The following is a 53,894-nucleotide window of genomic DNA, read 5'->3' on the forward strand; positions in this document are numbered from 1 at the left end:
CGCCTCATCGATCTCTTCCCACCAGCCGAATGCGCCAACTACTTCAAAGCGGCAGGGTATGATGCAACCTGATCGGATTCCGCTCTAAGCGGCAAACGCTGGAGCGGAACGAGCGGCACGGCCTTCGCGATGCACCCTCGCCGGGGCCGCATCCATCCCCCTCCCCTCGTGGGGAGGGGCCAGGGGAGGGGTTCCCCGCGTCGCCTCCCTCTCTGTCGTCATCGCCGGACTTGATCCGGCGATCCAGAAACGGAGTGGCGGACCGGGCGCCGCCTGGATGCCCGGGTCAAGCCCGGGTTTTGACCGAGACCGACAATCGCGATGCTCGCGGCGGGTGGCATCCTCGCTCTGGCAGCGCTCGCGGTTGAGCCGGTTGGTTTCCTGCGCATAGGCGCGCATGGCCTCCGCCGCCATGTCCGGCGTCATCATGGCTCGCGCAAGCCGGCAAGCACGCGGGTTTCCAGCACCTCGCAGGCGATGGTGCGGGCATTATCGCAGCCATTGCCGAGTACATGGTTGGAGCACGCAAAACGGTCCTGTCCGCGATGGGCATAGGTCCCGCCGCAGCAGCTGCAGAATACGAGGCCGGAAAGCAGGGTGCCCGGCCAGTGCGTGGCATTCAGTCCGCCGTTCTTCGCCATCATGGTCCGCGTGGCGGCGCGCGATGCCTCGATCTGCCTGGTGTAGAGTGCTGCCAATTCGTCCTGCCGCGCCTTGGCGGCGTCCCACAGGTCCTGCGGCACGATGCGCAGTTCGGGAGCCTCCGCGCGTATCCATTCGCTCTCCAGGTTGAGGCGGTAGGCGGAGCGGCCGATGATCCTTTTCTCTCGTTCTTTCCTGGCCTCGCCAATCCTCGGCCCTCTCGAACTCTCCGCGTCTATCGCGATAGTGCGGATTGAACGTCGGTCAGCGCGAAGTCGTCGCCGACATACAGAAGCGGAGCCGAATGCCGCTTTGCGAGGGCATAGGCAAAACAATCGCCGAAGTTCAGGCCGCCTCGCGTGCCAAATCCCTTGCCGTAATCCAAGCGCGCCCTCATGGCGGCACGGCCAAGGTTCTCGTCTATGGATGCAATGGATATGCTGAAGTCGGAAAGAAACGCATCCAGATCGGCAATCGCCTCGTGCCTGTCTCCGTTCCTGATCCGGCCCGCCATGACAGTGCCGGCCTCGACATAGTTCACAGCCGATATGAGACGCGGAACTTCTGTCTGAAGAGCGTCCATGCAATCAGGCGCTTCCGCCTCCTCGAACAGGATCGCGATGATGGCGGATGCATCCACGACGATCATCGCGAGAGACCAAGTTCTTCGGGCGTATCGCCGACCGCTTCATCCCATTCCCGTTTCGTGACCGGGCGGCGATCATAGCGACCGGCGCGTTGGCGCACGAAAGCCTTCATGCGCGAAACATAGTCGAGCTGCGCCTCCTGCTCGGCGCGCAGTCGTTCCAGCCGCTCGCGCATGGCCTGCGTAATGGCGTCCGTCATGGTCTCGCCGGTCAAACGGGACAATTCCCGCGCCAGCCGATCCGCTTCCTCTGTCTTGATGCTCAAGGCCATGCCAGCCTGCCCTTCTAGATTCACGATCTAGATAGCATTTCCGGCCCGGTGCTTCAACGGAAAAGGTCGAAATTCCCGCCCGGAACGAACGAGCGGCAGAGCCCGGAACGCAACAAGCGGCAGGGCCCGAAACGGAACAAGCAGCAAAACGCCGGAACAACGAGCGGCAAACGCCGGAACGAACGGGCGGCACGGCCTTCACGATGGGCCCTCGCCGGGGCCGCGTCCATCCCCCCTCATGGGGAGGGGCCAGAGGAGAGGTCCCCCGGGATTCCTCCCTCTCCGTCGTCATCGCCGGACTTGATCCGGCGATCCAGAAACGGAGCGGCGGACCGGGCACCGCCTCGCCGTCGTCGTCGGCAGAGCGGCGGACCGGGCACCGCCTGGATGCCCGGGTCAAGCCCGGGCAGGACGACGGAAAATGCCGCTGCCTTGGGGATGCGCTCCCGCCGCCTTGCCTCCCTCTCCGTCGTCATCGCCTCCCCGCTGTCGTCATCGCCGGACTTGATCCGGCGATCCAGAAACGGAGTGGCGGACCGGGCACCGCCTCTCCGTCATCGTCGCAGAGCGGCGGCCCAGGCGCCGCCTGGATGCCCGGGTCAAGCCCGGGCAGGACGACAGAGCAAGCGGCAGGGCCCGGAACAGAACAGGCGGCAAAACGCCGGAACCAACGAGCGGCAAGGCCGCCGGAAAAGATGCGTTTCCAACTTCGCCGTTCAGTCCGCCGCGCCCGCATCCTAACGTGCCGCTCGACCCGCTTACCCGCGAAGAGGCTCGAGATTCGGGCCGCCGCAGCGAGGAGTTCAGCACATGCGTTTCGGACTGTTCGGCAACGCCACTGCAGCCCGCGTCGGCCCCGATGTAGACAGCTCGTACGGATACAGGGATTTCGTCGAGTACAACATCGAGGCGGAGGCGCTCGGCTATCACAGCACCTTCGTGGTCGAGCATCATTTCACCGGATACGGCCAGGTCTCGGCCAGCATGAACATGCTGACCTGGCTCGGCGCGAAGACGAGCACGATCCGGCTCGGCACCGCCGTGCTGGTGCTGCCCTGGCACAATCCCGTGCTCATCGCCGAGCAGGCCGCGACCATCGATCTCCTGAGCGGCGGCCGGCTCGATTTCGGCGTCGGCAAGGGCTACCGGCACAACGAGTTCGTGGGCTTCTGCATCCCGATGGAGGAGGCCGGCGACCGCTTCAACGAATCGGTCGACGTGATCCTGAAGGCCTGGACCTCGGCCGACCGCTTCTCGCACGAGGGCAAGTACTGGCGCTTCGAGGACATCGTCGTCGAGCCGCCCACGGCCCAGCAGCCGCACCCGCCGCTCTGGATGGGCGCGGGCAGCCCGGAATCGATCGCGCAGGTGGCCGAGCGCGGCTTCAACCTCCTCCTCGACCAGTTCGCCACGATCGAGGTGATCGGCGAGCGCGTCGCCTTCTTCAAGGCGGAATGCGAGAAGCGCGGCCGGACCTTCGACCCGATGCAGGTCGCCGTCGCGCGCGCGCTCAACGTCTCGAACTCGAAGGAGGAGAAGGACGCCGCTCTCGAGAAGCGCCGGGTCGCCCAGCAGCGGCTGACGAAGATCTCGCAGCGGCCGGACGGCAACAACAAGGCGAGCATCCTGAACTTCGCGGACACGCGCGAGGCGAGCGAGGAGAGCGCGCTCTACGGCACCCCGGACGAGATCGCCGCCAAGCTCGAGCGGCTGCAGCGGCTCGGCGTCGAATACGTCCTGGTGACCACGGGCGGCAACCGCGACACGCTGCGGCGCTTCGCGGCCGACCTCATGCCGCATTTCGACGCCGCGCCGGCGATGCGGGCCGCCGAGTAGCACGGGGCCCTCCGTTCGTTTCCGCCGCTCCGGAGCCGCCCGCTCCGGAGCGGCATCGTCGCAAGGAAAAGGCAGCGGCCGACCGGTTCGCGCGCTGCAATCAAGGGGAAGGCGGTCAATGAAGGACGGGTTCGTCGAGACGGCGCACGGCCGGATCCATTATCTCGAGGCGGGCAGCGGGAAGCCCATCATCCTCCTGCATTCGAACGGCAATTCGGCCTACGAATACGACCATCTCATCGAAAGGCTCGCCGGCAAGCACCGGGCGATCGCCTGGGACCAGCCGGGCCATGGCGATTCCGACCGGATCGTCCGGCACTATTCCGTCGAGGACTATTCCGATGCGGTCGTCGCCTTCATGGACGCGCTCGGGATCGACAAGGCGAACGTGCTCGGCGCGTCGATCGGCGGCATGATCTGCACGGATCTCGGGGCGCGCCACGCCGACCGGATCGACCATCTCTTCGTGGTGGAGGCGCCGGCCCGCAGCCAGGAGGAATGGGCGGCGGAATGGCTGCGCACGGAGCGCAACTGGACGAGCCCCGTCCAGGCCATGGACCAGCTCACCCCCCGCTTCCGGAACGTCACGCCGGAATTCCTGGAGCGCTGGAACATCGACCGCCAGAAGGCCGGCGCCTGGACGATGCTCGACGTGATGTGGGCTCTGCGCCTCTACGATTCCCGCGGCGCGATCCCGAAGGTCACCGCGAAGACGATGGCGATCTTCGGCGAGAACAACAGGATCAAGGCCTACGCGCCCCTCTACGAAGCGGGGATCCCCGGCGTCCGGATCGAGCTCATGAAGGATTGCGGCCACTTCCCGATGGTCGACGATCCGGAGGCGCTCGCCAAGCTCGTCGACGACTTCGTGGGCGCCTGACATGGCGCGGGGAACGGGACGGCGGCCGGTCGCGGACCGCGCCGGCGCCGCCGGGAAGGGGCTCGGATGATCGACAAGTTCGTACGTTCGGCCGCCGAGGCGGTCGACGGGGTGAAGGACGGGGCGACGGTGCTCGTCGGCGGCTTCGGCGCCGTCGGGCAGCCGCTGACGCTGATCGACGCGCTCATCGAGCAGGGCGCGAAGGACCTGACGATCGTCGCCAACAATGCCGGCGTCGGGCGGGTCGGCCTCGCCCGGCTGCTCGATCTCGGCCGCGTCAGGAAGGTGATCTGCAGCTTTCCGCGCAGCTCCGATCCGGTGGTGTTCGAGGAGCTCTACAAGGCCGGGCGGATCGAGCTCGAGATCGTCCCGCAAGGGACGCTCGCCGAGCGGCTGCGCGCCGCCGGCGCCGGGATTCCGGCCTTCTTCACGCCGACCGCCTACGGCACCCAGCTTGCGGACGGCAAGGAAGTACGCGAGATTGGCGGTCGGAGCTGCGTGCTGGAAACCGCGCTCCAGGGCGACGTCGCGCTCGTCGAATGCTGGAAGGCGGACCGGTGGGGCAATCTCACGTTCCGCGATTCCGGGCGCAACTTCAATCCGGTGATGGCGACCGCCGCAACGCTGACGGTCGCGCAGAGCCAGCATGTCGCCGAGCTCGGCGCGCTCGACCCGGAGACGGTCGTCACGCCCGGCGTCTACGTGGACCGGGTGGTGCACGTGCCCTATGGCGACCCGTGAGATGGAGGCCAGGATGAACGAAGCGGACGCCATGCCGGGTACCAGGCCGGCTTCCAAGCCGCTCACGCGCGGCGAGATGGCGGCGCGTGCCGCCCGCGACATCCCCGAAGGCTGGTACGTCAATCTCGGGATCGGGATGCCCACCCTGATCGCCAATTACGTGCCGTTCGACCGCGAGGTGATCTTCCACTCCGAGAACGGCATCCTCGGCATGGGCCCGCAGCCCGAGCCGGACAAGATCAATCGCTGGCTCGTCAATGCCGGCAAGCAGCACGTGACGCTTCGGCCGGGCGGCTGCTACTTCCACCATGCCGACAGCTTCGCCATGATCCGGGGCGGCCATCTCGACCTCTGCGTGCTCGGGGCGTTCCAGGTCGCCGAGAACGGCGACATCGCGAACTGGGCGACGACGTCGGAATCGGCGCCGGCCGTCGGCGGCGCGATGGATCTCTGCGTCGGCGCCAAGAACCTGTGGGTCGTGATGGAGCACACGACCAAGGCGGGAGAGAGCAAGCTCGTCCGCCGCTGCAGCTACCCCCTGACGGCGCTCGGATGCGTGACGCGCATCTACACGAATCTCGCCGTCCTCGAGGTCACGCCCGAGGGCTTCGTGGTGACCGAGATGATCCCGGGGCTCTCCTTCCAGGAGCTGCAGTCGCGGACCGACGCGCCGCTCAAGCTGGCGTGTTGAGGACGTCCGGACCCCGCATGCGCATCCAGAACTTCTATTACGTCGCCGCGGACATCGGCCAGGCGCGCGCCTTCTACGAAGACGCCCTGGGCCTGGAGGTGAAGTTCGCCGACGGGGAGCGCTGGATCCAGTTCAGCGCGGGCGGACAGAACTTCGCGCTCAGTTCCCTCGCCGAGGCGCCGCCGGGGGTGCGCGGCGGGACGATCGTCTTCGAGGTGGAGGATCTCGCAGGCGCGCTCGCGCGCGTAGAGGAGGCCGGCGGCACGATCCTCGGCGAGCGCGACATGGGCGGACACGGCCGCACGGCCACCTTCGCCGACCCCGCCGGCAACGTCGCGCAGCTCTTCGCCCGCGCCACATCCGGCTGAGCGCGATCCGGCGGCGCGGGCGGCGCGCCGCCGCTCCGCCGCTCCGCCGCTACTCTTCCGTAAAGACCACCGCGCGCTGCTTCTTGAGGCTCGGCAGCACCGAGAACACGACCAGCGCGACCGCGATGAGAAGCAGAACGAGCGATATCGGCCGCGTCACGAACACGGAGAAGTCGCCGTCCGAGAGGACGAGCGCGCGGCGGAAGTTCTCCTCCAGCATGGGCCCGAGCACGAAGCCCAGCATCAGCGGCGCCGGCTCGCAGGCGAGCTTGTGGAAGAGATAGCCGAGCACGCCGAATCCGGCCGCCATGAAGAGATCGAAGGTCGAATAGCTCACCGAGTAGACGCCGATGCAGCAGAACATGAGGATCGCCGGATAGAGAACCCGGTACGGCACCTTGAGAAGCTGCACCCAGATGCCGATCAGCGGCAGATTCAGGATCACGAGCATCAGATTGCCGATCCACATCGAGACGATGAGGCCCCAGAAGAGATCGGGGTTGCTCGTCATCACCTGCGGGCCGGGCTGGATGTTGTGGATGATCATGGCGCCGAGCATCAGGGCCATGGTCGCGCTGCCCGGGATCCCGAGCGTCAGCGTCGGAATGAAGGCCGTCTGGGCGGCGGCGTTGTTGGCGGATTCCGGGCCCGCTACGCCCTCGATCGCGCCGTGCCCGAATTCGTCCGGCCGCCGCGAGACCTTCCGCTCCAGGCTGTAGGCGAAGAACGAGGCGAGCGAGAGCCCGGCCCCCGGCAGGATCCCCACGAAGGCGCCGATCGAGCTGCCGCGCAGGATCGCGGGGGTCATGCGGCGGATATCCTCGCGGGTCGGCCAGAGCGTGGTGATCTCGGACGTGTAGGCCTTGCGGTGCTCCCTCTGCTCCAGGCTTCCGACGATCTCGCTGAACGCGAAGATCCCGACGGCCACGACGATGAAGTCGATGCCTTCCCAGAGCTCGGGAAAGCCGAAGGTGAAGCGCGTGACGCCCGAGGCGACATCGATGCCCACCAAGCCGAGAAGCAGGCCGAACACGATCATGCCGATCGACTTCACGACCGAGCCCGAGGCGAGCGAGACCGCGCCGACCAGGCCGACCGCCATCAGCGAGAAGTACTCCGCCGGACCGAACTTGAACGCGAAGCGCGTGAGCGGCGCGGCGAACAGCGCGAGCATCAGCACGCCGACGCAGCCGGCAAAGAACGAGCCGATGGCCGCGGCGGCAAGCGCGGCGCCCGCCTTGCCCTTCCGCGCCATCTGGTGGCCGTCGATGACGGTCACGACGGACGAGGTCTCGCCCGGCAGGTTGACGAGGATCGCGGTGGTCGAGCCGCCATAGGCCGCACCGTAATAGATGCCCGCCAGCATGATCAGCGCACCGACCGGAGGCAGGCCGTAGGTGAACGGGAGCAGCATCGCGATCGTCGCGAGCGGACCGAGCCCGGGCAGAACGCCGATCAGCGTCCCGAGCAGACATCCCGCGAATGCATAGAGGAGGTTGTGGAGGCTGAGCGCCGTCTCGAGGCCGATCGCCAGGTGGTCGAGGAACTCCACGTCTTCTCCTCAGCCTGCCAGCAGCGCGGGCCACAGATGGAACTGCAGCCCGAGCCCATAGACGAAGATCACGACCGCGAGCCCGACCAGCACGACGGCGTTGAGGGCAGCGGCGCGCCAGCTGAATTCGTGGCTTGCGACACTCGCCACGAGAACCAGCACGGCGACCGCGGCGACAAGGCCCATCGGCTGGAGCAGCACGCCGAAGAGGACCACCGCGGCGAGCACGATGGCCAGGCTCTTCAGGTCCCATCCGGACAGCTTCGCATCCGCCTCGGCGTCCTTCCCGCGGAGCGCGCCGAAGATGACAGCGGCGCCGATGAGCATGAGAAGCACGCCGAGCCAGAACGGAAAGTAGCCGGGTCCCATGCGCGCGGCGGTTCCCATCCGGTAGCCGGAGGCGATCACGGCGAAGGCGCCGCCGACTCCGACATAGAGCAGGCCGGCGGCGAAATCCTTCGGGTGTCGGAGCTTCATCTCGGATCCGTCAGAGGTCGAGCCGCCCGGCATCGCCGCCGCCCTGCCGGCGACATCGGCCGCTCCGAAAGCGCGAGCGGGGCCTCACTCGGCCTTGATGTTCGCCTCCTGCGCGATCTCCTTCCACTTCGCCGTCTCCTTCTTCACGGTCTCGGCGAACTGTTCCACGGAGGTCGGCGCGGGCGTTCCGCCGTCCTTGGCGAGGAACTCCTTCGTCTCGTCGGAATTCACGATCGTATTCAGATCGGCGTTGATCTTCTGGACGATCTCGTCCGGCGTCCCCGCCGGCGCGAACAGCCCCCACCACTGGTTGACGACCGCGTCCTTCAGTCCCTTCTCGACCATCGTCGGAAGGTCCGGGGTCGCCGGCGAGCGCTCTTCGCTGCTGACCATGATTCCGGTCATCAGTCCTGCCCGGATCTGCGGCAGGGCCTGCGTCATGCTGCTGAAGAAGAGGTCGACATGGCCGCCGATGACGTCGGCCATCGCCGGGGATCCGCCCTTGTAGTGCACCGGCTCCATCTTGAGTCCGGCCGCCTTCTTCAGAACCTCCGTCCCGAACTGATTGACGCCGCCGAGGCCGGACGTCGCATATTTGAGCGGCCTCTTCTTTGCCTCAGCCATGAACTCGTCATACGACTTGACGGGCAGTGCAGGGCCGACGACGAGCACCAGTGGCACTTTCCCGATCATGCCGACCGGCTGGAAGTCGTTGGCAGGGTCGAAGGGCAGGTTCTGGACGGCGGCGTTCATCGTGAACGTCACCGAATTGATGAGAAGCGTGTAGCCGTCCGGCTTCGCCTTGGCGACATGCGCCGAGCCGATGGCGGAGCCGGCCCCCGGCATGTTCTCGACGACGACCGGCTGGCCCCAGATCTTGCTCAGCCGGTCGGCCACGTAGCGGCCGACAATGTCATTGGAGCCGCCTGGAGCGAACGGAACGACGAGCGTGACGGACTTGGTCGGGTAGTCCGTCGCCGCGACGGCCAGATTCGCGAAGCCGGCGAACGCTAAAGCGGCCGCGATGCGCAAGAGTCTCATGTCACCTCCCAGTTGCTCTTGAGTGCGGCCCGTTCGGGCGAGCCGCGGGCCGGATGGAAGAGCGAACATCCATCGGAGCCGTTATTGGCGCGCTCGCCGCGCATCGGGCGGCAGTGCGACGCTGCGGATACTCTTGCATGCGGGGTCCACGGCCTCAAGATTCAGAGGACCGGACAGAGACCCCCATCGACGTTGATTGCGGTTCCGGTGACGTAGCTCGCCGCGTCCGATGCAAGGAAGCAGGCGAGATTCGCGAATTCCTCCGGCTCTCCGAAGCGCCCGAGCGGGATCTTCCTGGCGGTGGGGGCGAGATATTCCTCGTAGCTCTTGTCCGGCGCGGCCGCCTGGTGGCGCCGCTCCCATTGGCCGCTCTTGATCTGGCCGACGCAGAGCGCATTGACGAGGATGTTGAAGGGCGCGAGCTCGCGCGAAAGCACCTTGGTCAGCGTGAGGCCGGCCGCCCGGCTCAGCGTCGTCGGCATGGAATCGCCGAGCGGCGCCTTCGCGCGGATGCTGACCACGTTGAGGATCCGGCCCCAGGACTGCTCCTTCATTCCGGGGGCGACGAGCTGGCAGAGCCGCATCGCCGCGAAGAGCTTCAGGTCCATGTCCGCGATCACCTGGTCGCGGGAGAGCTGGTCGAACGGGCGGCGGAACGAGCTGCCGGCGTTGTTTACGAGAATGTCGATGCGGCCCGTGCGCCCCAGGATTTCGGCTACCAGGGACTCGGTCCGCGCGGCGTCGGTGACGTCGCAGGCAAAGGCGGAAATGCGGCCCGGCGCCACAATTTCGATCTCGGTGGCGGCGCGCTCCAGCTTGTCGGTCGAGCGTGCGACGATGACGACATCCGCGCCGGACCGCGCGAAGCGCTCTGCCATGGCGCGGCCGAGACCTTCGCTGCCGCCGGTGATGAGGGCCGTCCTGCCGCCGAGATCGATCTGCATCGATCAGAGCTCGCGCAGCGCGTTGAACTGCGCAACGTAGCCGGAGGCGTCGATCCGCACCCCGATCACGGTGGTCCGATCCGAACGCACCGCAGCCTGGAGAGCGTCCCCGAAGGCATGCTCGTTGTCGACGGTGACGCCGTCGGCTCCGAACCCCTGCGCGAGCTTCTCCCAATCCACCCCGCCGAGCGAGACGCCGTGGAAGGGGATGCCCTTGATCTCCTGCTTGACGCGGATGAGCCCGATTTCCTGATCGTCCCACACGACGATGACGATCGGCAGCTTCTCGCGCATGGAGGTCTGGAGCTCCGCGACGCTCATCATGAAGCCGCCGTCGCCCGTGAAGGCGACGATCGGCCTGCGCGGATGCGCAAGACGGGCGCCGAGCGCGCCGGGCACGGCATAGCCCATCGAGCCGAGGCCGTTCGAGGTGAGGAACTCGCGGGGGCCGTAGGACTGCCATTTCTGCACCACGAGGAGCCGGCTCGCGCCGGCATCGCAGGTGGCGATGGTGTCGCGCGGCAGCACCGCACGGGCGACCTCCATCGCCCGCTGCGGGGAAAGACCGTTGGCGGGCGTATCGAGGGCGGCGACCACGTCGTCGCGGAACGTGGCGGCCGACTTCTCGCCCCAGTTGCCGCCGCCGGAGCACCATTCGGCGAGCCGACCGAGCAGGAGCTTGAGGTCGCCGATCGCCTCGATTTCCGAAGGAACGAGGGCATCGAGCGACGGCGTGTTCGAGATCGCCACGACCGGCACCGCGTAGGGCCAGGGCTTCGGCTGGAGTTCCACGCCGTCGAGGCCGATCGTCAGGATGAGGTCCGACTGCATGACGAGCTTGCGCTCGATCAGGCCGCCGATGATGCAGCCGGCGCGGAGGGGATGGTCCTCCGGGATCGCGCCCTTGCATTTCGACGTCACGAGCACCGGCGCGCCGATCTGCTCGGCAAGCTTCACCAGCTCCGCCGAAGCGTGGTCCCAGAACACGCCGAGGCCTGCGAGGATGATGGGCCGGCGCGCATTGTCGATCCGGTCGATGATGGGCTTCAGGCTGGCGCGGTCCGGGTCCGGATAGAGGCTGTTCGGCATCAGCGGCGGGGGCGCCGAGAGCTGGGCGGCCTCCTTGGTCGTCTCGCTCTGCGGCATGTCGAACTGGACCGGCCCCGGCGCCGGCGCCGTCGCGGTGCGCATCGCGCGCCGCACTTGCTGGCGCACGGTGCGCGCGTCGATGGTCGTGCCCCACTTCACGATCGGCGCGTAGATCCGCATCTGGTCGATGCGCTGGCGGAGGCCGACCTCGTGCTCGGGCGCGGAGTAGCGGTCCGTGATCGCGATCAGCGGAGCGCGGTCGAGGAAGGCGTGGGCGATGCCGTTCACCATGTTGGCCGCGCCCGGGCCGCGCGTCGACATGCAGACGCCGGGGGAACCGGTGATCTCGCCCCAGGTCGAGGCGAGCATGCCGCCGGCGACTTCCTGCTTCATCAGGATGAAGCGCATGTCGCGCTGCCGGGCCGCCTCCATGAGTTCCACGGACTCGCCGCCCGGGTGCCCCACGATGAAGGGCGTTCCGGCCTCCTTGAAGGCATCCGCCAGCACTTCCACGGTCGTCGCCATTCTTCCCTGCTCCGATCTTCTCCGGCCCGGCCCGGTTCCCCGGCCGGCAGCCGCTTCGACTTGCATGGACCTGCGCTCAGGCGAGGTTCCAGTAGAGCCCCTTCGGCTCCATGTAGGCGCGCATCCCCTGCAGCCCCTTCTCCCGCCCGATCCCGCTCTGCTTGAAGCCGCCGAAGGGAACGGAGATCGAGCTTTCCTTGTAGGTGTTGATCCAGACGGTGCCGGCCCGCAGCGCACGCGCGACCCGCCAGGCCTTGCGGTAGTCGCCGGTCCAGATCCCGGCCGCGAGGCCGAAATCGGTGTCGTTCGCCTGCGCCAGGAGATCCGCCTCGCTATCGAAGGGCAGCGCCACGGCGACCGGCCCGAAGATCTCCTCCTGGCAGATGCGCGCGCGATTGGTGAGATCCGTGACGATGGTGGCGGGATAGTACGCCCCCTGGTCGAAGGCGCCGCCGGTCGCCGGCGCTCCGCCCGTGACCACGCACCCGCCTTCGCTGACGCCCATCTCGACATAGCGCGCCACGTGATCGCGATGCCGAAAGCTCGCCATCGGACCGATCCGCGCCGCATCGTCCTCCGGAAGGCCGAGGCGATAGGATTCCGCTTCGACACGCAGGCGGTCGAGCATGTCGTCGAAGATCGCGCGTTCCACGAAGATCCGGGATCCCGCGATGCACGACTGCCCGCCGCTCGAGAAAATTCCGGCGGCAACCCCCTTGGCCGCCGCGGCGAGATCGGCATCCGCGAACACGATGTCCGGAGACTTGCCCCCGAGTTCCAGAATGACCGGAACCAGCCTGCGTCCGGCCGCCTCGGCGATCGCGCGGCCCGCCGCGGTGCCGCCGGTAAAGCTCACGAGGTCGACGCCCGGATGGTCGACGAGGGCGCGCCCAACCTCGCCGGCGCCCGTCACCACGTTGAGCACGCCCGGCGGAAAGCCCGCTTCGCGCGCAAGCCGCGCATATTCGAGCGCGACCTGCGGCGTGACCTCGGAGGGCTTCAGCACCACCGTGTTGCCGGCGGCGAGGATCGGCGCCAGCTTCTGCGCTTCGATGGTGAGCGGGGAGTTCCAGGGCGTGATCGCCGCCACCACCCCGACCGGCTCGTAGACGGTCATGGTCATGCTGGGGCCGCGCTGCGTGTTCACCTCGCTCTCGAAGGTTTCGCAGACCGCCGCGTAATAGCGGAACACATCGGCGGCGGACGCCGCCTGGCTCATGCACTCCTTCAGCGTCTTGCCGTTGTCCGCCATCTGCGTGCGCGCGAGATGGTCGCGGTTGGCGGCCACGAGATCGGCCATCCGGGCGAGGAACCGCGCCCGTTCGTGGTTCTTGAGCGCGGCCCAGGCCGGGTCGCCGAGAGCGGCCCTCGCCGCCCCGACCGCCCGATCGACATCCTGCGCCGAGGCCGATGCGATCCGCGCCGAGACCGTCCCGTCGGCCGGGTTGATCGAATCGAAGGAGCCGGCGCTTCCTTCGACCCATTCGTTCGCGATCATGAACGGTCTGACGGACATGACTGGTCGCCGGGCGCGTGTGCGCCCCCTCCCCTTCCCTGTTTCCGCTTGCCTGACGCAGCGCCCGCGGGCGGAGCGTCAGGCGGCCGCGCGCTTGCCGGGCGCGACGACCAGATCGGCCGGCGGGAGATCCTCGCCGGCGAGATAGCGCTTCGTGTTGCCGACCGCGCGCTCGGCGATCGCGGCGAAATTGTCCAGCGTCGCGCCCGCCGCATGCGGCGTCAGGACCGTCCGCTCCTCCCGAAGGAGCGGGCTGCCGATCGGCGGCTCCTTCGAAAAGGCGTCGATCGCGGCGCCGAAGAGGTGCCCCCGGGCGAGCGCGCGCGCCAAGGCGTCCTCGTCGACGAGCCCGCCGCGGGCCGCATTGACCAGAAGCGCGTCGGGCTTCATCGCCGCGATCCGCCGCTCGTCGATGATGCCCGCCGTCTCCTTCATGAGCGGCAGGTGCAGGCTGACGATGTCGGCCGTCGCGACGAGAGCGTCGAGATCCATGTACTCCGCGCGCAGCTTCGTTTCGACATCCGCCGGCGCGCGGATCGGGTCGTAGTAGAGGATCCGGATGTCGAAGCCGGCGAGCATCTGCGCGAGCATGCGGCCGATCGCTCCGAAGCCCACGATCCCGATCGTCTTGCCGGTGATCTGGCGGTTGATGCCGCGCGAGACTTCCTTGTCCCAGTTCCCCGCGCGGGTCTGCCTGTCCAGCACCGGAAGCCGGCGGTAGGCGGCGAGGATGAGCATCAGGGTGTGCTCGGCGACCGGCACGTTGTTGCCGGCATGAAGCCGCGCCACGCCGATCCCGCGCTCGCGGCAATAATCGAGATCGATGCGGTCGACCCCCGCTCCGAGCTTCTGAATGAAGCCGAGCCGCCCGGCGGTCCGGAGCAGATCCGTCGGGAGCGGCGCGGCCATGACGAAGGCCACGTCCGCATCCGCAAGCGCCCGGCTGCGGGCGTCCGGCGTGCCGCCGTCGGCGATGCTGAGCACCCATCCGTCCGGGACGCTGTCGGCGATCGTCTCGATGATCTTGGGATGAAAGGTGTCGATGATCCCGACGATGAGGTCCGGCATGGTGGAATCCGAGTCGGAGCGAGGGCCCGGAGCGAACACGGAATGCCCGTCCGGCAATGGCGCCGACACTACAAAATACAAATGTATACGGCAAGCGACCGGGTTTCGCCGACGGGCGCCCGCGATCCGCTCGGAACAGAAAAGTGTTGTTCCTCCTGACGATCGACGGTTCGGCGGAAGCCGTCGGACGCTCCGATCACCCATCGCTCCCTGGCGTTCCGGCGGTTCCGATGTCCGGGCAGGGGTCCGTCTTCGCCACCATGACCCCCGACGGGCGGCTGTTGCGCTGGTCGGATACGGCTGTGTACAGACAAGTAAAACGAGGGGAGGAGCCGGTCCGCAATGCTGATGCTGGAGCACGACGCCAAGGAGATCCTGGCCGGGAAGGGCGTGCCCGTGCCGCTCGGCGTTCTTGCGGAAAGCACCGACGCGCCGCTGCCGGATTTTCCGCCGCCCTTCGTCGTGAAGGCGCAGGTCCCCTTCGGCGGCCGCGGCAAGGCCGGCGGCATCCGCTCATGCGGGACGCGGGCGGCATTGCCGGCCCTGCTCGGCGAGATGATCGGGATGGCGCTGAAGGGCCATCCGGTGCAGGCATGCCGCATCGAGCAGGCGGTGGCCGGCGCGCAGGAATTCTATCTCAGCCTGTCGGTCCACGCGCCGACCGCCTCCGTGGCCGTTCTTCTCTCGCCGGAGGGCGGCGTGGAGATCGAGGGCGAAGGGAGCGCCGCCCTCCGCTCCGGACGGTCGCGGCTCGGCGCCGACGCGATCGCGGCGGAAGTCGCACGCCTGGCGGAGGACCTGCCCGAGACCGTCCGCAGCGCCGTGACGGCGGCCGGAAAAGCGCTCGGCGGGCTCTTCGTGGAACTCGACGCGCTTCTTCTGGAGATCAACCCTCTCTTCGTCCGCCCCGACGGCACCTGGCTCGCAGGCGACGCCAAGCTGATCCTCGACGACAACGCCCTCCCGCGGCAGCCCGAACTGGCGGCGCTTCTTCGCGCGCGTGCCAACGCCTATGCCGACACCGCGTTCAAGCTCGCCCAGGGCTTCGATTTCGTCGTGCTGGACCCGGATGGCGAGATCGGGCTCGTCACCACCGGGGCCGGCCTCAGCATGAAGCTCATCGACGAGCTGATCGGCCTCGGCGCCAGGCCGTTCAACTTCTGCGACATAAGGACGGGGCAGATGCGCGGCGACCCGGCCCGCCTCATCCTGGTCCTGCAGGCGATGGCGGCGGCGCCGCATATCCGCAGCATCCTCGTCAACATCTTCGCCGGAATCACGGATCTCGCCGAGTTCGCCGACCTCCTCGTCAAGGCGCTGCTGGCCGTGCCGGAGATCAAGGTCCCCGTCGTCGTCCGGCTCGTCGGCAACGGAGAAGGCGAGGCAGCCGCGATCCTGGCCGGCTCCGGACTTCCGCTCCGCCTGGAATCCGACCTCGATGCGGCCGTCGCCCTGGCCGTGGCGGAAAGCAGGAAGGGCGCGCGCGATGCTTCGTGACGTTCTCGGCGGCAGGACCCCGCGGGTCCTCGTCCAGGGTGCGACGGGGCGAGCCGCGCAGCTTCATCTCCGGCTGATGCGCCGCTGCGGCACCGAGATCGTGGGCGGCGTATCGCTGACCCGGAAGACGCCGGACGTGGACGGCGTGCCGGTCTTCACCGGCTGTGCCGAGGCGGTGCTGGAGACCCGGGCGGACACCAGCGTCATCATGGTCCCCGCCCTTTCGGTGCTGCCGGCGATCGCGGAGGCGATCGACGCCGGCATCCGGCTCGTCGTCTCGGTGACCGAGGGAATGCCCGTCCAGGACGCCATGCGGGCGTGGCACATCGTTCGGGATGCGGGGGCGGACTGGATCGGACCTTCGACGCCCGGAATGGCCATTCCCGGACGGCTGAAGCTCGGCTTCCTGCCGGACGCGGCGCTCGCGCCCGGCCCGATCGGCGTCATGTCGAAGAGCGGAACGCTTTCCTACGAGGTCTGCCGCCGGCTGGTGCGCCGCGGCATCGGCCAGTCCGGCTGGATCGGCGTCGGAGGCGACGTGGTGAAGGGCCTGCGCTTCGCCGATCTCGTGCCGACATTCCACCATCATGGCGGAACCAGGGCCGTGCTCGTCATCGGCGAGATCGGCGGCACGGAGGAGGAGGAACTCGCCGAGGCGCTGCGCATCCACCGCTTCGACAAGCCCGTCTTCGTGGTCCTCGCCGGCAGCAGCGCGCCGGAGGGGGTGACGATGGGCCATGCCGGTGCGCTCATCCACGGCGGACGCGGAACGCTCGCTTCCAAGCAGGAGGCGCTTTCCGCCGCCGGCGCGAAGGTGTTCACGCGCATGGAGGACGCCGTCGAGGCCATCGCCGAGGCGATCGGAGGCGGCGGGATGGCGTCGGGGCAATCGTCGGAAGAGACAAGCCGGTCGGTGCGACCGGCCGGGAGGTGAAGGTGCGCATCGAACTCAACGAGGAACAGAAGCAGATCGTCGCCACGGTGCGCGAGATCACGCAAGGCGAATTCAAGCCGCGCGGCCTGCAGGTCATGGACGGCACCTTTCCCTGGGAGAACATCAGGCGGCTCGCCGATATCGGCGTCCTCGGCATGGCCGTGCCGGAGGAATTCGGCGGTCTGGGACTGCCGGTCTTCGACACGGCGCTCGTCCTCGAGGAGATCGCCAAGGGCTGCTACGTGACGGCGATGGCCGTTCTCGGCGAGGTCGGGGTGCAGACGCGCATCATCGCCACCTATGCGCCCGGCCACATCAAGGAGCGCATCCTGCCGGGGGTCTGCACCGGCGAGCACATCCTGGCGATCTGCATGACCGAGCCCGATGCCGGCACCGATGTCGCGAACTACCGCACGAATGTCGACATTCGCGGCGACCGGCTCGTCCTCAACGGCACCAAGACGCTGATCAGCCGGGCCATCGAGGCGAGCATGTTCGTCGTGTTCACGCGGGTCGACCGCGCGCCCGGCCGCGAGGGGATCGGCTGCGTGCTGGTGGAGCAGGGCACGCCGGGACTGAAGGTGACGGGCAGCTTCCACACCATGGGCGGCGAGTTCCTTCACGAGGTTCAGTTCGAGGATTGCGAGCTGCCGCCCGACAACCTGGTGATCCGCGAGGACGGGTTCCGGCGCCTTCTCAGCGCCTTCAACACGCAGCGCTGCCTCAATCCGAGCATCTCCCTCGGTCTCGCCGAGGGCGCCTTCGACGAGGCGGTGCACTACATGCGGGAACGCAGCGCATTCGGCCGCAGGATCGGGGACTTCCAGGGCATGCGCTGGAAGCTCGCCGACATGTTCCGCGACATCGAGGCCGGCCGCGGGCTCCTCTATCGCGCCTGCGCCACGGCCGACCCGTTCCCGGATCCGTTCCTCGCCGCCACCGCCAAGATCTACTGCAACGAGATGGCGATCCGGGTTACGAGCGAGGCGATCCAGGTCCATGGCGGCTACGGCTTCACGGACGAATATCTGGTCTCCCGCCTCTATCGCGGCGCCCGCTACGGCACGCTCGGCGGCGGCACGACCGAGACGCTGAAGAACCTGATCGGGAAGCGCCTGATGGAAGGCGAGGAATCGGCCGACGGAATCCTCGCCCTCCTCCTCGACGCCTGACGGGCCGCGGATCGGGCGATTTGGAAAAAGTGTATCGCCCAATTTGGACCTTCACCCCTCGGAAGACGGCCGGTACCCCCTTAGAGGGGCAAGCTGTCGCCGGTCGGACCGGCGAATGGCGAGAAACCGACAGGGAGCGCCCGGTGCGCATGCATCGGCCCCCGACAACAACCGAAAACATCGGAACAGGGGAGGAAGGAAAGGATGCTGAGGCAGCGGGGATTGCTGGCAGCGGTCGGTCTGGCGGTTTCGATCGGCCTGACGGCTCCGGCTTTGGCGGTCGACCTGACGGTGGGCGCGACGCGCGGCACACCGTCGATCGATCCGCACTTCCAGAGCTCGATCGTCAACTACGAACACAACATCAACATCTTCGAGCCGCTGGTTCGCTTCAACAACAACAACAAGATCGAGCCGTGGCTCGCCGAATCCTGGAAGGTCGTCGACGACACGACCTGGGAGTTCAAGATCCGGCCGAACGTGAAGTGGCATGACGGCTCGCCGCTCACCGCCGAGGACATCGCGTTCACCTACAAGCGGGCGCAGAACGTTCCGAACAGCCCCTCCCCGCTCACGAACTATCTGCGGCAGATCAAGGAGACGCAGGTCGTCGACGACCACACGCTGCGCGTCATCACCAAGGGGCCCGCGCCGACCCTTCTCAACTTTCTCGTAAGCGTTCTCATCGTCTCGAAGAAGCACGGCGAGAACGCCACGACGGAAGACTACCATACCGGCAAGGCCATGATCGGCACCGGGCCCTACACGTTCGAATCCTGGTCCCCGAACGACCGCATGGTGATGGTCCGGAACGAGGATTACTGGGGTCCGAAGCCGCCCTGGGACAAGCTGACCTATCTCGGCATGCCGAATGATGCGAGCCGGATCGCGGCGGTGCTTTCCGGCGATATCGACGTGGCGCTCTCGCTGCCGCCCACGGATGTCGAGCGGCTGAAGAAGGATTCCCGCGTCAACGTCTATGACAGGCCGGCGAACCGGCTGGTCTTCATGGCGGTCGACGTCAATCCGGAGGCGCTGGACAGCGGCAAGATCACCGGCCCGAACGGCGAAAAGCTCACCGAGAACCCGCTCGCCAACAAGAAGGTCCGCCAGGCGCTCGAGCTCTCGATCAATCTCGACGCCTTCGTCGACCGGGTCTATCGCGGGCTCGCCCTCGCCACCGGACAATATCTGCAGGAGGACATGTTCGGGTACATTCCGGGCCTCGACAAATGGCAGTACGACGAGGCGAAGGCCAAGCAGCTGCTTGAGGAATCCGGCTGGGCGGGCAAGTTCAAGCTGACGCTCGCGACCTCGGATTCGGCGTTCCGGCTCTCGATCCCCGCAGTGCAGGCGCTGGCGCAGAGCTGGTCGCGCATCGGCGTCCCGACCGACGTCACGATCATGCCGCATCCGGTGTTCCTGCAGGAGCGCAACGACCGGAAGCTGCCGATCTACCTCGCCTCCTGGACCAACCCGGCCGGGCGGGCCGAGGATCTCTACCTCCCGATCCTCCACTCGCGCGATCCGAAGGCCGGATTTGGCACGCTCAACATGGCGCGCTACTCCAATCCGAAGGTCGACAAGCTGATCGAAGAAGGCCTCACCACGATGGACGACGCCAAGCGCGAGGCGCTCTTCGTCGAGGCCGGCAGGATCGCGATGGACGACGCGGTGATGGTGCCGCTCTGGATGCCGTCCGAGGCGGTGGCGACACGGAAGGGCATCACCTACGACATGCGCGCCGACGGCCTGAACTTCGTCCAGAACATCAAGCCGGAAAAATAGCCGGCCCACCGAAGGGACTTATCCCCGGAGACCTGCGCGGGCGCCCTCGGGCGCCCCGTTCCGTTTCACCGTCCCCCGCCCGGAACAAGTGTTCTCCCGTTCGAACGGTTCGTCCCCCGCCCGCAGGTTGCTATCGGTCGGCGCGCGATGCAGACCATGTCCGACGAGGATCGGCGGAAGATGTTTGCCGAGGTGACGCGGACCGCATTGCAGGATTCGGCCATCGTGCCCTTGTGGATGGCGAACGTGACGGCGCTCACGAGGAAGGCAATCGCCTTCACGCCGCGGAGCGACGGCATGTTCTTCGTGCAGAACGTCCGGCCGGAATAAAGCCGGCCGGGCAAGGCTTCCGGGCCGCCATGGCGGCCCGCGCTCACTCCCCGGGAATGAGCGTCTCGCTCCGGCGATGGGCAGGCGCCACCGCGGCCGGCCTCGGCCGCTCTTCCAACTCCTCGGAACGCGTGATCTCGAGAAGGAAGTTGATGAAGGCGTGCATCTTGCGCGGGATGTGGCGCTTGTCGTTGTAGACGACCGAAATGGGCACGCCGTCGGGCATGTAGTCGTCGAGCAGGCTCACCAGCCTGCCGTTCTCGATGTCCTTCCGGAAGAGCCAGCGGGTCGAATAGCCGATGCCCAGGCCGTGTACCGCCGCCTCGCGATAGGCGTCGCCGCTCAGGAGCCGCAGATTGCCTTCGACGCGGACCTTGAACGGCTTCTGGTCGCGGGTGAACGTCCACTCGCTGCCCGCCTTCCCGATCACGCAGCAATGGCGGGCAAGGTCCTCCGGCACCTGGGGCGTGCCATGCCTGGCAAGATAATCCGGCGAGGCGGCGACCGTCATCGGCCCGCGCGTCAGCACACGCCGCATCAGCCGCGAATCGACGAGATCACCGGTCCGCACGGCGAGATCGTAGCCTTCCTGGATCAGGTCGACCGGAAGGTCGCTGAACTTGATCTCGAGCGAGATCTCCGGATTGCGCTCGAAGAATTTCGGAAGCGCCGGGATCACGGTGACCCGTCCGAACGAGAACGGCATGACCGCACGCACGAGCCCCTGCGGCTTTGCGCTCGAATCGCGCATCGCCGATTCCGCGTCGTCGAGATCGGAAAGGATCCGATCGCAGCGCTCGAAGAATTCCTGACCGTACTCGGTGAGCGCAATGCGCCGGGTCGTCCGGTTGAGAAGCTGGGTGCCGAGCTGGTCCTCCAGGCGGGCAATGCTCTTCGTGACGGCCGAAGCGGACATGCCCAGCTTCTTGCCGGCGGCCGAGAATCCCCCCTGCTTGACCACCTGGACAAACGCGGAAATCGCCTGGAACTTGTTCATCGCCATCCCGGATCCGGTGCTGCTCCGTTTCGGAACAAGACCGTGGAAACCACGGAAACAACGTGCGGCCGCAGTCGGCGCTATGACTTGGCTGCACGCGAGCCTCGCTCGAAAATCTAGACCGTATCACCGCCCTCCGCCAGAGATGATGTGGACGGCTGCATACAAGGACGGGATGACAGCCGACCGCAGCAGCAGACGGACCGCGCTCATCACCGGGGCCTCCCACGGGATCGGCGCGGCAGCGGCCTCGGCCTTGGCAGCCGACGGCTACGACGTCGCCGTGACCGATCTCGATCCGCGCGATCTCGCGACGACTGTCGAGGACATACGGGCGCGTGGCGCCCGCGCGCTGCCGGTTGCGCTCGACATCCGCTCCGAGGCGAGCATCGAAGCATGCTTCGCCGCAATCCTCGATGCGTTCGGAACGCTTGACGTTTTGGTCAACAATGCCGGCGTGCCGTCGCTCCGGAAGCCGGCGGTCGACATCGAACGCGCCGACTGGGACCGGGTGCTTTCCGTCAATCTCACGGGAACCTTCTTCATGGCGCAGGCCATGGGCAGGCACCGGATCGCGGCCGGCGGAGGCGGGAGCATCGTCAATCTGGCCTCGACCCACGGCCTGGTCGGGCTTGGGGGCGCCTCGGTCTACGGCATCGCGAAGGCCGGCGTCGCCCACATGACCCGGATGCTGGCGATCGAGTGGGCACCCCACCGCATCCGCGTCAACGCGGTCGCGCCGGGCGCCACGGAGACGAAATCGCGGATCGCACTCTCCAGCCCGCAGCACAAGGCAAAAGCGCTCGCCCGGATCCCCTTCGGGCGCTATGCGGAGGCAGGCGAGGTCGCCGCGGCCATACGCTACCTTGCGGGCGAGGAAGCGTCCTATACGACCGGACACGTCCTCGTCGTCGACGGCGGCCTCACGGCCGCGTAGAAGGAGCCTGCCCGGCATGAACGTCGCCCCGGCCGATCTGCACTATCCCTTTGCGCCGCCCGAATTCGGGGAGGTCGTGGCGATCGCGCCGGGCCTCCTGTGGACCCGACTCGCGCTGCCGTTCGCGCTCGACCACCTGAACGTCTTCATCCTCGACGACGGCGACGGCTGGACCGTGGTCGATTGCGGCGCCGCGACCGCCGAAACGGAGGCCGCGTGGCGGAAGCTCCTCGACGGCCCCCTCGCCGGCAGGCCGGTCAGCCGCCTCGTCGCGACGCACGGCCATACCGATCATGTCGGGTTTGCCGGCCCGCTCACCGCCCTGCTGGACGCGCCCTTCCTGAGTTCCCGATCGGAATGGACAAGCGCCGTCATCAGGCGGCTCGAGACGGTGGAGGGACTGCGCGGGCCGGCCGGCCGCTTCTACGAGAGCCATGGCTGCCCCGACGCCCTCGTCGAGGGCTTCCTCGCCGAGCGGGCGCGCTCGGCCTCGCTCATCGCCGAGATGCCGCCTGCCTTCGTCCGCATCGCCGAGGGCGACGTGCTCGCGTTCGGCGGACGGCGCTGGCGCGTGATGATCTTCGGCGGCCACGCGCAGGAGCATTGCGTGTTCTGGTCCGAGAGCGATCGGATCATGATCGCGGGCGACCAGATCCTGCCGCGCATCACCCCGCAGATCGGCGTCAACTATTCCGAACCGGAAGCCGATCCGCTGACGGAGTTCCTCGCCTCGCTCCGGGTGCTCGGATCGTTCGACGAGGACGTGCTGGTCCTGCCGGGCCATGGCCTGCCCTATCGCGGTCCCGGCATCCGCGCGCGCCAGCTCGAGGCCCATCACGCATCGCGTCTCGCCGCGATCGCGACGGCCTGCGACGGCGAGCCGACGACCTTCGACGTGGCAATCCGGCTGTTCCCGCAGGCCATGCGCAAGGCGCATGCGCGGTTCGCGGTCGCCGAAACGCTTGCCCACCTCAACCACCTGGTCGGCACGGGCCGACTGGCGCGCAGCCGCGCCGCGGACGGTCGGATCCGCTTTCGGCCGAGCCGGTAGGCGTCGACCCGTAATGTCCTCCGGCCGTCAGGCCGGCCGGAACATCGGCACCGGATAGCCGCCGTCGCTCGGCTTGAACGTGACGACCACCGCCTGTCCGAAGGCGAGCGCGTCGAGGTCGCAGTCGACGACGTTCGTGAGCATCGTCGGCCCCTCCTCCAGCGTCACGTAGGCGACCGCGTAGGGCTCCGGCGCCCTCCGTGCCACGCTGTAGCTGTAGATCGTCCCGCGCCCGGACGCCTCCTCCCAGACGGTCGCCGCACTCATGCAGAACGGACAGACCGCCCGCGGGTACCAATGCGGCTTACCGCAGTCGGTGCAGCGCTTGATGAGAAAGCGGCCCTCGGCCGCCGCCTTCCAGAAGGGCTCCGTCTCCACGTTCACGATCGGCGCGGCGATCTTTCGGTCGGCTGCCTGCATCATTCTACTCCCGCTCCAGGATGAGAGTGGCGCTGCCATGCCTGGCGCCGAGCTGAAGACCGGTGCCCTGGGCGAGGGCCAGGTCGCAATTCTTCACCTGGACGGCGGGATGCGCCTCGCCGCGCAGCTGCCGCACCGCCTCGATGATCTTCGTCATTCCGCCGCGATTGGCCGGGTGATTGTTGCAGAGCCCGCCGCCATCGGTATTGAAGGGAAGCTTGCCGACCCCCGAGATGAGATTGCCATCGGCGACGAAGCGGCCCCCCTGCCCCTTCTCGCAGAAGCCGAGATCCTCGATCTGCATCAGAACGGTGATCGTGAAGCTGTCGTAGATGGATGCGTACTTGATGTCGGCGGGCGTCACGCCGGCCTCGGCGAAGGCGGCGGGGCCCGACCAGACCGCGCCCGAATAGGTGAGGTCGACATCGCCGCCGGCAGTGTGCTTCTCCGCCTCTCCAGCGCCGATCACCTTCACGAGCGGACGGCCGAGGCTGCGGGCGATTTCCGGCCGGGTGACGATCACGGCGCCACCGCCATCGCTGATCACGCAGCAATCGAGCCGATGGAGAGGATCGGCGAGGATCGGAGAGCTCACGACCTCTTCCACCGTCACGACCTCGGGCAGCATCGCATTCGGATTGTGCTGCGCATGGTGGGAAGCGGCGACCTTGATCCAGGCGAGCTGTTCGCTGGTCGTGCCGAACTCGTGCATGTGCCGCATCGCGCACATGCCGTAGCCGGCGACGTTGGTGAGCGAATACGGGAACTCCCACTGGAAATCCGGCTGGTTCGGATCGCGCATGCGCGGCGTCGTGCCGGTCGCCATACCCTCGCTGCGCGGCCGGCCGGCGAGCGTCACGAGCGCGACGTCGCACTTGCCGAGCGCGATCGCCTGGGCCGCGTGCGAGACGTGGACAAGATAGGAGGATCCGCCCGTATCGGTGGAATCGAGGTGGCGGACCTTGAGGTTCATGTACTCGATCATCGAGGTCGCGCCGACCCCCGGCGCGTCGCCGGCGCAGAAATAGCCGTCGACGTCGTCCTTGGTGAGCCCAGCGTCCTTGAGCGCTCCGAGCGCCACCTCCGCATGGAGCTGGGCGACCGACTTGTCCGGCGCCTTGCGGGTCGGATGCTCGTAGACGCCGGCGATGCAGGCTTTGCCCCTGATGCTCATGGAATGAACCGCGCCGTTGCTGTTGCGATGGGATCGGGCCGCGAAGGGCCAGGGCGGAGGGCCGCGGGCCGCTCAGTCTCCGCGCCGCCATGGTATGTCGGCGCCCTCCGGACGGACCTCGAACGTGTTCAGGACCATGGCGAGAAGCGTGTAGTAGCCGGCGAACACCGCGAGATCGATCAGCCCCGCTTCGCCGAAGGCCGCACGCGCCTCCGCGAGGACCTCTTCGGGGATCGACCCCATCCCCGACGATTTCAGCGCCGCCGAAACGAACGCGCAGGCGATCCGGTCCTCCGTTTCGGTGAAAGGCGGAGGCTCCCCGCCTCCGATCGCTTCCAGGACCTCGGCCGGCACGCCGAGCCGCGCGGCGCGCGGCGCGTGCGAGTTCCATTCGATATCGGCATGCCAGTGGCGGGCGACGAGCGTGATCACGAGTTCCCGGATCCGCTCCGGAAGCACGGAGTGGAAGCGGAGATATTCGCCGACCTGCTGGACCACGTCGGCCGCGCCGGGACTGTGCAGGAGAACCCGGAAGGGACCGCCGACCCGGCCGCGCGCGCCGCCCTGGATCTTGTCGAAGACCGCCTGCTGCTCCGGACTGAGCGAGGCCGGATCGATCAACGGAATCCGTGGCAAGCCTACCTCCCCGGCGCCGCTCCCGCGGCGTGCCTCTTCGTTCCGCCCCGCTTAGAGAAGCCACCCGTTTCTGAGAAGCGGGGCTTCGGAAATTAAGTGTTTCCGGCGGCTGCCGGCGCGCCGGCCCGATCCGGATGCCGGTCCGGATGCCCGCTCCGGATTATTGCCGGAGGCGCCGCGAGGAAGCGAGCCTCGGCACGGAAAACGAAACAATCCATTTCCAAGGCCGGGGATTCTGGCCTCGTCCGGGCTGCGCTACCTCTTGGTGATCGGAAACCTGCGACCGAGGTATGCCCCTTGAGCGCATATTGTTGTGACCGCGCGGCTCTGGCCGGCGGGTCCGGCGGACCGGGCATGGCGCGTCCTGAACAGGCATGCGGATACGGCACCGCGAGCACCGAGGAAAGCCGGGAGGCCGCCGCGGAGCTCGCCGAGGCCAGCAGCGACCTGTTCCGACAGATGATGAGCGCGATTCCGGCGGCGGTGACCATCATCGCTGCCGAACACGAAGGGGTGCGCAGGGGGCTGACGGCGACCGCCGTGTGCTCGGTCTCGCTGGCCCCGCCGCAGCTGCTCGTCTGCGTGAACCAGCAATCGTCCGCGCGGCCGGTCATCTCCGCCTCCGGCGCCTTCTCGGTGAACTTCCTCGCGCCCCATCACGAGATCGTGGCGCGCCGCTTCGCGCAGCCCCAGCTCTCGAGCGAGCTCCGCTTCGCGCATGGCGACTGGCGGACGAGCCGCTGCGGTGCGCCCGTGCTGGCGGACGCGGTCGCGGCCGCCTGCTGCGAAGTGGTCGACGAGACGCTCCACGGGACGCACGCGATCTATGTCGGCAGGGTGGTGGAAGCGCTCGCCTCGGGGGCGACGCCGCTGCTCTACCACGCGCGCAGCTATTGCAACTTCGAGATAGCGGCACGGAAGGCGGCCGACTGATGGCCGGCATGGTGCGACTTCAAGCAGCTAATCCGGTGGCGGAAAGAAGCGCGTGATGACATTCTAGAGTCAAATCAGAAGCCCGGCCGGTCCGAAGACCAAGATGCCGACCGCATGCGCGGGCCGGCCGACCAAGGACCCGTACCGCCGGTCAGCCATGCTGAACCGGCCACTTGCAGCTTGGGAGGGTTGCGGTGACGGTTTTCATCATACGCCGGCTGGCGCAGAGCCTCATCGTGCTCCTCGCGATGTCGCTCATCGCGTTCGGCGGTGTCTATCTGATCGGAAACCCGATCGACATCCTGATCGATCCCAACGCCACCGAGGCCGAGCGGATGGCGGCGGAGCATGCGCTCGGGCTCGACCAGCCACTCTGGGCCCAATACTGGCACTTCCTCGTCAATCTCCTCCACTTCGACCTCGGCAAGTCGTTTTCCGCTTCGATCCCCGTCAGCGATCTGCTGCTGCAGCGCCTGCCGGCGACGATCGAGCTGACGATCGTGGCCTTCCTGGTATCGTTCCTCGGCGTACCGCTCGGCGTCATCGCCGGCCGCCGGCCCGATTCCCTTCTCGGCAAGACGATCATGGCCGGCTCGATCCTGGGCATCAGCCTGCCTTCGTTCTGGATCGGCCTGATGTCGATCATCGTGTTCTCGGTCTGGCTCGGCTGGCTCCCCTCCACCGGCCGCGGCGACACGATAACGATCCTCGGAACACAGTGGGCGCTCTTCACCTGGGACGGGATCAAGCATCTCATCCTCCCGGGCGTCACGCTCGCGCTCTTCAACTTCGCGCTCCTCATCCGCCTCGCCCGCGCCGGCATGCAGGAGGCGCTGATGACGGACTACGTGAAGTTCGGGCGCGCCAAGGGCCTCTTCGAGCGCCGGGTGGTCTGGCTCCACGCGTTCAAGAACATCCTCATCCCGATCATCACCGTGCAGGGCCTCGAGCTCGCCAATCTCCTGACCGGCGCGCTCCTCACCGAGGTGATCTTCGCATATCCGGGCATAGGCCGGCTCGCGATCGAGTCGATCCACTTCCTCGATCGGCCGGTGATCGTCGGCTACATGATGTTCGTCGTGACGACCTTCGTCGTCATCAACCTCCTCGTCGATATCGTCTACGGCATCGTCGACCCGCGGGTCCGCTACTCGGGAGGCGGCAATGACTGACGTCGCGGGCACGCACGCGACCGCGCCGGTCGCCGACGACGCGAAATGGCAGCGGGTCCTGCGGTCCTTCGCCGAGAACAAGCAGGCGGTGTTCGGGCTTGCGCTTCTCGTGGTGCTGCTCCTCGCCGCGCTGCTCGCCCCCGTCATCGCGCCGCAGAACCCGTACGATCTCGCCCAGATCAGCTTTCTCGACGCGATGATGCGGCCCGGCGAAGCCTCGCCGGGCGGCATCCTCCACGTGCTCGGGACCGACAGCCAGGGCCGCGACCTCCTCAGCGCGATCCTCTACGGACTGCGCATCAGCATCGTCGTGTCCGCGAGCGCCACCCTGATCGCGCTCGTCATCGGCCTCGTGCTCGGCCTTGCGGCCGGCTATTTCGGCGGCCGCTTCGATGCGTTCCTCATGCGCCTCGTCGACGTGCAGATCAGCATTCCCGGTCTCCTGATCGCGCTCCTCCTCCTCGTCGCCATGGGTCCGGGCGTCGGCAAGCTGGTGATCGCGATGGTCGCGATCTACTGGGCCTATTTCGCCCGCATCGTGCGCGGCGTGGCCCTCGTCGAACGGAAGAAGGAATATGTCGAGGCCGCCATCTGCCTCGCGCTGCCGCGCTGGCGGATCGTGCTGCGCCACCTGCTGGTCAATTGTCTGCCGCCGGTCATGGTGGTCGGGACCGTGCTGCTTGCGCGCGCAGTGCTCCTCGAGGCGAGCCTCTCCTATCTCGGCCTCGGCGTTCCCGTCACGCAGCCCTCGCTCGGTCTGCTCATCGCCAACGGATTCGGCTATCTGATGTCCGGCGAGTACTGGGTGAGCTTCTTCCCCGGCGTCGCCCTCGTCATGCTGATCTTCGGCGTCAATCTCGTGGGCGATCACCTGCGCGACGTCCTCAACCCGCGCCTGCAGCGATGAGGCGCCCGATGCGTTCGGGGAGCCGCGCTCCATGACGGCCGCTGTCCTCAATGTCGAGCACCTTCGGACGCACTACTTCACGCGCGCCGGCGTCGTGAAGGCGGTCGAGGACGTGAGCTTCGAGGTCAGGCGCGGAAAGGTGCTCGGGCTCGTCGGCGAATCGGGATCCGGCAAATCGGTGACGGGCTATTCGATCATGGGCCTCGTCGATCATCCGGGGCGGATCGTCGGGGGCCGCATCCTCTATAACGGCACCGATCTCCTTGCCCTTTCGGAACCGGAGATGAGGCGTCTGCGCGGATCCCGGATCGCGATGATCTTCCAGGATCCGATGATGACGCTCAACCCGGTGCTCAGGATCGAGACGCAGATGGTCGAGGCGGTGCTGGCTCACGAGCCGATGAGCCGGCAGGCCGCCCGGCGGCGCGCCCGGGATGCGCTCGGCCAGGTCGGCATCCCCTCGCCCGACGAGCGGCTCCAGGCCTATCCGCACCAGTTCTCGGGAGGCATGCGCCAGCGCGTCGTCATCGCGATCGCCATGCTGCACAACCCGGACGTCATCATCGCGGACGAGGCTACGACCGCTCTCGACGTCACCATCCAGGGGCAGATCCTCTCGGAGGTGCAGCGGCTCTGCCAGAGCCATTCGACCGGCCTCATCTGGATCACGCACGACCTCGCGGTGGTGGCCGGCATCGCCGACGAGATCTGCGTCATGTATGCCGGGCGCGTGGTGGAACGCGGCACGGTCGACGACGTGCTCGACCACCCGGCCCACCCCTACACCTTCGGCCTGATCGGGTCCGTGCCGAGCCGCAACGAGCGCGGGCAGCCGCTCCGCCAGATCCGCGGCACGACGCCCTCTCTCGCCAATCTCCCGCAGGGCTGCGCCTTCCGCCCGCGCTGCTTCCGCGCGAACGAGATCTGTACCAACGAGCCCGAAACGATGTCCATTTCGTCCAGGCGGGAGACGCGATGCTTTCATCCCCTCGTAGCGCAACCGACCTGACCTCCGGGGAGGCCGCCCGCGCGGCCGCGGGTCTTCGGCTTGTCGCGCCGGACGCCGCGGGGCCCGTCATCGAGCTCCGCGGCCTCACACGGGTGTTCCGGAAGCCGCTCGACTTCGCGGCCAGGGCCGCCAATCTCCTGGGCGCGGACATCAGGGAGGAGGTCGTCCGCGCGGTGGACGGGGTCGACCTTTCGGTCCAGCCGGGGGAAGTCGTCGGCCTTGCCGGCGAGTCCGGCTGCGGAAAGTCGACGCTCGGGCGCATGGTCGCCGGCATCCTCAGTCCGTCGGCGGGCGACATCTACTTCGAAGGCAGAAGGGTCGCGGAGCTGAAGGGCCAGGCCCGGCGCGACTACGCCCTTGCCGTCCAGATGATCTTCCAGGACCCCTACACCTCGCTCAATCCGCGCATGCGGATCCGCGACATCGTCGGCGAGGCGCCGCTCGTCCACGGGCTCACGAGCCGTGCCGAACTCAAGGCCTATGTGCGGGAAATGCTTTCCCGCGTCAGGATGGATCCGCAATACGACACGCGCTATCCGCACCAGTTCTCCGGCGGCCAGCGCCAGCGGATCGGAATCGCGCGCGCGCTCGCGGTGAAGCCGAAATTCATCGTCTGCGACGAGGCGGTCGCGGCGCTCGACGTCTCGATCCAGGCGCAGATCCTGAACCTCTTCATGGAGCTGCGCGAGCAGCTGTCGCTCACCTACCTCTTCATCAGCCACGATCTCGGCGTCATCAACCACCTCGCCGACCGCGTCGTCATCATGTATCTCGGCCGCGTGGTCGAGGAGGCGGAGACGGACGAACTCTTCGCGCGGCCGAACCACCCCTACACGACCGCGCTTCTGGACGAGATCCCGCGCATCGAGACCCGGCGGCGCGTCTATCAGGGGATCAAGGGTGAGATCCCCTCGCCGCTCAACCCGCCGAGCGGCTGCTATTTCCACCCGCGCTGCCCGCACGCCATGCCGGTCTGCCGCGAGGTCGCCCCGCCGCTGAAGACGGTCGCACCCGGCCACAGATCGGCCTGCCACCTGAACGACCGCCCCGCTTGAGGCCGTCCGCCGGGGCATCCGGCAGGCCCGCCAGGAGAGAACTCCACGATGCATATCGGAATCCTCGACGACTACACGCGCGTCGTGCCCGAACTGAAATGCCTCGCGAAAATGTCGGGGCACCGGGTCTCCGTCTGGCACGATCGCGAGCACGATGTCGGCCGCCTCGCGGAGCGGCTCAAGGACGTGGACGCCCTCATCCCGATCCGCGAGCGGACGCGGATCACGGGCGAGCTCATCGCGAGACTGCCGAACCTGAAGATCGTCACGCTCACGGGTCCTTCGCTGCACGTCGACGTGGAGGCATGCACGCGGCACGGCGTCCTCTTCTGCAACGGGCGGCCCGGGCAGACCTACGGTACCGCCGAGCTCACCTGGGGTCTGGCACTCGCAGCCATGCGCCGCATTCCGCAGGAGGTGGCACGGCTCAAGGCCGGCTCCTGGCAGGGCAGCACCGGGACGGTGCTGCACGGACGGACGCTCGGAATTCTCGGCTACGGCCGGATCGGCAGGATCGTCGCCGGCTATGGCCGCGCATTCGGAATGGAGGTGCTCGTCTGGTCGCGCGAAAGCGGCCGCGCCGCCGCGGCCGCGGATGGTCACGAGGTCGCGCGGAGCCAGCGTGCGCTCTTTCAGCAATCCGACGTGCTCAGCCTTCATGTGAAGCTCGTGCCGGAGACGAAGGGGCTCGTCACGGCGGCTGACCTCGCGGCGATGAAGCCGACCTCCGTCCTCGTGAACACCAGCCGGTCGGGGCTCATCGAGCCGGGTGCCCTCGTCGCGGCGCTCGAGGCGGGACGACCGGGTTCAGCGGCGGTCGACGTCTATGATCGCGAGCCGATCTTCGGCGCCGAGGATCCGCTTCTGCATCTCGACAATGCCGTCTGCACCCCGCATCTCGGCTTCGTCGAGCGGGACGGACTGGAATCCTATTTCTCGGCACAGTTCGACCGGATCCTCGCCTTCGCGGCCTGCAATCCGATCGACGTGCAGAACCCGGAAGTGCTGGACCGCCCATTCAGGCGGGCGGCCGGCTGATCCGGGGCGCCTTCTATCCGGCGGCGACGGCGAAGGCGCGGACCTCCGCGGCGCAGACCTCCGGCCGCACGGCGGCGATGTGGTAGGCTGCGCCGGGAAGCACCAGGAGCCGCGAGTTCGGGATCAGTTCCTGATAGCCGCGCGCCTTCTCCACGCTCTGCAGACCGCTCTCCTCGGTGGTGATGACGAGGGTCGGCGCGGTGATCCGGTGGAGATCGCCGGAGAGGTCCATCGCGGCGCGCTGCGAGGACGCCTCGATGCAGGGGCGCGGATCGGTCGGCCCCATGAGCTCGTCCGTCCACCAGGCGACCTGCGCCGCACTCGCCTCCGGCCCGAGCCGCGAAGCCTGGGTTTCCGCCGCCCAGTACCTGACGCCGTGCGCCGCGATCATCTCCGGGTTGCGGCCGCGCCCCATCGCGCCGCGCGTGCCGTCGCCGGTATGCGGCGCGCCGAGGAGGCTGAGCGACCTCACCCGGTCGCCGGCGGCGATCGCGATCTGCATGGCGACCGAGCCGCCATATTTCGCCCCCGCGAGATGGAAGCGGCCGACGCCGATCAGGTCGAGCAGCCGGAGGAGGTCGCCGGCGATCTCGTCGCTGCGCCAGGAATAGGTCTCCGGAACCGGCGATCTGCCGAAGCCCGGCATGTCGGGCCGGATCACCCGGAACGTTCCGGAAAGAAGCGGGACCCATTGCGTCCAGGCACGGCCGGATTCGGCAATGCCGTGCACGAGCACGATCGGCTCCGGCTTCTCCCAGGGCGCGCCGAACCAGTCGTCCTCGTAATGGAGGCGAATGCCGGGCCGGACATCGATATCGGGCATATGGCGGCTCCCTTCCTGTTACGCCGCCTCTTCCTGCAGCGCTTCGTCCTTGCGGCGGCGGAACGACGGCACGATCATCGCGAGGATCGCGAGCGCGGCGATGAGCAGGAACGTCGCGCTGATCGGGTTGACCAGGAAGATCATCGGGTCGCCGCGCGAAAGGATCATCGACCGGCGGAAATTCTCCTCGATCATCGGACCGAGGACGAAGCCGAGAATGAAGGGCGCCGGCGCGCAGCCGGCGCGCGCGAACAGATATCCGAGCACGCCGAACACGGCGGCGACGAGGACGTCGAGCGTGCTGCTCGCGACCGAATAGACCCCGATCGAGGAGAAGACCAGGATCGCCGGATAGAGCACGTGATAGGGCACCCGCAGGATCCTCACCCAGAGCCCGATGAGCGGCAGGTTGAGGAGGACAAGGATGAGGTTGCCGATCCACATGCTCGCGATCAGCCCCCAGAACAGCGTCGGATGCTGCACGATGACCTGCGGGCCGGGCGCGATCCCCTGGATCATCAGGGCGCCGAGCACGAGCGCCATGGTCGCGCTGCCGGGAACGCCGAGCGTGAGGGTGGGAATGAATGCGGTCTGGGCGGCGGCGTTGTTGGCCGCCTCCGGCGCCGCCACGCCCTCGATGGCGCCTTCGCCGAAGCGCTCCGGCGTCCGGCTCACCCGCTTCTCGAAGAGATAGGCCGCGAACGAGCTGATCGTCTGGCCGGCGCCCGGGAGAATTCCGAAGAACGACCCGATTGCCGTGCCGCGGAGGATCGGACCGAACGCCGTCCTCAGGTCGCGGCGCGTCGGCATCAGCCCGGTGACCTCCGAGGTGAAGACCTCGCGCGCGCCCTCCGGACGATCGAGATTCGCAACGATCTCCGCGAGCGCGAAGAGCCCCATCGCGACGACCACGAATTCGAGCCCGTCGCCGAGCCCGGACAGGCCGAAGGTGAGCCGTTCGACTCCGGTCGTGACGTCCGTTCCGACGAGACCGAAGATGACGCCGAGCATCGCCATGCCGATGCTCGTGAGAAGGGATCCGTGCGCGAGCGCGGCGGTCAGCACCATCGCCATCAGCATGAGCGAGAAGTATTCCGGCGAGCGGAACTCGAGCGCGAGCCCGCCGAGCAGCGGGCCGAACAGGGCGATCAGCACGGTTCCCACGCAGCCTGCCGCGAACGAGGCGATCGCCGCGATCGCAAGTGCCGCGCCCGCCCTCCCCTGCCTCGCCATCTGGTAGCCGTCGATACAGGTCACGACGGACGAGGATTCGCCCGGGAGGTTGACGAGAATCGCGGTCGTCGAGCCGCCATAGGCCGCGCCGTAATAGATGCCCGCCAGCATGATGAGCGACGCTTCCGGCGGCAGGCCGAAAGTCAGCGGAAGCAGGACGGCGATCGTCACCAGCGGGCCGACGCCCGGAAGCACGCCGATGGCGGTGCCGAGCGTCACGCCCAGCAGGCAGTAGAGGAGGTTGACCGGACTGAAGGCGACCGAGAAGCCGGTCGCCAGATTGGCGAAGACGTCGCTCACCATGGCCAGACCTTGAACGGGATCGCCAGGCCATAGACGAAAATGGCGACGGCGATCGCCACGAGGACCACGACCTTCGCCACCGCTCCGCGGACCGTCAGGCCGGGTCCGGCCAGACTTCCGACCACCACGAGGGCCGCGACCGCCGCGGCGAGGCCGAGCCGCTCGACGAGGAGCGCAAAGACGACGACGCTCGCGCTGACGAGGAGAACGGGCCGGAGCCGGATCGTGCCGACCGGCGGCGATCCGTCGGGAGCGACGATCGCGCGGGCCGTGACGACGAGCCCGATCAGGGCCACCATCAGTCCGAGCGTCACCGGGAAGAACCCGGGCCCCATGCGCAGGATCGTTCCAAACCGGTAGCTCGAAGACATGAGCGCCGCGCCGCCGCCGAGCCCCAGGAAGAGCAGGCCGGCCAGGAGGTCCCGCGTCACGGTCAGTCGCATGGTCCGAAGGTCCCCGCGCCCGGTTCGCCGCATTCCGCTCCGCCGCTCCCCGTTCAGCCCGAGGGTGCGAGGAGCGCGGCGAGACGCGCCGCGTCGAGGCGCTCGAGGTCCCGGGAGATCGCGATCACGGCCTGGCAGTTTGCGTCGGAGATGCGCGTCGCGAGTTCCTGGCGGAAACGCGCTTCGTGCTCCGCGCGCGTGAAGGGCCGCGAGGCGCTGCCCTTCGGCGCCGCCACGAAGGTCTCGACCATTCTTCCGCCGCGCAGGGTCAGGACGAGCTTCGCCGCCGTCGACTGCGCGCCGCTCGCCGCCTCCACGTCGGGATCGATCTTCGTCTCCATCTTGGCCTGAAGCGGCTTCAGGCTCGGGTCGTCGATCCGCTCCAGATAATCGGCGATCGTGACAACGGGGATCGCGCCGGGCTGGAGCGGCACGGCGGCAGCAAGCGCGACGCTGAACGGCAGCGACATCTGCGCGGCCTGCTCGTCCGCCGGTTCGGGCTTGGTCAGCCGTCCTTCGATGACTTTCGGAATCCCGATCGTGAGATGCTCGATGTCCTCCGCCGAGAATCCGTGCGCAAGCCGGAGGTCGAACATGCCTTCCATGGCCGAATGCACCCGAGCCGCCGCGGCGTAGCCCTTCACGAGCACGTCGCGGACGTGGAACACTTCGCCCAGGCGGTCCGTGATCCGCTCCGGATGGCACTCGTCGGAATAGGCCTGAAGAAAGCCCGCTTTGCCTTCGAGGATTTCGCTCGGGCCCGTAAACCCTTCGCGGACCAGGAGAACCGACGCGACGCCGCACTGCGCCCCGTGGGCAGCCTGGATGCGCTTGGCGGAGCCGCCGGTGTGATAGAACTGCGCCAGCCCGCCGGCGTAGTTGGCCGCCAGGCCCATCGCATCGGCCATCCGGTTCCCGGCCTCGGCGCCCCCGAGCAGGAGGCGGCCGGCCGCGAGCGCGGTGCCGAACACGTTGCAGGTACCGGTCGCCTGGAAGCCGCGATGGAAATGGCCGGGCTGCATGGCGAAGCTGATCCGGATCGCCGCCTCGTAGGCCGCGAGCACCGCGGCGACGATCTCCGGACCGCGGGCACCCGCCTCCTCGCCGGCGGCGAGCCCCGCCGACCACGCCGCGATACCCGAATGGATCATTGCGCCCACATGCGTGTCGTCGGCGTCGAAGCTCGACCCGTAGGCGACGTTGAGAAAGGTCGCATGCTGCGGATTGAGCCGCTCGCCGGCGAAGAGGACGTGCGAAGCACCTGGCGCGGCGACCTTTCCGATGTAGCCCCGCGCCCAATCCGCCCAGGGCAGCCGGGCGCCCATCGACGACACCCTGAGAAAATCGAGAAAGAGCACACCGAGCGTCTCGCGGACGTCATCGGGAAGATCCCGCCATTCGAGACCACGCGCGAAATCCACCAGCGCGCGCGTTTCGCCACCTGTCGCCATCGTGCTTCCTCTGAATTTCGTTGCCGCGGCCGGCAGGCCCCGCCGGCCGGTCCCGCGGATTGTCGGATGCGCGCGCCGCGTGGCCCGATCTCCGAGCCGCGCCGGCTATTGCTTGGGCAGGTCGAGCGTCTTGATGAGGTCGCGGTAATTGTCCGAACCGGACTGGACCACCTTCGCGAAGGCCTCCGGCGTGCTGCCGACGATCTCCTGCCCCCCCGACTGGATCGATTTCCGGACCTCGGGCTTCTGGAGCGCGGCGACCACCGCGTCGCGGATCGCGGTTACGGTCTCGGCCGGCGTGCCCGCCGGGACGAACATGCCGAGCCAGGAGCTCATGTCGAAATCCGGGACGCCGGCGTCGGCGACGGTCACAATGTCCGGCATGGCCGAGGCGCGCTCTCCGGACGTCACCGCAAGCGGCTTCACGGTGCCGGCCTTGATGTAGGGCACGAAGGAAGGCAGGTAGCCGATGGCGAGCGGGACCTCGTTCGAAAGCACCGCCGGGATCACGGCTCCGGTCCCCTGATAGGGTACCTGCTCGATCTTCGCCCCGGTCTTCTGCTTGAGGAGCTCGAACATCAGGTGGTTCGGGCCGCCGACGCCGGAATGGCCGTAGAAGTACTTGCCGGGATTGGCCTTCGCGTCGGCGATGAGATCCTTGAGGCTGTCCGCCTCGACGGAGGGATTGGCGACGATCACGGGCGTGGTGCGAACGACGAGCGAAACCGGCGCGAGGTCCTTGAGCGGATCGTAGGGGAGCGGCTCCGGCAGGTGCGGCAGGATGACGATCGCCCCTTCGGTCGCCATGAGGATGGTCTGGCCGTCGGGCTCGGCCTTGGCGACGAGATCGGTGCCGATCCGGCCCTGGGCGCCGGGCCGGTTCTCCACCACGACCGGCTGGCCGAAGCTCTGCTGGAGCTCCGGCGCGAGCAGCCTGGCGAGAAGATCGGCGCCGCCGCCCGGCGGAAATCCGACGATGATGCGGACGGGCCCCTTCGGAGCTCCCGATTGCGCGAGAACCGGTTGGGCCAGCCCCGCGGCAGCCAAGGCCAGGCCGATCGCCGTCAGCCCGCCGAATGCGCGCAGCGCCGCGCGCCGCGTCATGCGCAGTACCATCGTCTTCCTCCCCATCTTCGGCCCTTGAGCCGCCGGTGCCCGGAGACGCCCCTTTCGGCGCAGCCGGGCCCACCCGCTCTCTTCCGGAGCCGGCCCGCCGACCATAGCAGCGCAACCTGTCAGCTAGCTGTCACGGCGCTGCCGGGCTTCGGCCGCGCAGCCGCGGCGGACACCCGGGCCGAGGCCGATCGCCGGACGATGCGGAGGGTGCCCCTGCCGAGAGCGGAAAGCGCACGCGGACGCGCAGACCCGGACCCGACGGCGCGTCGAGAAGATCGATCGCCGCGCCGTGCGCCTCCGCCACCTGCCTCGCGATCGGAAGGCCGAGACCGAAGCTCTCGCCGCTCCGGCCGTCGAGCGTGGCGAAGCGCTGGAAGACGGCGTCACGGTGCTGCGGGGGAATGCCCGGACCGTCGTCGATCACCTCGAGCACCGCGAGGCCTGCGTCCGAGCGCGTGCGGACGGTGACCGTGCCACCCGCCCGGTTGTAGCGGACCGCATTGTCGACCAGGTTCCCGATCATCTCGTTGAGGAGCGAATCGTCCGCATCCACCACGGTCGGGCCGCCTTCGTGCTCCACGCCGAGATCGACGTCGCGGGCGAGCGCCCAGGGGACGCGCTCGGTCACCGCCTCGGCCACGAGCTCCGGCAGCGAGAGCGGCCGCCGGCCCGACGCCGCGCGGGCCTCGATGCTGAACTGGGCAAGCATCTGATGCGTCATGCGCGTCGTGCGCCGCACCACTTCGTCCATCCTATCGACCGTCCGCATGCGATCTGACGGCTCGCTCTGCCGCCGCAGCAGGTCGATATTGGTCTTGATGACGGCGAGCGGAGTCTTGAGCTGGTGCGATGCATCCGCCACGAAGCGCCGCTGCAGCTCCATCTCGCGGTCGACCCGCACGAAGAGGCCGTTTATCGCCGCGAGCAGCGGCCGGACCTCGCGCGGGATGGCCGCCTCGGCGACCGGCCGGAGATCGTCTCCCCGCCGCCCCGAGATCGCGGCGCCGACCTCGACGAGGGACTTGAGGCTCCAATGGACGGCGAGCCAGGCCCCGGCCGCCGCGATCAGAGCGAGCGGCAATTGCTGCAGAAGGGTGGTCGCCACGATCCGGCGCGAGAGAGCGGCGCGCTTGTCCTTGGGCTCGCCCACCTGGACGAGCGCGAGGCCGTTGCCGGAAGGCACCAGGATCGGCACCTTCAGCGCCACCCAGCGCAGGTCGACGCCTCGGAACGGCGCGTCGTAATAGACGGGCCGGCGGCTGTCCGACGGCTCCGGCGGATCGGGGGCGTCCGCAAACCCGGCGATCACCCGCCCGTCCGGTCCGCGCACCCGGTGGAAGACGGGACGCGCGGAATCCGGGCGGAGCATTTCGAGGGCGACGGAAGGCACCGCCACGTCGAGACTGCGGTTCCACGTGCGCAGTCCGCCGGCGATCGCCCGGGCCGATCCGTAGAGCGCGGTGTCGAAAGCCGTGTTCGCGAAAAGGAGGGACGTGGCGATGCCGGCGACCACGTTGATGGCGAGGATGATCGCCACGCCGACCGCCAGCCAGGCGAGGAGCTTCGCCTTCACGCTCGCGAGCATGCTCAGGCCGGGCTCGCCTCGAGCAGGTAGCCGAGCCCGCGGATCGTTCGGATCCGCAGCCCGGCCGGCGCCAGCTTGCGCCGCAGACGCGAGACGTAGAGCTCGATGGCGTTGAGCATGGTCTCCTCGTCCGGATCGTAGATCCGGTCGAACAGGCTCTGCTTGGTGACGACCTTGCCGGCCCGCAGCAGGAGGAGTTCGAGCACGGCGAGCTCCTTCATCGGCAGCGCGAGCGGCCGGCCGTCGATCGCGGCGGTGCGGTCGACGAGGTCGAAGGCGAGCCGCCCCGACCGCAGAAGGCCCCGCGCCGTCGCGGCGCCGCGGCGCAGAAGAGCCCTCATCCGGGCCTCGAGCTCCGCCATCTCGAAAGGCTTGCCCATGAAATCGTCGGCGCCGAGATCGAGCCCGCGTATCCGCTCTTCCAGCCCGTCATGAGCGGACAGGATGAGGATCGGCACGCGCGACTGGTCGACCCGGCGGCGCGTCAGGAGATCGAAACCGGAAAGTTCGGGAAGCTGCAGATCGAGGATGACCAGGTCGTAGATCATCACCCGCATCCGGTGCTCGGCGGCAAGCCCGTCGGGTGCGACATCGACGAGATATCCGCTCTGGGCCAGGGCTGCGGCAAGCGCCTCGGCGAGCATGAAATTGTCTTCGGCCACGAGCACACGCACGGATCCGACGTCCCTCCCGTCGTCGGGTCACATCCCCCCCTCGCCGCACTCCGGCAGTTCCGCGCTCTTCGTCGCGGCGAGAGTTCATCAGCCATCATGCGACGGAAGCGGGCCGCACTCAAACCCGCAATCGGCAAAGGTGATGTGATCCGGTCGCCGTGCCGGCGCCGGATTTTCGATTGCGCCGCCGCGCAAGGCCCGGCCAAGTGGCGCCGGCTCGGGAACACTTGCTCGGCCCGGGCGGCGCTCAGGAGGTCCTTCATGTCCGGCACAGGCTTTCCACCGCCGCGCGCCTGCGACTGCCATGCCCATGTGATCGGCCCGAAAAGCCGATTTCCCCTCGCGCCGCACCGGGCCTACACGCCCGTCGACGCACCGATGGAGGCGCTGACGTCGATGCTCGGCCGGCTCGGCCTGGAGCGGATCGTGCTGATCCAGACGAGCATCTTCGGGACCGACAATTCCTGCATGCTCGATGCAGTCGCCCGGCTCGGCGATCGCGCCAGGGCGGTGGCGGTGGTGCCGGACGATGCAGAAGGCAGCATGCTCGATTCGCTCCACCGGCAGGGCGTCCGCGGGCTCCGCGTCAATCTCGCGACCCTCGGCATGAACGATCCGGGGCCTGCGCGCGCGAAGCTCCGGGCGGCGGCCGCGCTCTGCGCGCGGAACGGCTGGCACGTGCAGCTTTTCACGAGACCGGGGACCATCGAAGCGCTCGAATCCGACCTGGCCCGCCTGCCGGTTCCGGTCTCCCTCGATCATTTCGGGCTGCTTTCGCCGGCGGGCGAAACCGCTTCCGCCGAAGCAGCGGTCCTGCGGCTCCTCGGCAGCGGCAACATCTGGGTGAAGATCTCGGGCAGCTACCGGCTCACCCCCGCGGACGACGATGCCGCCACCGCCGGCCTGGCAACGCGGCTTCGCGCCGCCAACCGGGAACGGATCGTCTGGGGATCGGACTGGCCGCACACGCCCACCCATTCCGGGACCGCGACGACGAGCGACGGCGAGACCCATTATCGCGATCTCGACACGGCCGCCCTGCTGGATACGGTCAGGCGGTGGTTCGACGCGACCGCGCAGCATGAGATCCTGGTCGCGAATCCTGCCCGCCTCTACGGCTTCGGCACGATCTGACGGGCCGCCACCGCATCCTCGCCGGTCGGGCAGAATTCAGGACGTCTTTGTTTTCGCTGGGGAAATGGTGGGCGCGACAGGGATCGAACCTGTGACCCCTACGATGTCAACGTAGTGCTCTCCCGCTGAGCTACGCGCCCGGAAACTGGGGTCTGCCGCGAACGGCCCGGCCGATATAGCGGCTGGGCCGGGGGCTTGCAAGAGCGTCCGGACAGGCCGGCCGCCGAGGCCTCAGGCAGCCATCAGCCGGTTCACTTCACCGACGAGTTCGCGCAGATGGAACGGCTTGGAGAGCACCTTCGCCTCCTTCGGCGCGCGCATGTCCGGATTGAGCGCCACCGCGGCAAAGCCGGTGATGAACATGATCTTCAGGTCGGGGTCGAGCTCGCTCGCCTTCCGCGCGAGCTCGATGCCGTCCATCTCCGGCATGACGATGTCGGTCAGAAGGAGGTGGAACGGCTCTTCCCTCAGGCGGTCATAGGCGGATCGGCCGTTGTCGAATGAGACGACCTGGTAGCCTGCGTTTTCGAGCGCGCGCGTCAGGAAACGGCGCATGTCATTGTCATCTTCGGCGAGCAGGATTCGGCCCATCGAGTTCCCCGGGGAGGCGGCGCTAAGCGGCGAGTGAAGCGACCTTGTGGCCGTTGCGGTAAATATCGGGTAAGTGCGCGGGCCGCAACGCGGCGGACCGCCTGTTCTGTGGACACCGGCCCGCGTGCGGGGCACGATGGCCGCGGGGCGCGGCGCGGATCTGGTGGGATCGACGGTCGATGGATGACGCTGGGATGACGGGCACGGGGTCGGTCGGGGAACCGCCTGCCTTCGAAATTCTAGCCCCGCGCGAACAGACCGTCCCCTTCGTCTTCAACTCGCCCCACAGCGGCGCGTATTACCCGCCCGAGTTCCTGGCGGCGACGGCGCTGGACCGCACCGCGATCCGCCGCTCCGAGGACCTTCTCGTCGACCGGCTCTTCACGCCCGTCGTCGAGCTCGGCGCCCCGCTGCTGCGCGCCGTCTATCCGCGCGCCTATCTCGACGTGAACAGGGAGCCCTACGAGCTCGATCCCAAGATGTTCGTCGGACGCCTTCCGTCCTTCGCGAACATCCGCTCGCTACGCGTCGCCGGCGGTCTCGGCACGATTCCGCGCGTCGTCGGCGACGCGGCCAACATCTACAAGAGCCCGATCCCCGTCGACGAGGCGATCGCCCGGATCGACCGCATCTATCGGCCCTATCACGATGCGCTCCGGCGGCTCCTCGCCGAAACGCATCTCCGCTTCGGCTGCGCCGTCCTGATCGACTGCCATTCGATGCCGTCGAACCTGCAGGGCGCGCCGCTGCGCGCCCGGCCCGACTTCATCCTCGGCGACCGCTTCGGAGCGAGCTGCGCGCCGGAATTCATCGACCGTGCCCATAAGGTGCTGCGCGAGCTCGGCTATACCGTCTGCCGGAACAAGCCCTATGCCGGCGGCTTCATCACCGAGCATTACGGCAAGCCGGCGCACGGCCTGCATGCGCTCCAGATCGAGATAAACCGGGCGCTCTACATGGACGAGACGAGGCTGGAGCCGCATGCCGGGTTCGCCCGCCTGCTGGAGCATATGAGCCTCCTCTCCGAGGCGCTCGTCGCGATCCCGGGCGAGGTCCGGCCCGAACCGCTCTCGGTCGCAGCTGAGTAAGCCTGCGCCCTTCCCGCGGCGGACACCGCGCGGAAAACAGAAGGGCCGTCTTTCGACGGCCGGCGCGGAAAACAGAAGGGCCGTCTTTCGACGGCCCAAGTCTAGGGAGGAAACGCCCTATGAGGGCAGCGATACAGCTATCGCACTGCACAAACTAATCCTCGCCCGTTTTGGCGACAAGGGCCGACGCCGCCGCCGGCCCCCTCTTCCCCAATGCGCCGGACACTCTTCCCGCGGATGTTGCGTTTCGGCAACGTTGCGCAGATTTTTCTAAACTTGCGCGGATCAAACTACGAGCGATGACACCGGACTTCCTGCCCTTCCTGCACGAGCTCGCGGACGCCGCCGGCCGCGCCATCCTGCCTCATTTCCGGGCCGAACTCGCCGTCGAGAACAAGGCAGAAGCCGGCTTCGACCCGGTCACGATCGCCGACCGGGCGGCCGAGGCGGCCATGCGCGAGATGATTTCCCGCCGCTTCCCCGACCATGGCGTCATCGGCGAGGAATACGGGCCGGAGCGGACGGATGCGGAATTCGTGTGGGTGCTCGACCCGGTGGACGGGACGCGCGCCTTCATTTCGGGCCTCCCGCTCTGGGGCGTCCTGATCGGGCTGAAGCGTGCCGGCGAGCCCATGCTCGGCATGGTTGCGCAGCCCTATATCGGCGAGCGGTTCTACGGAACCGGCAGCGAGGCGTGGTTCGAGCGCGGTTCGTTGCGGAAGCCGCTGCGGGTGCGCAGCTGCCCGGGCCTGTCGGCGGCGACGCTCTCCGCGACCAGTCCGACCATGTTCACGGCCGCCGAGCGCGCGCAGTTCGGCCGGCTCGAACGGGAAGCCCGCCTCGTCCGCTACGGCTACGACTGCTACGCCTATGCCATGGTGGCCGCCGGCTTCGTCGACTGCGTGGTCGAATCGGGGCTCGGCCCCTACGACATCGAGCCGATCGTGCCGATCATCCTCGGCGCGGGCGGGCGGGTCACCGACTGGGCCGGAGTGCCGAAGCGCGGCGGCGGCCAGGTCCTCGCGACCGGCGACGCCCGCGTCCACGCCGCAGCGCTCGCACGCCTCGCCGCCGCTCCGGTCTAGCCTCGCGCGGCGCCTCCGCCACGAGCGTCCAGCACGAACGCATCGAAGGCGGCCAGGAACTGGTCACGGAAGGGATCGCGTTCCATCAGCAATTCGTGCCGCGCGCCCGGCACGCGCACGGTCACGATCGTCTTGACCCGTGCGGCGAGCCTTTCGGCAGCGACGTTGGAAACGACGGCATCCGCCCCGGCCAGCACGAACAGCACCGGCATCGGGACGCGCATCGCGAAATGGCGCGTCTCGAACAGCCGGCAGGCACGGATCGCCGCGGCGGCCCAGCCGATCGTCGGCGAACCGGTACCGAGCGCCGGCTCGTGCTCGATGATTTCGGTGGCGCGGCAATAGCGGTCGCGGTCGCTCGTCACGACGTTCTGCTCGAAGGGCTGGCTCGTGACGAGCGTCGCGCCCCCGCCCGGCAGGTAGGACCTGCGGAAGCCGATCCGGTCGAGCACCAGCGCCGCGCTTTGAGCAACCCTGCCCGATCCGTGGAGGCCGACGAGAGGCGCGGAAAGCACCATCCGCTCGATCTGCGTCCGCAGCCGCTCCGCCGCGAGCAGCGCGACCGCACCGCCGGTCGAGTGCGCGAGCACATGATAGGGCGGCGGGCAATCGGCGAGGACGACGGTGCGCATCACCGTCATCAGATCGCCGACATAATCCTCGAAGGCGCGGACATGGCCCTTCCGGCCGTCCCGGAGGAGGCGATCGGAGCCGCCCTGGCCGCGCCAGTCGAAGGTGACGACGGCGAAGCCGCGCCGCCGCAGATCCACGATCGTCTCAAAGTACTTTTCGATGAACTCGCCGCGGCCCTGCAGGAGCAGGACCGTGCCCCGCCCCGGATGAACCGCCACCGGCCAGCGTGCGTAGCGGATGCGGGTGCCGTCGGGCGCCAGCGCGCGCCCGGCGACGGCGCCTTCGGGGACCGGATTGGAAGGAATATCGACGAGTTCGATCAAGACCATCCGCCGGGTTCCGCCGGTGACGTCCGGTCGGACGGGCGACATAGCCGGCCGGGCGCGACGAGACAAGACGGAGACCCGGCGCCGGGTCATGGACCGGGCCGCTCCCGGACAGTCGATCCCCTTTCCGTCAGGCGCGGATGGACCGCACGGAGAGGATCTGGCCGGACCGCGCGCTGACGGTCACGATCACGCGGCGGCCGCGCCGGTCCACGGCCGTCGCGCCGTAGGTCCGGCCGGCGCCGTCGAAGAAGTCGATGCGGCGGAAGCCGTACCGCTCGAGCAGATGGCGCACCTGTGCCGCCGACAGATCGTGCCGCCACTGGCGGTCGTGCCGGTAGCGGTCATGCCGGTAGTGGTCATGGCCGTAGGTCGGGGAATGACCGTATGAGGGGAAATGGTCGGAGCCATGGATCATCACGGTGATGCTCGCCTTGTGCTGTTCGGCTGCATTCGCCTGACCGGCGGAGAGCGGAACGGCGACAGCCGTCGCGCAGGCAAGAAGAGCGGCGGAGAATAGCTTTGCGTTCGGCATGATCAGCTCCCTTGTTGTCCCGGCGTGCCAACTCAATGCCCGGGATGACAAGGGCTATTCTCCGCCATCGCGCTGAACACAGGCGGAAGTCGGCGTTCATACCGCGTTCAACGACGGATTTCTGCGGATGTTCTCGCCAGACCAGACGCAAAGAAAAACAGGCCGGCGGCAAAGCCGCCGGCCTGTACGGGTGCCGGAGGGGGCGTTAGCGACACCCGATTCGAATGCCGGTCAGTAGACGACCAGCGGATTGTTTCCGTCCGCGGACTGCGCCGGCGGCGCCGATGGGACGTCCTCGCCGGGGGGCGCGGCCGGAGCGGCCGAAGAGGCCGGGCCCCTATCGGTGCTCGCCGGAGCGGCTGGGCGCGCGACCGGGCGAGCCGGCTCCGGCGCAGAAGTCCTGGGCGCAACTGCAGCCACCGGCTTCGGCGGTGCCGGTGCGACGGACAGGCGGGGCACGGGCGCCGGGGCGGGGAGCACTGCTACCGCCGGAGGCTGCGCCCAGCTGCCTGCGGGAAGCGCCGCCCGCACCGGAACGAAAGAGACGATCTCGCCCGAAACCGGCGAGATGCGGAGATCGAGCAGGATGCCGTTCGGATCGAAGGCCTCGATTGCATAGAGACCGCCGGCCGGACGGACGGGACCGATCCCGTCATAGCCGGCGCGCGCAAGCGCAAGCCGCACCTCTTCCGGCGGGATGGCGGCCGGCATTTCGCGCACCGGCGGCGCGGCGTAGACTCCCACCGCCGGGCCGACCGGATAGACGATCGGCGGCATGGCCCCTACCCGGACGCCGAAGCCGACCGAGCCGGCGGCGGCGACACTCGCCGAAGCAGCGAGGCCGAAGGCAGCGAGCGGCAGTGCGGTGCGCAGCATGCTGGTCTCTCCTCACGATCGCCGGAGCCGACGGCGCCAGCAATCACCAGGGAAATTGCCGGCCTCGCCCTGAATGGGATCGGAAGCGACCATTCATCCGGTGTTCATCAAGGCGGCGGGTTTGCGGCGGCGGAACCCGGGCCGCGCAATCGGGCGGCCCTGCCCACATCTCGCCCGAGAAGGAGGGGCGGGGAAGCCCGGTTCGAAAAGGGGACGAGGCGGAGCGACGCGCATCTTTTCGTCGCCCCGGCGGGTACCGCCCTTGCTTCGCCGCATAGGCGGGTACAAGACGAGGCAGACCCGGCCGCAAGGCGGCCGCCCGAACGCGACCGTTCCCGTCTTGGCTCGACAGCTCCTCCCCATCCTCGCGCTCCTGACGAGCACGGCCTTCCTGCTGACCGCGAACGGGCTGCACGCGCTCCTGCTGCCGCTCCGCGGCACGGCGGAGCATTTCAGCACCACGGAAATCGGCCTCGTGGGCACCGGCTGGGCGGCGGGATTCGTCCTCGGTTGCCTGCTCGCCCCGGCGATCGTCCAGCGCGTCGGCCATATCCGCGCCTTCAGCGCCGCAGCGGCCTCCGCCGCCATCATCATTCTCCTCAACGGCCTGCTCGTGCTTCCCGCGAGCTGGATCCTGCTGAGGGTCTGCTCCGGCTTCGCCCTCGCCGGCGCCTTCATGATCATCGAGAGCTGGCTCAACGAGCGCGCCACGAACGAGAACCGCGGCACCATCTTCTCGCTCTACCTGACGGTGACCTACGTCGCGATCACCGCCGGCCAGTTCCTGGTCGCCGCCGCCGACCCGCGGCGGCCGGCCTCGTTCATGCTCGGCGCGATCTTCTTCTGTCTGGCGGTGCTGCCGACCGCGCTCTCCACGGCGCAGTCGCCACGCCCGCTGACGCGTGCGCGCCTCGACCTCCGCAAGCTCTTCGGCAATTCGCCCGTCGCCTTCGTCACGGTCACGATGATCGGCGTCGTGAACGGCGCGTTCGGCACGCTCGCCGCCGTCTTCGGGGTGGAGACGGGGCTCTCGACCGGGCTGATCGCGCTGATGATGGGGATCACCATCATCGCAGGCGCGATTACGCAGCTTCCGGCCGGCCGCCTGTCGGACCGCACCGACCGCCGCTACGTCATTGCCGGCGCCGCGCTTTCCTCGGCTGCGACGGGACTTGCGATCTACCTGCTCGAGCCGGTCGACGCGACGGCCCTCCTTGTCCTCACGGGGATCTACGGCGCGCTCACCTATCCGCTCTACGGCCTCGCCGTCGCCCATGCGAACGACTTCGCGGAACCGGACGATTTCGTCGCCGTCTCGGGAGGGCTGCTCCTCCTCTACGGCCTCGGCACCATGGTGGGCCCGCTGGCGGCCGGATTCGTCATGGCGCATCTCGGGCCGGCGGCGCTCTTTCTCGTGACCGCGACCGGCCACACCCTGATCGCGATCTACGCAATCCTTCGGACCTTCAAACGGGCACCGGTTCCCGAAGAGGTTCGCGGACCGTTCCAGACCGTCCCGATCTCGCGCGCACTCACCACCGGGACGGCGTTGCTCGATCCGCGCGCGGAAGAGCCCGCTGCAGGCGGGGACGAGCTCGAAAACACGGCAGAGCGCGATCCGGAACTCGCCGAGGCCGAATGAGGGAGGAGCCAGCCATGACCGCTACCGGCGACAGCCGCCCATTCATCCCGGTTCGCATTGCCGTCCTGACGGTGTCGGACACGCGCAGCCTCGAGAACGACCGCTCGGGGGAGACGCTGGTCGGCCGTCTCGTCGAAGCCGGGCACCAACTCGCCGAGCGCGCCATCGTCCCCGACGACATCGAGGCGATCCGCGCCGTGGTGCGGCGCTGGATCGCGGACCCGAAGGTCGATGCGGTCATCACCACCGGCGGCACGGGGTTCACCGGCAGGGACGTCACGCCCGAGGCGATCGAGCCGCTCTTCGAGAAGCGGATGGACGGCTTTTCCGCGGTGTTCCACAGGCTGTCCTACGAGAAGATCGGAACGTCGACCATCCAGTCGCGGGCGACGGGGGGTGTCGCCGGCGCGACCTACATCTTCGTGCTTCCCGGCTCGCCCGGCGCCTGCCGCGACGCCTGGGACGGCATTCTGAAGGCACAGCTCGACTACCGGCACATGCCGTGCAATTTCGTCGAGATCATGCCGCGGCTCGACGAGCACCTGAGGCGCGGCGGCGCAGCCTGATTATCGGCGCGCCGGCAGCAGGGTCGCCTCGATACGTCCGCGGCGGCGCGGCAGCACGGCCGCAAGATCGGCGCCGGGCCGCGCGGAGGCGCGGAACATGTCCCGTCGGATGAGGAGACCCGCCTCGAGCGGCCTCGGCGGAGGCCAGAGGCGGCGAAGCACCGAGAGCCGTCCGCGGCGGAACCGGGCCGGGGCCGAATGGCTCCCGCCCCATGCGCGCGCGGCCTCCGTCCAGCCCTCCTCGAATGCTGCCCCGGATTCCAGGAATAGCAGCCATTCGCCACGGCCGCGGCCGGCGAGATCGCCGGCGCCCACGCTCACGAGCAGATCGGCACCCGCGGCCTCCGCCAGCTCGCGCACCTCGCCGTCTTCCCGGCCGACCAGGACGAAGGCGTCGAGAACCACGCCCTCCACGGCGGCAGCCACGAGATTGCCGAGCGTCGCCGCAAGCGCCCTCAGTTCGCCCCGGTGCTCGATGAACGCGGTGATCATGCGGCTCCTTAGACGCTCGCGCGGAGCTCCGCCACCCGCATCTTGTTCGCTCTTTGTTCTTGTGTCCACGGACGCAATCTACTATCGTGCCGATATGGAACACGCTGCACAACCGCACGGAAGCCGAAAGGCTTCACCCGGCCTGAGGGGAAGACGGCCGGGCGGCCCGGCCGAGCCGGACATAATCGGGGACCGGCGCCGGGGACGCGGCGCCCAGACAAACGTGTCCGGCCGCTACGAGCGGGAGGCGCGAACCGCCTTCGACGATGGCTGGCAGACGCTCGAGGAGCTGCCGCCCATCCGGACAGAGGTCCAGGTCGAGAAGGCGAAACGGATCATCACCCGGAATTCGTCGCCCGACATTTCCTTCGACCGCTCCATCAACCCCTATCGCGGCTGCGAACACGGCTGCACCTATTGCTTCGCGCGCCCGACGCACGCGAACATGGGCCTTTCCCCGGGTCTCGATTTCGAGACCAGGCTCTTTGCGAAGCCGGATGCCGCGGCGCTGCTCGAGCGGGAACTCGCGGAGCCCGGCTACGTGCCCCGCACCATCGCAATCGGAACCAACACCGATCCATACCAGCCGATCGAGCGCGAATACCGGATCATGCGGCAGATCCTCGAAGTGCTTTCGCGGACGGGCCACCCGGTCGGGATCGTGACGAAGTCGGCTCTGGTCACCCGCGACATCGACATCCTCGCGCCGATGGCCGAGCGCGGGCTGGCCAAGGTGGCGCTCTCGGTGACGACGCTCGACCGCAGGCTGGCGCGCAGCATGGAACCGCGCGCGGCGACACCGCCGAAGCGGCTCGAGACGATCCGGACGCTCGCCGAGGCAGGCATTCCCGTCACCATCATGACGGCCCCGATCATCCCCGCGCTCAACGACATGGAGATCGAACGGCTGCTCGAGGCAGGCCATGCCGCGGGCGCGCGCCACGCCGGCTACGTGCTCCTCAGGCTGCCGCTGGAGGTGAGCCCGATCTTCCGGGAATGGCTGATGGCGGAGCACCCCGACCGGTCCCGGCATGTGCTCTCGGTGATGCAGTCGATGCGGGGCGGCAGGGACTACGATTCGGAGTGGGGCACGCGGATGCGCGGATCCGGTCCCTATGCCTGGCAGATCGGACGGCGGTTCGAGCTCGCCGCAAAGCGCCTCGGGCTGAATGCCGAGAGGAGAGGCCTCCGGACCGATCTCTTCAAGCCGCCCGTCCCGATCGGTGGACAACTTAGCCTGATCTGAGCGCAGCATTGCCCGCAGCCCGCCGGGAGCGTATCGCGGGAGGCATGGTCGCGGTCCGGGCAACGACGATTCAGGCCGACTTCGAAGTCGAGCGGCAGCTCATCGCGGCTGGCTTCCGGCGCGTCGCTGGCATCGACGAGGCCGGGCGCGGACCGCTTGCCGGCCCGGTCGTCGCCGCGGCCGTCATACTCGACCCGGCCCGTATCCCCGACGGGATTGCCGATTCAAAGGCGCTCGAACCGGCAAGCCGCGAGGCGCTCTTCGCGGAGATCTCCGCAACGGCCGAAATGGCCGTCGCGTTCGGCTGCGTCGGCACGGTGGACAGGATCAACATCCGCGAGGCGACGCTCCAGGCGATGCGCCGCGCGCTTGGGGCGCTGCCCCGGGCCGCCGACGCCGTCCTGATCGACGGACGCGACGTGCCGCGCGGAATCGCGATCGAGACCCGCGCGATCATCGACGGCGACGCGCTGTCGCTCTCGATCGCCGCCGCCTCGATCGTGGCGAAGGTGATCCGGGACCGGCTCATGACACGCTGCGACGGCGCATTCGGCGGCTACGGCCTGGCGAGCCACAAGGGCTATTCCACCAAGCTGCACCAGGCCGCGCTCACGGCGCTCGGGCCCTGCCGGCTGCACCGGCGGAGCTTTTCGCCGGTCGCCGCGCTGCTCGCACAAGGGTGACGGGAGGCTGAAAGCGAGAGCGGCGGCCCGCAGGCCGCCGCTCCGGATTCTGTCTTGTGCGCCCCGATCAGTTCAGGTTGCTGCGGACCTGCCCTATCGACTGCTCGACCAGACGCTGTCCGACGTCGCCTGCACCCTTCTCAGCGAGGATGCTGGACGCCGCAGCCGCCGCCACGTCGACGGCGCGGCCGCGGACCTCGGCAACGGCCTGCACTTCGGCCTGCGCGATGCGCTGCTCGACGATCCGGGTTCGCCGCTCGATGTACTCGCCCATGCGCTGCTCGGCATCCACCCGGATGGCCTCGGCCTCGCGGCGCGCCTGATCGACGATCGCCTCGGCCTCCTCCTCGGCCTCCTGCCGCCGACGCTGATATTCGGCAAGCAGCGCCTGCGCTTCCTCGCGCAGCCGCCGGGCCTCCTCCAGGTCGCGCCGGATCCGCTCCGAACGCTGGTCGAGCCAGGCCGCAATCTTTCCCGGCACCTTCATGTAGACGAGGATACCGAGGAACACGACGAAGGCCATGAAGGCCCAGAAGGTGGCCCATTCGGTCGCATTCATCGTGCTGCCCTCTCGCTCAGGGCGGCGTCGACCGCGCGCTCGATCTCGCCGCGCGCGACGCCCGTTCCGATCAGGACTTCGACGATCGCCTCGGCGGCGTCCTTGGCGATCGCATCGACGTCGCCAAGCGCCCGGCTCTTGATCTCGCCGATGCGCGCCTCCGCCGCCTGCAGCTTGCCGTCGAGTTCACCCTCGAGGCGGCTGCGGTCGGCATCGATCTCGGCCTTGGCGGCCTCGCGCGCCTCCTGCGCGATGCCGTGCGCGTTCTGCCGGGCCTCGGCCAGCGCCTGCTCATAGGCGGCGATCGCCTCGTCCGTCTCCCGCTTCAGGCGCTCGGCCTCGGCGAGGTCGTCGGCAATGCGGTCGTTCCGCTCTTCCAGAATCGTGGCGATCCGCGGCAGCGCGACCTTGCTCATGAGATAATAGAGCAGGCCGAAGCTTATGATGAGCCAGAAGATCTGCGAGCCGAAGGTCGCCGGATCGAAGGGCGGAAAGTTATGCCCCCCGCCGTGCGTCTCGGCGGCGCCGACCGTCTCGGTCGTCTCGCCATGCGCCTGTGCGTATGCCGGTGAGATCACCCGCGCGCTCTCCAATGGTGGCGGGCCGCCACGGGCGGCGGCCCAAGACGGTCGGATCCGGGCCTCAGACCGCGAAGATGAGCAGAAGCGCGATCAGCAGCGAGAAGATGCCGAGCGCTTCGGTCACCGCGAAGCCGAAGATCAGGCGGCCGAACTGGCCGTCGGCGGCGGAAGGATTGCGCAGCGCGCCCGCCAGGTAGTTGCCGAAGATGGTGCCGAGGCCGATGCCCGCGCCGCCCATGCCGAGGCAGGCGATGCCGGCGCCGATGAAGGCAGCTGCTTGCGGATCCATTCTAAACTCCTTTGGTCAATCGGTTGTCTGGGGTTTGCCGCTGCGCCCGGCCTCAGTGCGAGGGGTGGAGCGCGTCGTTGAGGTACATGCAGGTCAGGATCGCGAAGACATAGGCCTGCAGGAACGCGACGAGGAATTCGAGCGCCGTCAGCGCGACGGCCATGAGGAAGGGCAGCACCGCGCCGCCCACGCCGAGCACGCCGAAGGCGCTGAGGCTCACGACGAAGCCCGCAAAGACCTTCAGCGTGATGTGGCCGGCCAGCATGTTGGCGAAAAGACGGACGGAAAGGCTGATCGGGCGCGACAGGAACGAGATGACCTCGATCAGCACCACGAGCGGCAGCAGGTAGCCGGGCACGCCCTGCGGGACGAAGAGATGCAGGAAATGCGCGCCGTTCCGGTAGAACCCGTAGACCACGACGGTCAGGATGACGAAGAGCGCGAGGGAGAAGGTGACGATGATGTGGCTCGTCACCGTGAAGAAATAGGGGATCAGGCCGAGCAGGTTCGCGAACAGCACGAACATGAAGAGCGAGAACACCATCGGGAAGAAGCGCATGCCCTCGGTGCCGGCGCTTTCCCGCAGCATGCCGGCCACGAACTCGTAGGACATCTCGGCGAGCGACTGCATGCGCCCCGGCACGAGCCCGCGGCCCTGGGTGGCGAGGATCAGAAAGGCCGAGATCAGGCCGACGACGAGCAGCATGAAGAGCGACGAGTTCGTGAAGGCGAGGTCGACGCCGCCGATATCGCCCAGGCTGACGATCGGATTGATCGCGAACTGGTGGACCGGATCGACCCGGGACGCCTCTTCAACTGTCGCCACGCCAAAACCCTTCTGCCGCCCGGACGGGCCCGTTCAACCCTGCGGCTCGCCGCCGCTCCCGGCACCCGGCGAGCCGGGTCCCGTCTTGATCCTTCCCGCCGAGCGCAGGACATTGAGGACGCCCGCCGCGAAGCCGAGCATGAGGAACACGATCATCCCCCACGGCCCGGTCCCGGCCAACATGTCCAGCCCCCAGCCGAGCGCCGCCCCGACGAGCACGCCCGCCACGAACTCGCTGGCAAGCCGGAAGGCCACCGCGTAGTCCGAGCCGGAGGACCGCGCCGGCCGCGCCGCTTCGGTGCGATCCGCACGTTCCGCGCGCAACGACTGGGACAGGCGGTCGAGCCGCCGCGCGAGGTCTGAATCGGATGATCCGGGACCAACCGGACCATCGACCCTGCGCTTCTCGTCCGTCATGCAGATCGCCCGTCACCCGACCGAAACCGGGCAGCCGCGCTCGCCGCCGGCAGGGAAGCCCCTCCGAAACCGCGCGCACCATAGTTTTGCCCCCGAAACGTGTCAAGCATCCGCGAAAAGCACGCAAGCATCTGAAATTGCTGGACTTCTTTCCCGTTCCCGCGCGGCGGGGAGATCAGCTTGCCTCGCGCATCCGCTCGGCAGTCCCGAGATCGACCGAGACGAGTTGGGAAACGCCGCGCTCGGCCATGGTCACACCGTAGAGGCGGTCCATCTGGGCCATCGAGATCGGATTGTGCGTGACCACCAGGAAGCGCGTCTCGGTGCGCCCGCGCATGTCCTGCAGCAAGGCGCAGAAGCGCTCGACATTGGCATCGTCGAGCGGCGCGTCGATCTCGTCGAGAACGCAGATCGGCGACGGATTGGTGAGGAAGACGGCGAAGATCAGCGCCATCGCGGTGAGCGCCTGCTCGCCGCCGGAGAGAAGGGTCATGAGCTGCGGCTTCTTGCCGGGAGGCCGCGCCATGATCTCCAGGCCGGCCTCGAGCGGATCGTCCGAGCCGACCAGCATCAGCTCCGCCGTGCCGCCGCCGAAGAGCCTCGTGAAGAGGCTCTGGAAATGCGCGTTGACTGCCGTGAAGGCCTCGAGCAGCCGCTCGCGGCCCTCCCGGTTGAGCCCCTGGATGGCGGTTCGCAGCCGGCGGATCGAGGCCTCGACGTCCTCCCGTTCGCGAAGGATCGTCGCAAGCCGCTCCTCGAGTTCCGCGACCTCCTCCTCGGCGCGCAGGTTGACGCTGCCGAGACGCTCCCGCTCGCCCTTCAGCCGGCCGAGGCGTGCCTCGAGGCCGGCCGGGTCCGGAAGGGGCGCGCCAGGCTTCAGCTCGGCAAAACCGGACAGCTCGTCGGGATGGCGGGCGAAGATCTCGCGGATCCGGCGCGCGAGCTCGTCGCGTGCCGCGCGCGCCGAGGCGAGCCGCTCCTCCTCGCGCGCCTTTGCCTCGCGTGCGGCGGACAGGGCATCGAGGGAGGCGCGGGCCGCACGCGCCGCCTCCCGGTGCGCCGCCTCCGCCGCCGCAAGCGCCTCCGCACGCGTCTTCGCCGCCTCCTCGGCCATGGCGATCTCGCGGCGGAGCGCGCGCCGGCGTTCCTCGATGAGGCCCGGCCGCTCCTCGGTCTCCGCGAGCTCGGCCGCGACCGCGGCCAGGCGTTCCAGGAGCTCGGCCCGCCGACCGACCGACCGCTCGGCCCGGTCGCGCCATTTCGCCCGATCGGCGGTGATCGACTGCAGCCGCCGGGCGCGACCGCCCGCCCGCTGCGCAGCGGCGTCGGCCGCCACCTGCGCTTCGCGCGACTTCGCCT

The 53,894-nt window shown here is 68.4% G+C and carries 57 protein-coding genes and 1 tRNA gene; 25 read left to right on the top strand and 33 right to left on the bottom strand.

Annotated elements, in window-relative coordinates; all coding sequences use genetic code 11:
- Positions 1-425: 425 nt before the first annotated feature.
- The 3 genes from E4O86_RS07960 to E4O86_RS07970 form a co-directional block, all read right to left on the bottom strand.
- The gene (locus tag E4O86_RS07960) at positions 426-743 is read right to left on the bottom strand and encodes a recombinase zinc beta ribbon domain-containing protein (protein WP_161140001.1); all 318 of its coding nucleotides are present in this window, start codon (positions 741-743) and stop codon (positions 426-428) included.
- Positions 744-877: 134 nt separating this feature from the next.
- Positions 878-1,291: a type II toxin-antitoxin system VapC family toxin gene (locus E4O86_RS07965; protein ID WP_161140002.1), complete on the bottom strand. Its 414-nt coding sequence runs from the start codon at positions 1,289-1,291 to the stop codon at positions 878-880.
- Complete coding sequence (locus tag E4O86_RS07970) at positions 1,288-1,560, bottom strand: type II toxin-antitoxin system VapB family antitoxin (protein WP_161140003.1); 273 nt, start codon at positions 1,558-1,560, stop codon at positions 1,288-1,290. The genes E4O86_RS07965 and E4O86_RS07970 overlap by 4 nt, the downstream gene beginning before the upstream one ends.
- 810 nt (positions 1,561-2,370) lie before the next feature.
- On the opposite strand from E4O86_RS07970, the gene E4O86_RS07975 reads away from it, so the two are divergent.
- The 5 genes from E4O86_RS07975 to E4O86_RS07995 all read left to right on the top strand — a co-directional run bounded on the left by E4O86_RS07975 (position 2,371) and on the right by E4O86_RS07995 (position 6,076).
- Positions 2,371-3,396: an LLM class flavin-dependent oxidoreductase gene (locus E4O86_RS07975; protein WP_161140004.1), complete on the top strand. Its 1,026-nt coding sequence runs from the start codon at positions 2,371-2,373 to the stop codon at positions 3,394-3,396.
- 118 nt (positions 3,397-3,514) lie between these two features.
- On the top strand, positions 3,515-4,276 hold the full coding sequence (locus E4O86_RS07980; protein WP_161140005.1) for an alpha/beta fold hydrolase: 762 nt from the start codon (positions 3,515-3,517) through the stop codon (positions 4,274-4,276).
- A gap of 69 nt (positions 4,277-4,345) precedes the next feature.
- Positions 4,346-5,017, top strand: a complete 672-nt coding sequence (locus E4O86_RS07985) for a 3-oxoacid CoA-transferase subunit A (protein WP_425500116.1) — start codon at positions 4,346-4,348, stop codon at positions 5,015-5,017.
- Positions 5,018-5,030: 13 nt separating this feature from the next.
- Positions 5,031-5,708: a 3-oxoacid CoA-transferase subunit B gene (locus tag E4O86_RS07990; RefSeq protein WP_246206286.1), complete on the top strand. Its 678-nt coding sequence runs from the start codon at positions 5,031-5,033 to the stop codon at positions 5,706-5,708.
- 17 nt (positions 5,709-5,725) lie between these two features.
- Complete coding sequence (locus E4O86_RS07995) at positions 5,726-6,076, top strand: VOC family protein (protein ID WP_161140007.1); 351 nt, start codon at positions 5,726-5,728, stop codon at positions 6,074-6,076.
- Between the two features lie 49 nt (positions 6,077-6,125).
- On the opposite strand, the gene E4O86_RS08000 is transcribed toward E4O86_RS07995, so the two are convergent.
- The 7 genes from E4O86_RS08000 to E4O86_RS08030 all read right to left on the bottom strand — a co-directional run bounded on the left by E4O86_RS08000 (position 6,126) and on the right by E4O86_RS08030 (position 14,288).
- On the bottom strand, positions 6,126-7,628 hold the full coding sequence (locus tag E4O86_RS08000; protein ID WP_161140008.1) for a tripartite tricarboxylate transporter permease: 1,503 nt from the start codon (positions 7,626-7,628) through the stop codon (positions 6,126-6,128).
- A 9-nt stretch (positions 7,629-7,637) separates the two neighbouring features.
- Complete coding sequence (locus tag E4O86_RS08005; RefSeq protein WP_161140009.1) at positions 7,638-8,105, bottom strand: tripartite tricarboxylate transporter TctB family protein; 468 nt, start codon at positions 8,103-8,105, stop codon at positions 7,638-7,640.
- A gap of 84 nt (positions 8,106-8,189) precedes the next feature.
- Positions 8,190-9,146: a Bug family tripartite tricarboxylate transporter substrate binding protein gene (locus tag E4O86_RS08010; protein WP_161140010.1), complete on the bottom strand. Its 957-nt coding sequence runs from the start codon at positions 9,144-9,146 to the stop codon at positions 8,190-8,192.
- Between the two features lie 161 nt (positions 9,147-9,307).
- Complete coding sequence (locus tag E4O86_RS08015; RefSeq protein WP_161140011.1) at positions 9,308-10,090, bottom strand: SDR family NAD(P)-dependent oxidoreductase; 783 nt, start codon at positions 10,088-10,090, stop codon at positions 9,308-9,310.
- A gap of 3 nt (positions 10,091-10,093) precedes the next feature.
- Positions 10,094-11,704, bottom strand: a complete 1,611-nt coding sequence (locus E4O86_RS08020; RefSeq protein WP_161140012.1) for a thiamine pyrophosphate-binding protein — start codon at positions 11,702-11,704, stop codon at positions 10,094-10,096.
- Positions 11,705-11,780: 76 nt separating this feature from the next.
- Entirely contained in the window at positions 11,781-13,220 is a 1,440-nt protein-coding gene (locus E4O86_RS08025) for an aldehyde dehydrogenase (protein ID WP_161140013.1), read from the bottom strand.
- A gap of 78 nt (positions 13,221-13,298) precedes the next feature.
- The gene (locus E4O86_RS08030) at positions 13,299-14,288 is read right to left on the bottom strand and encodes a 2-hydroxyacid dehydrogenase (RefSeq protein ID WP_161140014.1); all 990 of its coding nucleotides are present in this window, start codon (positions 14,286-14,288) and stop codon (positions 13,299-13,301) included.
- A 342-nt stretch (positions 14,289-14,630) separates the two neighbouring features.
- Between E4O86_RS08030 and E4O86_RS08035 the strand changes: the two genes are divergently transcribed.
- The 5 genes from E4O86_RS08035 to E4O86_RS08055 all read left to right on the top strand — a co-directional run bounded on the left by E4O86_RS08035 (position 14,631) and on the right by E4O86_RS08055 (position 20,009).
- Complete coding sequence (locus E4O86_RS08035; RefSeq protein ID WP_161140015.1) at positions 14,631-15,785, top strand: ATP-grasp domain-containing protein; 1,155 nt, start codon at positions 14,631-14,633, stop codon at positions 15,783-15,785.
- Positions 15,775-16,719, top strand: a complete 945-nt coding sequence (locus tag E4O86_RS08040) for a succinate--CoA ligase subunit alpha (protein WP_161140016.1) — start codon at positions 15,775-15,777, stop codon at positions 16,717-16,719. The genes E4O86_RS08035 and E4O86_RS08040 overlap by 11 nt, the downstream gene beginning before the upstream one ends.
- Positions 16,720-16,721: 2 nt before the next feature.
- On the top strand, positions 16,722-17,891 hold the full coding sequence (locus tag E4O86_RS23515; protein ID WP_161140017.1) for an acyl-CoA dehydrogenase family protein: 1,170 nt from the start codon (positions 16,722-16,724) through the stop codon (positions 17,889-17,891).
- A 204-nt stretch (positions 17,892-18,095) separates the two neighbouring features.
- A complete protein-coding gene (locus E4O86_RS08050; protein WP_161140018.1) occupies positions 18,096-19,679 on the top strand; it encodes an ABC transporter substrate-binding protein in 1,584 nt (527 codons plus the stop codon).
- A gap of 156 nt (positions 19,680-19,835) precedes the next feature.
- Positions 19,836-20,009 carry a hypothetical protein gene (locus tag E4O86_RS08055; RefSeq protein WP_161140019.1) on the top strand — a complete coding sequence of 58 codons (174 nt, stop codon included), beginning with the start codon at positions 19,836-19,838 and terminating at the stop codon, positions 20,007-20,009.
- 43 nt (positions 20,010-20,052) lie between these two features.
- Here E4O86_RS08055 and E4O86_RS08060 read toward each other — a convergent pair whose 3' ends face one another.
- A complete protein-coding gene (locus E4O86_RS08060; protein ID WP_246206287.1) occupies positions 20,053-21,012 on the bottom strand; it encodes a LysR family transcriptional regulator in 960 nt (319 codons plus the stop codon).
- 169 nt (positions 21,013-21,181) lie between these two features.
- Between E4O86_RS08060 and E4O86_RS08065 the strand changes: the two genes are divergently transcribed.
- Positions 21,182-21,943 carry an SDR family NAD(P)-dependent oxidoreductase gene (locus E4O86_RS08065; protein ID WP_161140020.1) on the top strand — a complete coding sequence of 254 codons (762 nt, stop codon included), beginning with the start codon at positions 21,182-21,184 and terminating at the stop codon, positions 21,941-21,943.
- Positions 21,944-21,959: 16 nt separating this feature from the next.
- Positions 21,960-22,994 carry an MBL fold metallo-hydrolase gene (locus E4O86_RS08070; RefSeq protein ID WP_161140021.1) on the top strand — a complete coding sequence of 345 codons (1,035 nt, stop codon included), beginning with the start codon at positions 21,960-21,962 and terminating at the stop codon, positions 22,992-22,994.
- A 27-nt stretch (positions 22,995-23,021) separates the two neighbouring features.
- On the opposite strand, the gene E4O86_RS08075 is transcribed toward E4O86_RS08070, so the two are convergent.
- The 3 genes from E4O86_RS08075 to E4O86_RS08085 form a co-directional block, all read right to left on the bottom strand.
- Positions 23,022-23,417: a Zn-ribbon domain-containing OB-fold protein gene (locus E4O86_RS08075; protein WP_205520773.1), complete on the bottom strand. Its 396-nt coding sequence runs from the start codon at positions 23,415-23,417 to the stop codon at positions 23,022-23,024.
- Between the two features lies 1 nt (position 23,418).
- Positions 23,419-24,588, bottom strand: coding sequence for a thiolase domain-containing protein (locus E4O86_RS08080; RefSeq protein ID WP_161140022.1), 1,170 nt, complete (start codon positions 24,586-24,588; stop codon positions 23,419-23,421).
- A gap of 72 nt (positions 24,589-24,660) precedes the next feature.
- A complete protein-coding gene (locus tag E4O86_RS08085) occupies positions 24,661-25,224 on the bottom strand; it encodes a carboxymuconolactone decarboxylase family protein (RefSeq protein WP_161140023.1) in 564 nt (187 codons plus the stop codon).
- 354 nt (positions 25,225-25,578) lie between these two features.
- Here E4O86_RS08085 and E4O86_RS08090 point away from each other — a divergent pair, with 354 nt between their 5' ends.
- From E4O86_RS08090 to E4O86_RS08115, 6 genes are all read left to right on the top strand, one after another.
- Positions 25,579-26,157 (top strand): flavin reductase family protein, encoded by a 579-nt coding sequence (locus tag E4O86_RS08090; RefSeq protein ID WP_161140024.1) that lies wholly within the window; start codon positions 25,579-25,581, stop codon positions 26,155-26,157.
- A 194-nt stretch (positions 26,158-26,351) separates the two neighbouring features.
- Positions 26,352-27,329, top strand: a complete 978-nt coding sequence (locus E4O86_RS08095; protein WP_161140025.1) for an ABC transporter permease subunit — start codon at positions 26,352-26,354, stop codon at positions 27,327-27,329.
- Complete coding sequence (locus E4O86_RS08100; protein ID WP_161140026.1) at positions 27,322-28,236, top strand: ABC transporter permease; 915 nt, start codon at positions 27,322-27,324, stop codon at positions 28,234-28,236. The genes E4O86_RS08095 and E4O86_RS08100 overlap by 8 nt, the downstream gene beginning before the upstream one ends.
- A gap of 31 nt (positions 28,237-28,267) precedes the next feature.
- Positions 28,268-29,245, top strand: coding sequence for an ABC transporter ATP-binding protein (locus tag E4O86_RS08105; protein WP_161140027.1), 978 nt, complete (start codon positions 28,268-28,270; stop codon positions 29,243-29,245).
- On the top strand, positions 29,212-30,300 hold the full coding sequence (locus tag E4O86_RS08110; RefSeq protein WP_161140028.1) for an ABC transporter ATP-binding protein: 1,089 nt from the start codon (positions 29,212-29,214) through the stop codon (positions 30,298-30,300). Before E4O86_RS08105 ends, E4O86_RS08110 begins: the two co-directional genes overlap by 34 nt.
- A gap of 48 nt (positions 30,301-30,348) precedes the next feature.
- Positions 30,349-31,338, top strand: coding sequence for a D-2-hydroxyacid dehydrogenase family protein (locus tag E4O86_RS08115; RefSeq protein WP_161140029.1), 990 nt, complete (start codon positions 30,349-30,351; stop codon positions 31,336-31,338).
- Positions 31,339-31,351: 13 nt separating this feature from the next.
- On the opposite strand, the gene E4O86_RS08120 is transcribed toward E4O86_RS08115, so the two are convergent.
- The 7 genes from E4O86_RS08120 to E4O86_RS23925 form a co-directional block, all read right to left on the bottom strand.
- Positions 31,352-32,161: an alpha/beta fold hydrolase gene (locus tag E4O86_RS08120; RefSeq protein WP_161140030.1), complete on the bottom strand. Its 810-nt coding sequence runs from the start codon at positions 32,159-32,161 to the stop codon at positions 31,352-31,354.
- Positions 32,162-32,179: 18 nt separating this feature from the next.
- Positions 32,180-33,697: a tripartite tricarboxylate transporter permease gene (locus E4O86_RS08125; protein ID WP_161140031.1), complete on the bottom strand. Its 1,518-nt coding sequence runs from the start codon at positions 33,695-33,697 to the stop codon at positions 32,180-32,182.
- Positions 33,691-34,140 carry a tripartite tricarboxylate transporter TctB family protein gene (locus E4O86_RS08130; RefSeq protein WP_161140032.1) on the bottom strand — a complete coding sequence of 150 codons (450 nt, stop codon included), beginning with the start codon at positions 34,138-34,140 and terminating at the stop codon, positions 33,691-33,693. The genes E4O86_RS08125 and E4O86_RS08130 overlap by 7 nt, the downstream gene beginning before the upstream one ends.
- A 53-nt stretch (positions 34,141-34,193) precedes the next feature.
- On the bottom strand, positions 34,194-35,591 hold the full coding sequence (locus E4O86_RS08135) for an MmgE/PrpD family protein (RefSeq protein WP_161140033.1): 1,398 nt from the start codon (positions 35,589-35,591) through the stop codon (positions 34,194-34,196).
- 105 nt (positions 35,592-35,696) lie between these two features.
- Positions 35,697-36,707, bottom strand: a complete 1,011-nt coding sequence (locus E4O86_RS08140; protein ID WP_161140034.1) for a Bug family tripartite tricarboxylate transporter substrate binding protein — start codon at positions 36,705-36,707, stop codon at positions 35,697-35,699.
- Positions 36,708-36,837: 130 nt separating this feature from the next.
- The gene (locus E4O86_RS08145; protein WP_161140035.1) at positions 36,838-38,292 is read right to left on the bottom strand and encodes a sensor histidine kinase; all 1,455 of its coding nucleotides are present in this window, start codon (positions 38,290-38,292) and stop codon (positions 36,838-36,840) included.
- A 2-nt stretch (positions 38,293-38,294) separates the two neighbouring features.
- Positions 38,295-38,966 carry a response regulator gene (locus E4O86_RS23925; protein WP_161140036.1) on the bottom strand — a complete coding sequence of 224 codons (672 nt, stop codon included), beginning with the start codon at positions 38,964-38,966 and terminating at the stop codon, positions 38,295-38,297.
- A gap of 261 nt (positions 38,967-39,227) precedes the next feature.
- On the opposite strand from E4O86_RS23925, the gene E4O86_RS08155 reads away from it, so the two are divergent.
- Positions 39,228-40,100 carry an amidohydrolase family protein gene (locus E4O86_RS08155; RefSeq protein WP_161140037.1) on the top strand — a complete coding sequence of 291 codons (873 nt, stop codon included), beginning with the start codon at positions 39,228-39,230 and terminating at the stop codon, positions 40,098-40,100.
- Between the two features lie 65 nt (positions 40,101-40,165).
- Here E4O86_RS08155 and E4O86_RS08160 read toward each other — a convergent pair.
- Positions 40,166-40,240 (bottom strand) — tRNA-Val (locus tag E4O86_RS08160).
- 91 nt (positions 40,241-40,331) lie between these two features.
- Positions 40,332-40,691 carry a cell cycle two-component system response regulator CpdR gene (gene cpdR / locus E4O86_RS08165; RefSeq protein WP_161140038.1) on the bottom strand — a complete coding sequence of 120 codons (360 nt, stop codon included), beginning with the start codon at positions 40,689-40,691 and terminating at the stop codon, positions 40,332-40,334.
- A gap of 179 nt (positions 40,692-40,870) precedes the next feature.
- Here cpdR and E4O86_RS08170 point away from each other — a divergent pair, with 179 nt between their 5' ends.
- Positions 40,871-41,779 carry an N-formylglutamate amidohydrolase gene (locus E4O86_RS08170; RefSeq protein ID WP_246206288.1) on the top strand — a complete coding sequence of 303 codons (909 nt, stop codon included), beginning with the start codon at positions 40,871-40,873 and terminating at the stop codon, positions 41,777-41,779.
- Positions 41,780-42,078: 299 nt separating this feature from the next.
- Positions 42,079-42,864: a histidinol-phosphatase gene (hisN, locus tag E4O86_RS08175; protein ID WP_161140039.1), complete on the top strand. Its 786-nt coding sequence runs from the start codon at positions 42,079-42,081 to the stop codon at positions 42,862-42,864.
- Here hisN and E4O86_RS08180 read toward each other — a convergent pair.
- The 3 genes from E4O86_RS08180 to E4O86_RS23785 all read right to left on the bottom strand — a co-directional run bounded on the left by E4O86_RS08180 (position 42,861) and on the right by E4O86_RS23785 (position 45,234).
- A complete protein-coding gene (locus tag E4O86_RS08180; RefSeq protein ID WP_205520774.1) occupies positions 42,861-43,826 on the bottom strand; it encodes an alpha/beta fold hydrolase in 966 nt (321 codons plus the stop codon). The two genes, hisN and E4O86_RS08180, sit on opposite strands and share 4 nt — an antisense overlap.
- 127 nt (positions 43,827-43,953) lie before the next feature.
- A complete protein-coding gene (locus tag E4O86_RS08185; protein ID WP_161140040.1) occupies positions 43,954-44,358 on the bottom strand; it encodes a hypothetical protein in 405 nt (134 codons plus the stop codon).
- A gap of 231 nt (positions 44,359-44,589) precedes the next feature.
- Positions 44,590-45,234 carry a hypothetical protein gene (locus E4O86_RS23785; protein WP_161140041.1) on the bottom strand — a complete coding sequence of 215 codons (645 nt, stop codon included), beginning with the start codon at positions 45,232-45,234 and terminating at the stop codon, positions 44,590-44,592.
- 340 nt (positions 45,235-45,574) lie between these two features.
- Between E4O86_RS23785 and E4O86_RS08195 the strand changes: the two genes are divergently transcribed.
- Both E4O86_RS08195 and moaB read left to right on the top strand, forming a co-directional pair.
- Complete coding sequence (locus tag E4O86_RS08195) at positions 45,575-46,876, top strand: MFS transporter (protein WP_246206289.1); 1,302 nt, start codon at positions 45,575-45,577, stop codon at positions 46,874-46,876.
- A 14-nt stretch (positions 46,877-46,890) separates the two neighbouring features.
- Positions 46,891-47,442 carry a molybdenum cofactor biosynthesis protein B gene (gene moaB / locus E4O86_RS08200; protein WP_161140043.1) on the top strand — a complete coding sequence of 184 codons (552 nt, stop codon included), beginning with the start codon at positions 46,891-46,893 and terminating at the stop codon, positions 47,440-47,442.
- Here moaB and E4O86_RS08205 read toward each other — a convergent pair whose 3' ends face one another.
- Positions 47,443-47,934, bottom strand: coding sequence for a glycosyl transferase (locus E4O86_RS08205; RefSeq protein WP_161140044.1), 492 nt, complete (start codon positions 47,932-47,934; stop codon positions 47,443-47,445). It abuts the gene before it with no gap.
- A gap of 94 nt (positions 47,935-48,028) precedes the next feature.
- On the opposite strand from E4O86_RS08205, the gene E4O86_RS08210 reads away from it, so the two are divergent.
- Positions 48,029-49,180: a PA0069 family radical SAM protein gene (locus E4O86_RS08210; protein WP_161140045.1), complete on the top strand. Its 1,152-nt coding sequence runs from the start codon at positions 48,029-48,031 to the stop codon at positions 49,178-49,180.
- A gap of 44 nt (positions 49,181-49,224) precedes the next feature.
- On the top strand, positions 49,225-49,863 hold the full coding sequence (locus E4O86_RS08215) for a ribonuclease HII (RefSeq protein ID WP_161140046.1): 639 nt from the start codon (positions 49,225-49,227) through the stop codon (positions 49,861-49,863).
- Between the two features lie 67 nt (positions 49,864-49,930).
- Here the strand turns inward: E4O86_RS08215 and E4O86_RS08220 are convergent, their stop codons facing one another.
- The 6 genes from E4O86_RS08220 to E4O86_RS08245 form a co-directional block, all read right to left on the bottom strand.
- Positions 49,931-50,386, bottom strand: a complete 456-nt coding sequence (locus E4O86_RS08220) for a F0F1 ATP synthase subunit B family protein (RefSeq protein WP_246206290.1) — start codon at positions 50,384-50,386, stop codon at positions 49,931-49,933.
- 32 nt (positions 50,387-50,418) lie between these two features.
- On the bottom strand, positions 50,419-51,000 hold the full coding sequence (locus E4O86_RS08225) for a F0F1 ATP synthase subunit B (protein WP_343039124.1): 582 nt from the start codon (positions 50,998-51,000) through the stop codon (positions 50,419-50,421).
- A gap of 64 nt (positions 51,001-51,064) precedes the next feature.
- On the bottom strand, positions 51,065-51,292 hold the full coding sequence (locus E4O86_RS08230; protein ID WP_161140049.1) for a F0F1 ATP synthase subunit C: 228 nt from the start codon (positions 51,290-51,292) through the stop codon (positions 51,065-51,067).
- A 52-nt stretch (positions 51,293-51,344) separates the two neighbouring features.
- Complete coding sequence (locus tag E4O86_RS08235) at positions 51,345-52,118, bottom strand: F0F1 ATP synthase subunit A (protein WP_161140050.1); 774 nt, start codon at positions 52,116-52,118, stop codon at positions 51,345-51,347.
- Positions 52,119-52,151: 33 nt separating this feature from the next.
- The gene (locus tag E4O86_RS08240; protein WP_161140051.1) at positions 52,152-52,535 is read right to left on the bottom strand and encodes an AtpZ/AtpI family protein; all 384 of its coding nucleotides are present in this window, start codon (positions 52,533-52,535) and stop codon (positions 52,152-52,154) included.
- Between the two features lie 175 nt (positions 52,536-52,710).
- Positions 52,711-53,894: coiled-coil domain-containing protein (locus E4O86_RS08245; RefSeq protein WP_484573211.1), on the bottom strand; the 1,184-nt coding region annotated here is incomplete at its 5' end.

The organism is Propylenella binzhouense, assembly GCF_009866965.1.
GTDB lineage: Bacteria > Pseudomonadota > Alphaproteobacteria > Rhizobiales > Afifellaceae > Propylenella > Propylenella binzhouense.

Excerpts from the sequence above, each read along its gene's own strand:
- E4O86_RS07965 (WP_161140002.1), bottom strand. The coding sequence starts at position 1,291 with ATGATCGTCGTGGATGCATCCGCCATCATCGCGATCCTGTTCGAGGAG.
- E4O86_RS07970 (WP_161140003.1), bottom strand. The coding sequence starts at position 1,560 with ATGGCCTTGAGCATCAAGACAGAGGAAGCGGATCGGCTGGCGCGGGAA.
- E4O86_RS07975 (WP_161140004.1), top strand. The coding sequence starts at position 2,371 with ATGCGTTTCGGACTGTTCGGCAACGCCACTGCAGCCCGCGTCGGCCCC.
- E4O86_RS07980 (WP_161140005.1), top strand. The coding sequence starts at position 3,515 with ATGAAGGACGGGTTCGTCGAGACGGCGCACGGCCGGATCCATTATCTC.
- E4O86_RS07990 (WP_246206286.1), top strand. The coding sequence starts at position 5,031 with ATGAACGAAGCGGACGCCATGCCGGGTACCAGGCCGGCTTCCAAGCCG.
- E4O86_RS07995 (WP_161140007.1), top strand. The coding sequence starts at position 5,726 with ATGCGCATCCAGAACTTCTATTACGTCGCCGCGGACATCGGCCAGGCG.
- E4O86_RS08005 (WP_161140009.1), bottom strand. The coding sequence starts at position 8,105 with ATGAAGCTCCGACACCCGAAGGATTTCGCCGCCGGCCTGCTCTATGTC.
- E4O86_RS08010 (WP_161140010.1), bottom strand. The coding sequence starts at position 9,146 with ATGAGACTCTTGCGCATCGCGGCCGCTTTAGCGTTCGCCGGCTTCGCG.
- E4O86_RS08015 (WP_161140011.1), bottom strand. The coding sequence starts at position 10,090 with ATGCAGATCGATCTCGGCGGCAGGACGGCCCTCATCACCGGCGGCAGC.
- E4O86_RS08020 (WP_161140012.1), bottom strand. The coding sequence starts at position 11,704 with ATGGCGACGACCGTGGAAGTGCTGGCGGATGCCTTCAAGGAGGCCGGA.
- E4O86_RS08025 (WP_161140013.1), bottom strand. The coding sequence starts at position 13,220 with ATGTCCGTCAGACCGTTCATGATCGCGAACGAATGGGTCGAAGGAAGC.
- E4O86_RS08030 (WP_161140014.1), bottom strand. The coding sequence starts at position 14,288 with ATGCCGGACCTCATCGTCGGGATCATCGACACCTTTCATCCCAAGATC.
- E4O86_RS08035 (WP_161140015.1), top strand. The coding sequence starts at position 14,631 with ATGCTGATGCTGGAGCACGACGCCAAGGAGATCCTGGCCGGGAAGGGC.
- E4O86_RS08040 (WP_161140016.1), top strand. The coding sequence starts at position 15,775 with ATGCTTCGTGACGTTCTCGGCGGCAGGACCCCGCGGGTCCTCGTCCAG.
- E4O86_RS08050 (WP_161140018.1), top strand. The coding sequence starts at position 18,096 with ATGCTGAGGCAGCGGGGATTGCTGGCAGCGGTCGGTCTGGCGGTTTCG.
- E4O86_RS08055 (WP_161140019.1), top strand. The coding sequence starts at position 19,836 with ATGTCCGACGAGGATCGGCGGAAGATGTTTGCCGAGGTGACGCGGACC.
- E4O86_RS08060 (WP_246206287.1), bottom strand. The coding sequence starts at position 21,012 with ATGGCGATGAACAAGTTCCAGGCGATTTCCGCGTTTGTCCAGGTGGTC.
- E4O86_RS08065 (WP_161140020.1), top strand. The coding sequence starts at position 21,182 with ATGACAGCCGACCGCAGCAGCAGACGGACCGCGCTCATCACCGGGGCC.
- E4O86_RS08070 (WP_161140021.1), top strand. The coding sequence starts at position 21,960 with ATGAACGTCGCCCCGGCCGATCTGCACTATCCCTTTGCGCCGCCCGAA.
- E4O86_RS08075 (WP_205520773.1), bottom strand. The coding sequence starts at position 23,417 with ATGATGCAGGCAGCCGACCGAAAGATCGCCGCGCCGATCGTGAACGTG.
- E4O86_RS08080 (WP_161140022.1), bottom strand. The coding sequence starts at position 24,588 with ATGAGCATCAGGGGCAAAGCCTGCATCGCCGGCGTCTACGAGCATCCG.
- E4O86_RS08090 (WP_161140024.1), top strand. The coding sequence starts at position 25,579 with ATGGCGCGTCCTGAACAGGCATGCGGATACGGCACCGCGAGCACCGAG.
- E4O86_RS08100 (WP_161140026.1), top strand. The coding sequence starts at position 27,322 with ATGACTGACGTCGCGGGCACGCACGCGACCGCGCCGGTCGCCGACGAC.
- E4O86_RS08105 (WP_161140027.1), top strand. The coding sequence starts at position 28,268 with ATGACGGCCGCTGTCCTCAATGTCGAGCACCTTCGGACGCACTACTTC.
- E4O86_RS08110 (WP_161140028.1), top strand. The coding sequence starts at position 29,212 with ATGCTTTCATCCCCTCGTAGCGCAACCGACCTGACCTCCGGGGAGGCC.
- E4O86_RS08115 (WP_161140029.1), top strand. The coding sequence starts at position 30,349 with ATGCATATCGGAATCCTCGACGACTACACGCGCGTCGTGCCCGAACTG.
- E4O86_RS08120 (WP_161140030.1), bottom strand. The coding sequence starts at position 32,161 with ATGCCCGATATCGATGTCCGGCCCGGCATTCGCCTCCATTACGAGGAC.
- E4O86_RS08125 (WP_161140031.1), bottom strand. The coding sequence starts at position 33,697 with ATGGTGAGCGACGTCTTCGCCAATCTGGCGACCGGCTTCTCGGTCGCC.
- E4O86_RS08130 (WP_161140032.1), bottom strand. The coding sequence starts at position 34,140 with ATGCGACTGACCGTGACGCGGGACCTCCTGGCCGGCCTGCTCTTCCTG.
- E4O86_RS08135 (WP_161140033.1), bottom strand. The coding sequence starts at position 35,591 with ATGGCGACAGGTGGCGAAACGCGCGCGCTGGTGGATTTCGCGCGTGGT.
- E4O86_RS08140 (WP_161140034.1), bottom strand. The coding sequence starts at position 36,707 with ATGGTACTGCGCATGACGCGGCGCGCGGCGCTGCGCGCATTCGGCGGG.
- E4O86_RS08145 (WP_161140035.1), bottom strand. The coding sequence starts at position 38,292 with ATGCTCGCGAGCGTGAAGGCGAAGCTCCTCGCCTGGCTGGCGGTCGGC.
- E4O86_RS08155 (WP_161140037.1), top strand. The coding sequence starts at position 39,228 with ATGTCCGGCACAGGCTTTCCACCGCCGCGCGCCTGCGACTGCCATGCC.
- cpdR (WP_161140038.1), bottom strand. The coding sequence starts at position 40,691 with ATGGGCCGAATCCTGCTCGCCGAAGATGACAATGACATGCGCCGTTTC.
- E4O86_RS08170 (WP_246206288.1), top strand. The coding sequence starts at position 40,871 with ATGGATGACGCTGGGATGACGGGCACGGGGTCGGTCGGGGAACCGCCT.
- hisN (WP_161140039.1), top strand. The coding sequence starts at position 42,079 with ATGACACCGGACTTCCTGCCCTTCCTGCACGAGCTCGCGGACGCCGCC.
- E4O86_RS08180 (WP_205520774.1), bottom strand. The coding sequence starts at position 43,826 with ATGGTCTTGATCGAACTCGTCGATATTCCTTCCAATCCGGTCCCCGAA.
- E4O86_RS08185 (WP_161140040.1), bottom strand. The coding sequence starts at position 44,358 with ATGCCGAACGCAAAGCTATTCTCCGCCGCTCTTCTTGCCTGCGCGACG.
- E4O86_RS23785 (WP_161140041.1), bottom strand. The coding sequence starts at position 45,234 with ATGCTGCGCACCGCACTGCCGCTCGCTGCCTTCGGCCTCGCTGCTTCG.
- moaB (WP_161140043.1), top strand. The coding sequence starts at position 46,891 with ATGACCGCTACCGGCGACAGCCGCCCATTCATCCCGGTTCGCATTGCC.
- E4O86_RS08205 (WP_161140044.1), bottom strand. The coding sequence starts at position 47,934 with ATGATCACCGCGTTCATCGAGCACCGGGGCGAACTGAGGGCGCTTGCG.
- E4O86_RS08210 (WP_161140045.1), top strand. The coding sequence starts at position 48,029 with ATGGAACACGCTGCACAACCGCACGGAAGCCGAAAGGCTTCACCCGGC.
- E4O86_RS08215 (WP_161140046.1), top strand. The coding sequence starts at position 49,225 with ATGGTCGCGGTCCGGGCAACGACGATTCAGGCCGACTTCGAAGTCGAG.
- E4O86_RS08220 (WP_246206290.1), bottom strand. The coding sequence starts at position 50,386 with ATGGCCTTCGTCGTGTTCCTCGGTATCCTCGTCTACATGAAGGTGCCG.
- E4O86_RS08230 (WP_161140049.1), bottom strand. The coding sequence starts at position 51,292 with ATGGATCCGCAAGCAGCTGCCTTCATCGGCGCCGGCATCGCCTGCCTC.
- E4O86_RS08240 (WP_161140051.1), bottom strand. The coding sequence starts at position 52,535 with ATGACGGACGAGAAGCGCAGGGTCGATGGTCCGGTTGGTCCCGGATCA.